A 57,671-nucleotide genomic window follows, 5' to 3' on the forward strand; every position below is an offset into this window, starting at 1 on the left:
CCGGCCAGCGCCCGGCGCAGATCCGTGATGCCGTCGTCGATGTCATGGCCGGGCCGCTCGACCAGCCCGTCCGTGTAGAGGGCGAGGATCGCGCCCGGCTCCAGCCGCAGCTCCGTCACCGGGTAGTGGGCGCGCGGGTCCACCCCGAGCACCACGCCGCCGGGCAGTTCCACGACCTCGGTTCGGCCGTCGGGGTGGCGCAGCAGCGGCGGCAGGTGCCCGGCGCGGACCGCCCGGGCCAGACCGGTGGCCGGGTCGAGCCGGACGTAGCAGCAGCTGGCGAACTGGCCGGGGTCCAGGTCGATGAGGAGGTGGTTCGTGCCGCCCATGACCTCCTCGGGCGGCCGGTCGCCCAGTGCGAACGCCCGCACCGCGCTGCGCAGCTGTCCCATGGTGGCCGCCGCCTGCACGCCGTGCCCCTGCACGTCCCCGATGACCAGGGCCAGCCCGTCCCCGGCCTCCACCACGTCGTACCAGTCGCCGCCCACGTCCATGCCCTCGGTGCCGGGCAGATAGCGTCCCGCGGTCTCCACGCGCGCGTGCTGCGACAGCCGCCGGGGGAGGAGGGCCTGCTGGAGCCCTCGGGCGAGGGCGGCCTCGGTGTCGTAGCGCTGCGCCTTCTCCATCGCGTGGGCGATCAGCCCGGCGAGCGCGGTCAGCACCGTGCGCTCCTCGGAGCTGAAGCTGCGTGAGCGGTCGAAGCCGAGGATGCACGAGCCGACCGGGCGGCCCGAGGCGATCAGCGGGAGGAAGGCGCGCGCGCCCTCCGACGCGTCGAGGTCGATGCCCGGATAGGCGTCCGCCAGCTGCTGCATCGAGTCGAAGAAGAGCGGCCGGCCCGTCGTGAGGGTCTCCACACCGGGCAGTCGGGCGTCGAGGCCCACCCCTTCGAAGGGAGCCAGGAAGCCTTCGGGGAACCCGGACTCCCACGCCAGGTACAGATGCCGCTCCTGGAGCAGGTAGATGGCCAGCCGACGGCCGCCGAACGCGGGCAGCAGCTCCTGCATCACCACCGCCGACACCTGGCGGGCGGTCACGGCCTCCGTCAGCGCGATGGCCAGGACGATGGGCCGGTAGATCGGGGCGGTCGAGGCGGCGGTACCGGACGCCGGGGCGTCCGTCTCCGGGCGCTCGGGGGCCGCGTCGTTCGGCACGCGGTTCGCCGGGACCGCCTTGCAGGTGACGAGATCCGCGCCCGGGTACAGGGACACGCGCAGCCAGTCGCCCTCGTACGGCCGGGGGACGGAGGAGGGGTCGGTGGTGACGGGAAGCCGCACATGGAAGTGCGCGGGCTCCGGCGACAACAGGGCGCCGCGCAGATGCTCCTCGCACGTGGGCTGGTTCAGCCACGGCACGGCCTCCCACAGCGACCGGCCGACCAGCCGGCCCCGCGGCACGCCGAGGAGGTGCCCGGCCCGCGCGTTGGCGTAGACGACGAGCCCCAGCCGGTCGAGACAGAACACCCCCTCCGGGAGGAGATCGGCGGCTCCGTCGGCGAGGGCGCCCGGGCCCGGATCGAGAAGGACGCCGGCGATGGGGCGGGGCAGCGCGGAAGACGCGGCGGGGGCATCACCCGGTCGGGTCGCCACGCCCGTCGCGTCCCACAGTTCGAGGAGCCGCAGCCCGCCCTCGGTGGTGCGCACCTGGAGCGGCAGCGGTGGCGGCCGGCCCCGGGCCGTCCGGTGCAGCAGGCCCGGCAGCCGGTGGGCGTCCGTCGGGTCGACGGCCAGGGCCAGGGCGTCCAGGGTGCCCGGGAACTCGTCCGGGGGCAGACCGAGCAGGACGCGCGCCTGCTCGTCGAGGGTGACGACGTCGGTCGCCGGGTCCCACGAGAACCGCCCGACGCGGCCCGGGGCCGGTCCGGCGGCCGGCGGCCGCACGCACAGCGGCTCCTCGTCCCAGGTGACGTCCCCGCCGTCCGCCCCCAACCGCAGCAGGGCCGCTCCGAGGTCGTCCGCCACCGCCGTCAGCCGCTCCCGCTCCGCCTGCACCTCCGCCGCGCCGGCCGACGCCGGGCGCAGCACGGCCAGCACCCCGAAGGACCGGCCGTCCGCGACGATGGGCACGTAGAGCGAACCGAACTGGAAGGGCAGGCCCGCCGCGAGCTGCGCGTAGCGGCGCATCATCTCGGTGGCGTTGGCCAGCACCACCGGCACACCCGTCCGGTAGACGTCGGCCACCGGGAACGGCCGGTCCATGTGCACCCGCCACCAGGGGCGGAACAGCGGACCGGGCAGCCCCGCGAGGACCGCGAGGCGCAGCAGCGGGGACGTGGCCGAGCACAGGTACACGCCACCGGTGCGGCCGTCCGTCGCCCGCAGCGCGTCCGCCACGGCCCCGGTCAGCAGCGCGGGCGGTGGCCCGGACGGCTTCCGCTCGTTTCCGGCGCTCCCAGTCATTCGGCCCTACCTCGTCCGTGCGCCGCCGCTTGGGCGACACAGCAAGAATGCGCCACACCTGGCCGGATGTGCATCTGCGCGACCTCGGGGAGAACGGTTCCGGGCGGGGTAACCGGCACGCCATGAGCGAGATTCTGGTGGGCGCCTGCTCCTGGACGGACCGGGCACTGGTCTCCAGCGGCTGGTATCCGGCCGGGCGGCGCGACGCGGAGGGACGGTTGCGCCACTACGCCGAACGCTTCCCGGTCGTCGAGGTCGACGCGACCTACTACGCGCTGCCCGGCGAGCGCAACGGCCGGCTGTGGGCGGAGCGCACCCCCGACGGCTTCGTGTTCGACGTGAAGGCCTTCTCCCTGCTGACCGGGCATCCCACCCGGTCGGCCGTGCTGCCGCCGGGTCTGCCCGCCGACGTCCGTGGCCCGAAGGCCCTGGACGAGGTGTGGCGGAGGTTCACGGACGGGATCCGGCCGTTGCGTGACGCGGGGCGGCTGGGCGCCGTCCTCTTCCAGTTCCCTCCGTGGTTCCGTCCCGGCGCACGGGCCCAGGCGTTCCTCGCCCAGTGCGCCGAGCGCACCGCCGGGTGGCCGGTCTGCGTCGAGTTCCGGCACCCGGACTGGTGGCGGGGCGAGCGGGAGCACACGACGGCCGGTCTGCTGCGCTCGTACGGCTTCGCCACCGTCGCCGTCGACATGGAGCAGTCCCTGCCGTCCGCCGTGCCTCCCGTCACGCCCGTCACCTGCGGGCGGCTGGCGGTCGTCCGCCTGCACGGCCGCAGCCCGGCCTGGGGCAGCGGCAGCAAGGAGGACCGCTTCCGGCACGAGTACACCGACGGCGAGCTCCGCGAGTGGGTGCCGAGGGTGCACGCGCTGGCCCGGCGGGCGGAGCGGGTGCACGTGCTGTTCAACACCTGCTGCGGCGACTCCGCGGTCCGCGCCGCCGAGCGCATGCGGGCGCTGCTCGCCCCCTGACCCCCGGCTCCGGCCGACCGGCTTCCACGGCCTCTCCGCCGGCGGGCCGCTCACCGGGGCGCGCGGGCATGGCGTCCGCGCGCCCCGGCTGCGGTTCGGCCGGGCCCGGCCTGGTCGACGGGGCGTGATGGGCTCTGCCTCGGCACGCCTCTCACCGGGGCGCGCGGGCATGGCGTCCGCGCCCGCCTCGGCTGCGGTTCGGCCGGGCCCGGCCTGGTCGACGGGGCGTGATGGGCTCTGCCTCTGCCCGCCGCTCACCGGGGCGCGCGGGCATGGCGGCCGCGCCCGCCTCGGGGTGTGGTCCGGGTCGGGCGCGGGGCGGTCAGCCGGCGGTGGTGTGGAGGGTGCTCTTGGCCAGTTCGTACGCCGGGAGCATCGCTTCGTGTTCCGCGGTGTCCATGCCGCCCAGATGCAGGACGACGGGGCCCTCGGGCGTGGTCACGGCGAGCGCGTGCTCCTTCTTCGTCTCCTCGAGGAGTTCGCTCGTCGTGACGTACTCGACCTCGGTGCCGGTGATGTCGCCCGCCTTCACCGTGCTGTACCGCGCCCCGCTCGCCCCCTGCTCGGCGGCCACGAAGTCCTCCAGCACGGCACGCGCGTCGGTGTCGCCCGGCTCACCCGTCCACACCCGCAGGAAGCCGATCTTCCCCGCGGGCTTGGCGTCGACCTCGCAGGCCATGGTGACCGGGCCCTGGCGCAGGAAGGCGTCGGCGAGGTCGGCCAGGTCACCGGTGGAGCCGGTCGTCTCCTCGGCGTCGACGGCCTCGGCCTTCCAGAACTCGGCGATGTCGAAGGTGACGGGAAGTTCGCAGGCGGACCCGGAGGCCCCGATGGACCCGCCGCGCTGCGCGACCTTCGCGGTCGTCTTCGCCGACGCCCCCGACGCCCCCGACGCGCCGCCCGGTGCGGCCTCCTCGGCCGCGCATCCCGCCATCAGCCCCGTCAGCAGGGCCGCCAGCGTCAGCCCCTGCCCCACGTTCCCCATGGTCCCCGCCCCAAAGCGCACCGCTGTGTCTCCTCTCGGCGCCGGCGCGATACCGGCGGAGCACTGTAACCGAGGGGGTCATGGCCCCGGCCACCGAGATTCGCCGCGGGGCGGTTGCGACCGGGGAATGTCCCGGCCCCACCCCCTGTTGTAGCGCGTGACTGACATGCACCGATCAGCAGGTGCGAGTCAGTGTGAGAGGAGCTCCCCATGGCCCGTAGTACGGCGCGCCCCGTCATCACCCTCAGGTCCACGGCCGGTACCGGTGTCACCTACGTGACGCGCAAGAACCGTCGCAACGACGCCGACCGGCTGGTCCTGCGCAAGTACGACTCCGTCGTCGGACGGCACGTCTCCTTCCGGGAGGCGCGATGAGGTCGGCGCCGGTCCGGCAGGGCTGAACGGCGCCGACCCGAGACGGCAGAGCGGCCGGGGCCCCGGAAAGGGGCCCCGGCCGCTCTCTCGCGCGGACGTCGCGCGGACGAGTGACGTGCCGTCATATTCACGCTCTGCTGGGAATCCATAGAGGCATGAGCAAGACCGCGCTGATCGTCATCGACATGATCAACACCTACGACCACCCGGACGCCGACCTGCTCCTGCCGTCGGCCCGCAAGGTGGTCCCGGTGGCCGCCGGTCTCCTCGACCGGGCCCGCCGCGCCGGCGAACCCGTCGTCTACGTCAACGACAACTTCGGCCAGTGGCGCTCCCACCACGGTGAACTCCTCGACGAGGCGCTCTCCGGCCCGCACGCCGGACTCGTCGAGCCGCTGGTGCCCGACGCGGAGTCGCTCTTCGTCGTCAAGGCGCGGCACTCGATCTTCTTCGAGACCCCGCTGTCCTACCTGCTCCAGCAGGAGGGCATCGACCACCTCGTCCTGTGCGGACAGGTCGCCGAGCAGTGCGTCCTGTACTCGGCCCTCGACGCCCACATCCGCCACTTCGACGTGACCGTCCCCCGGGACGCCGTCGCCCACATCCACGCCGATCTCGCGGACGCGGCGCTGGTGATGATGGAGCGCAACATGGGGGCGCGCGTACGTGACAGCGGTGAGCTGTGGACCTGAACGACCCTGCGCGGCACACGGTCTGACGGGCAGTCCGTCCGGCGCGCCGCAGCCGCGATGTCCGGGGTCCGGCCCTGGCGGAGGCGGAGAGCGAGCGGGCGCCCGTCTCGCGCTGGGGGCACGGACCGCCGCCTTTCTCTGGTCCCCGCGTTCCCTGCATCCTCCGCTTCCCCGGTTTCCTCCGCTTCTGCGGCTTCTCCGCTTCCTCCGCTCAGCAAGGGGCACACCACACATGGCCGAGTTGACCCGTCGCAGACTCCTGGGCTCGACCGCGGGCGTACTGGGCGCCGCCGCTGCGCTCTCCCTCCTCCCGCCGAGCGTGCAGAAGGCCGTCGCGGCCGGACCCGCCCGCCGTGGCTCACTCGCCGACGTCGAACACGTCGTCCTGCTGATGCAGGAGAACCGCTCCTTCGACCACTACTTCGGCACCCTGTCCGGCGTGCGCGGCTTCGCCGACCCCGATGCGCTCACCCTCGACACCGGACGCTCCGTCTTCTACCAGCCCGACGCCGAGAACCCCGCGGGCTACCTGCTGCCCTTCCACCTCGACACCCGCATCTCCAGCGCCCAGGCCATCCCGTCCACCAGCCACGCCTGGTCGGTGCAGCACGAGGCGTGGAACGGCGGCCGGATGGACCGCTGGATGTCGGCCCACCGCACGGCCGACGGCGCCAACGCCCCGTACGTCATGGGCTACCACACCCGCGAGGACATCCCGTTCCAGTTCGCCCTCGCCGAGACCTTCACCGTCTGCGACCACTACTTCTGCTCGGTCCTCGGCCCGACCTGGCCGAACCGCCTGATGTGGATGACCGGCACCATCGACCCCGACGGCGCCAGGGGCGGGCCGGTCGTCCGCAACTCCGCCCCGACGCCGTTCACCTGGACGACCTACGCGGAACGGCTCCAGGCGGCCGGGGTCGACTGGAAGGTGTACCAGCAGGAGGACGACTACGGCTGCAACCTGCTGGAGCAGTTCGACACGTTCAGGAACGCGCGACCGGGCTCCGAGCTGTACGAGCGGGGCGTCCGACCGCAGCCGGAGGGCACCTTCGAGGACGACGCCCGGGCCGACCGGCTGCCGACCGTGTCCTGGCTGGTGCCGCCCGGGTACCAGTCGGAGCACCCCGACCACCTGCCCGCGGCCGGCGCCGCCTTCGTCGCCTCGAAGCTCGAGGCCATCGCGGACAACCCCGAGGTCTGGCGCAAGACCGCGTTCATCCTCAACTACGACGAGAACGACGGCCTGTTCGACCATGTGCCCCCGCCGACCCCGCCCGTGGGCACGTCCGGCGAGTTCGTCGGCGGGCTGCCGATCGGGGGTGGATTCCGGGTCCCCGCCATCGTCGTCTCGCCCTGGACCGTGGGCGGCTGGGTGGCCTCGGAGCCCTTCGACCACACCTCGACCCTGCGGTTCCTGGAGAGACTCACGGGGGTCATGGAGCCCAACATCAGCGATTGGCGGCGCAGCGCCTTCGGGGACCTCACCTCCGCCTTCCGCTTCGCGTCCACGAGCCCGCTCGCGCCGGCGCTGCCCGACGACACGGCGGAGCAACTGCTGAAGGCGAAGGAGGAGGTCGCCACCCTGCCCAGGCCCACCCTGCCGGGCGCCGAGCAGTCGTTCCCGGTCCAGGAGACGGGCCCCCGGCCGCAGCTCGACCCGGACGAGTCCGCCCCGCGTCAGTGGTAGACGACCCGGTCGGGCGGGTCTGCGCGCGTAGACAGCGGGCTGTCCTGCGGAAGGAAGAAGAGGGCGCAGATGCGCAGCGGTTCCGGCTCCCGGTTCTCCGCCATGTGCACGCCCTGCGGACCCACCGGTTCGACGATGCATCCGCCGGTGGGCGTCACGCACTCGGATCCGTCCGCCAGGGTCCGGGTCAGGACGCCCGCCGTCACCACGGCGACGACCCGGCCCTCGTGGTAGTGCCAGGGCAGCGAGTGGCCCGGTGGGATCTCGTAGTCGGCGACCACGACCCTGGTGTTCTCCGGTGCGGCCAGGGCGAGCCGTTCGGTGAGCAGACCGTCGGCGAGCAGGGTCGGTGCGGGTTCGGTGGTGGGTTCGGCGGTGGGGCGGGCCTCGACGGGCGACGATCGGTTCACGTGGCGGTCGTCCGGGGCGGGCGGGGGCCGGGGCCGCCGGGGCCGGTCGGGCCCGCTGTGCGACGTAACCCGGCCGGGGTCATGTTCCGCTGGTCAGTGCGTTCCACAGCAGTGACATTAACCCACTTGAGTCACGGAGAAGTGACCGGGTGTCATCGAGCGCACCGGCGCCCGCCGCCCCACGTGCCTTACTCGGACCTCCCCCGGATCTTCCCGGCCGCACCCCCGACCGAAGCCCGGTTGAAATGTGAGGTGGACGGCTTCTGCGGGAGTGATCCTCGCGGGCCTCCCTTGCGTCCTTCAGGGCGTGAATCGTATGAGACATCATGCGACGAGTGTTTGGGGGAGACCTTGAGCATCCTGCGTCCGGACGTGGAGCGGCCTCGCGAAAGCCGTGTCGGGGACGAGCCGCGCGCCGGCCGTTCCGAGGGTGGGCCGCGCGCCGGCCGTCCGGGAGGCGGGCCGCTCGGTGGTGCGCTCGCCCGTATCGCGGGCTTCGTGGGCCGGACGCTGCGGGGCGAGTGGTACGGCATCGTCGTCGACCCCCTGCGGCAGTTGCGCCGTCGCGGACCCGCCGCCCTGCTGCTGGCGTTCGTCGCCTGCGCGGGCGTGATCTTCTTCCACGCCATCGCCCAGCACCCCACGGGCGGGACGGCGGTGCGGATCCTGGGTGGGGTCCAGGGCGACCTGCCGCTGTGGCTCGCCCTGCTGCGCACGCCGGTCTCCCTGTACGTCCCGGCCCTCGATCTGCCGGTGTGGGCCGGCATCACCCAGTTGTTCCTCGCCTTCGCCCTGGCCGAACTCGCCCTCGGCCGCCGCAGGACCCTGCTGATCGCCTACGCGGCCACCCTGGCCGGCACCCTCACCGTGCGGGTCATGATGGCGATGGGGCCGGGATGGTGGGGCCTCGGACTGCCGCCCGAGGTCGGACAGGTGCTCGACACCGGCCCGTCCGCGGCGGTCGTCGGACTGTTCACCTATCTCTCGGTCGTCCGCCACGCGCCCGTCGTGTTCCTCCTCACGGGCGGCTCGATGGTGCTCGAGTCGATCGCCAAGCCCAACCTCGCCGGCCGTGAACACCTCATCGCGGTGGCCGCCGCCGTCGTCCTCGGCCTGTTGCACGAGCGGGGCCGCCACCGACGGCAGGCCGCCACGAACGCGCAGGACACGGCGTCCGCCTGAGATCTTGCTATGAATTCGTGGTGCGGTTGAACGCTCCTGTGTCCGTCTGCGTATAGGGCCGGGGGATCTCATGCCCAAGGCCGCCGACGACGACGTGTAGGAGCACTCCTTGGTACAGAACAGGCGCAGACGCCAGACGGGCGGGCGACGAGCGACTTATGCGGCGCTGGCGCTCATCATCGGCGGCGGTGGACTGATGGGGGTGAACGTCTACGCATCGGCCACCGAAGACGGTTCCGACGGCTCGGGACAGGGCGGCAACAGCGCCGTCACCATCGACTGCCCGGACGTCGGCAGCAAGCTGACCGACGTCCCGGAGCAGGCCTCGCCCGAGGTCGCCCGCGAACTCGCCCTGCTGGACGAGCAGATCGCCGAGGCCTACCGCAGGCTCCAGGAGTCGGCGGAATCGGTGCGGCAGGACGCGGAGTTCGCCGACAACGCGGTCATGAACCCGTTGAAGGAGAAGCGCGGCGCGACGATCCAGCGCATCGCGGACTCCATCGACCGGGCCGGTGACCGCCCCGAGGGCCTGGAGGACCTCGCCGCCTGCACCCTGCGCGCCAACGACGACCAGGCCGACGAAGGCGCCGACGGCAACGGCGACGAGAACCAGAACGGCGACCAGGCGGGCGACGACCAGAACGGCGACGGCGACCAGAACGGCGGCGGAGACCAGCAGGGCGACGGTCAGCAGGGCAACGGCGGTCAGGCCGGAAACGGCCCCGTCGCCGCGGACTACGCCGACATCAACGCCGTCCAGCCGACGCAGCAGACCCCGGATCCCAGCTCCGGCCCCTCCCGCGGCACCTTCGCCACCAGCTGCGGAGTGAACGCGAACGGCGTGTTCAACTCCGACAACGTGATCGTCGCCCCGGGCGTCACCAACGGCGCCCACCACTTCCACGACTACGTCGGCAATCAGTCCAACGACGCCTTCGCCTCCGACGACGACCTGGCGAACGCCGACACGAGCTGTGTCGACCAGGGCGACAAGTCCACCTACTACTGGCCCGTGCTGCGCCTTCAGAACGGCAACCAGGAGCAGGACGCGCAGAAGCCCGGCGGTGGCATCGAGGGCAACGCCGGCGAGATCGTCACGCCCAAGGAGGTCACCCTGACCTTCGTCGGCAACCCGCGTGAGAAGGTCACCGCCATGCCCCGCCTGCTCCGGGTCATCACCGGCGACGCCAAGGCCTTCGTCAACGGCACGGCCAACGCCAACGCGTCCTGGAGCTGCACCGGCTTCGAGGACCGGCAGCTGAAGGACAAGTACCCGATCTGCCCGTCCGGCAGCGACGTGGTGCGCACCTTCCGTTTCCAGAGCTGCTGGGACGGCAGCAACATCGACAGCGCCAACCACCGCACCCACGTGGCCTTCGCCGCCGCCGACGGCACCTGCCCGAACGGCTTCAAGGCCGTTCCGCAGCTGGTTCAGCGCATCGTGTACGACGTCGACGCGCCGAGCCTCCAGGACGGTGGAAAGACGACTCCGTTGTTCGCGGTGGACTCCTTCCCGGAGCAGCTGCACAAGCCGGTGACCGACCACGGTGACTTCATCAACGTCTTCGACGAGGACCTGATGGGCGAGATGGTCGACTGCATCAACGACGGCCGCACCTGCGGCGCCGGCAACGGTGGCGACAACGGCGGCGGCGACAACGGCGGCGGCAACGGTGGCGCCGACAACGGTGGCGGCAACGGCGGCGGCGACAACGGTGGCGGCGCCGACAACGGCGGTTCCGGCGACGACGGAAACGCCGGGAACGGCGGCGGAAACGCCGGGAACGGCAACGGTTCCGGCGAGGGCACGCAGGAGCCGTCGCAGGCTCCCGAGGAGCCCGCGACCACCGAACCCGCCGACACCGAGCCCGACGCGGGCGACAACGGTGCCGGTGGCGCCTCCGCGACCGCCGACCCCCGCGTCTACACGAAGCCGTCGGCCAAGGCGGACACCTCGGCGCCCGCCGCCGGCTCGGGCGGCGAGATCGGCTCCCCGGCGACCGCCGCCCCCGCGGCCACGCCCGAGCAGTCGCAGACCCCGGCCGGCACGGGCGCCGACACCACCGTCCCGGGCGGAACCGAACCCCAGGCGGTGCAGGGCGGTCTCGCCGAGACCGGCGCCAATCTCTGGCCCGCGGCCGCGGGAGGGCTGCTGGTGATCGCCGGCTTCGGCGTTCTGTTCCGGAACGCACGCCGTAAGTACTGAGACGCCGTAAGCACTGAGACCCGGCACTGAGATGCAGCACTGAGACTCAGCACTGGGATTCAGCCACTCCACCGAGGGCCCGTCGGACCGCCGACGGGCCCTCGGTGCTACCCGTCGGTCCCCGCGCCCCCGTACGGGTGCTCCCGCACACGAGCCATCGCCGCCGCGCCGGACCGCACGGTATACGTCGTTCGAAGCGCGCGACGACGGGAGACGCATGGAGCACACGACGTCCGGGGACTACTACGACCTCGGCACCCACGGCCGGTCCGTGACGACCTCGTCCGCCGAGGCCCAACTGTGGTTCGACCGTGGACTGGTCTGGTCGTACGCCTTTCACCACGAGGAAGCCGTCGCCTGTTTTGAGGCCGCGGTCCGTGCCGACCCCGACTGCGCCATGGCCCACTGGGGCATCGCCTACGCGCTCGGCCCCAACTACAACAAGCCGTGGGAGTTCTTCGACGACCAGGACCTCGCCCAGACCGTCGCCCGTACACACGAAGCCGTCGAACTCGCCCACCGGAAGGCCGAGGCCGCCACACCCGTCGAGCGGGCCCTGATCGGCGCGCTGCGCGCCCGCTACCCGCAGACCCGCCCCGCCGAGGACTGCTCGGTGTGGAACGAGCCCTACGCCGACGCCATGCGAGCCGTCCACGAACTGGCCCCCGACGACCTCGACGTCGCCGCCCTCTACGCCGACGCCCTGATGAACCTCACCCCCTGGCAGCTGTGGGACCTGCGCACGGGCCGGCCCGCCGAGGGCGCGCGCACACCGGAGGCGAAGGCGGTGCTCGACCGCGCGCTGGCCGACGGGGCCGCGGCCGAACATCCGGGAGTCCTGCACCTCTACATCCACCTCATGGAGATGTCACCCACTCCCGAGGCCGCCCTCCAGGTCGCCGACCGGCTGCGCGGTCTGGTCCCCGACGCCGGTCACCTCCAGCACATGCCCTCGCACCTCGACGTGCTGTGCGGCGACTACCGGCGTGTCGTCACGGACAACACCGCCGCGATCACCGCCGACGAGAAGTACCGCACGCGCTCCGGCGCGATGAACTTCTACACGCTGTACCGCTCGCACAACTACCACTTCAAGATCTACGGCGCGATGTTCCTCGGCCGGTACCGGACCGCGCTGGAGACCGCGGAACGTCTGGAGGCCTCCATCCCGGAGGAACTGCTGCGCGTGCAGAGCCCGCCCATGGCCGACTGGCTCGAGGCGTTCCGCGGCATGCGGTTCCATGTGCTGATCCGGTTCGGCCGCTGGCAGGACGTCCTCGACGTGCCGCCCCCGGCCGACCCGGTCCTGCACAGCGTGACCACCGCGATGCGCCACTACGCCCGCGGTGTCGCGTTCTCCGCCACCGGCCGGGTCCCCGAGGCCGAGGCCGAGCGCCTCCTGTTCCGCTCGGCGGCCGACCGGGTGCCCGAGACCCGGATGCTGTTCAACAACACCTGCCGGGACATCCTCGCGATCGCGTCCGCCATGCTCGACGGCGAACTGGAGTACCGCAAGGGCAACCACGACCTCGCCTTCGCCGCCCTGGAGCGGTCCGTCGAACTGGACGACCGCCTCCCCTACGACGAGCCCTGGGGCTGGATGCAGCCCACCCGGCACGCGTACGGTGCCCTGCTGCTCGAGCAGGGGCGGATCGAGGAGGCCGAGGCGGTCTACCGCGCCGACCTCGGACTGGACGACACACTGCCCCGCCCGTCCCAGCACCCCGGCAACGTGTGGTCCCTGCACGGCTACCACGAGTGCCTGGTCCGGCTGGGCAAGGAGGCCGAGGCGCGGATCGTGGCCCAGCAGCTGAAGTTCGCCACCGCCCTGGCCGACGTACCCGTCCGGGCGTCCTGCTTCTGCCGTCTCGTCACCGACGCGGGCACGGGCACGGCCACGGGCACAGACACCGGCACCGGGACCTCGGTCACATCCGGGTGCTGCGCCATGGACAATTGATCGAGATCGTCGGCGCGGTCGACGAACAAGAGGGGGCCTCGGAGCATGGCGGGCGCACGATGAACGAGACACGTGGGAAGAAATGGTCGCTGCCGCACATCGGCCCGGCGCAGCGGGACGCGGTCGCCCGCGCGCGGGGCTGGGCGCGGCTCGCCCTGGTGCTGGTCGCCGCCTGTGTCGCGGTGGTGATGGCAGGCGCGGGATCCGGCGGCTGGCTGGTCCTGTTCATCGGGTTCGTCCTCCTCGCGCTGGCGGGGGCGGGCGTGTGGTGGATGCTGGCGCACCGGGGCGGCGCCCGGCTGCTCGGCGGGCTGGTGGCCGTCACCGCGCCGGTGGGCGTCGTGGTGCTGTACGCCCTGTCCGGTCTGTGGCCGGTGGCGGTGGGCGCGCTCGCGCTGTGGGCGGGGGCCCTGGGCTCGGCGCGGGCCTCGCTGCGCAGTGTGCGCCGTCCCAAGGGCATGCACGGCCGGAGGACCCCGCCGCCGCGCCGGCCGGTCCTGATCATGAACGTGCGCTCGGGCGGCGGCAAGGTCGTCAAGCACAGCCTCGTCGAGCGTGCCGAGGCGCTCGGTGCCCGGGTGGTCGTGCTCGGCGCCGACGACACCTACACCGATCCGGAGGCGGAGGCCCGGCAGGCCGTCGCCGAGGGCGCGGACCTGCTCGGTGTCGCGGGCGGTGACGGCACCCAGGCACTGGTCGCGGCCGTCGCCGCCGAACACGACGTGCCCTTCCTGGTGATCGCCGCCGGCACCCGCAACCACTTCGCCATGGACCTCGGCCTCGACCGCACCGACCCCACACGCAGCCTCGACGCCCTCACCAACGGCGTCGAACTCCGCGTGGACCTCGGCGACGTCGGTGGGCGGCCCTTCGTCAACACCGTCTCCTTCGGGGCGTACGCGGAGATAGTGCAGAGCCCCGACTACCGCGACGCCAAGGCCGCCACCGCACTCGACCATCTGCCCGACCTGCTCCAGGGCGAGGCCGGTCCGACCCTGGACGTCCAGACGGACGACACCCATGTGCACGCGCCGCAGGCCCTGCTGGTCAGCAACAACGCCTACGCCCGCGCCGACCCGCTCGGCGGCGGACGCCGGCCCCGGCTGGACGCCGGACTGCTCGGGGTGATCGGCGTCCGGGTGGAGGGCGCGGCCCAGGCCGCCGAACTCGCGCTGCTCGGCGAGCGCGCGGGCAGCATCACCTCGGTGACGTCCCGGCGCGTCGTCGTCGAGGCGGACCGCGAGCGCATCGCGGTGGCCGTCGACGGCGAGGCGCTCGAACTGGCCACCCCCGTCGTGTGCACGGTACGGCCCTCCGTGCTGCGGGTCCGGGTGCCCCGGCACCGCCCCGGCGCGGCCTACGCGCCCCCCACGGTCGACTGGCGGCGCATCGTCCGCCTAGCGCTCGGCCATACCGACTCCCGTACGATCAAGGAGGCCTACGATGTCTGACCGCCTGCCGAAGCTCCCGAGCTCGCATCTGGTCCGTGACCTCGCGACCATGGACCAGGCCCTGTACGAGACGGTCACCGTGACCAGAACACCCACCCTGGACAGCGCGCTGCGCCGGCTGTCCGCGGCCGCCGACCACTCCAAGCTGTCCTTCGGGGTCGCCGCCGGGCTCGCCCTGTGCGGCCGCCGCCCGCGCCGTGCCGCCGTGCTCGGGGTCGCGGCGATCGGGGTCGCCTCGGCCACCGCCAACCTGCTCGGCAAGAAGCTCGTACGCAGGCCGCGACCGCACCGCGCCGAGGACTCGCCGTTCCCGGGGCGGCACGTGCCGATGCCGCAGTCGGCGTCCTTCCCGTCGGGGCACACCGCCTCGGCCGTCGCCTTCGCGGCCGCGGTCGGCCCGACCCTGCCGGTCTCCGCGGTGCCGTTGGGCCTGCTCGCCTGCGCGGTGGGCTACTCGCGGGTCCACACCGGGGTGCACTACCCGGGCGACGTCGTGGCCGGAGCGCTGCTGGGCACCGGCTCGGCGGCGCTGGTCCTGGCGCTCACCGCCCGTAAGGACGCCTGAGACAGCCGGGAGGCCCGAGCGGGCCTACTCCCTGCCGCAGTGGAGGAAGAGGTGGGGTTCCGGCACGGCCTCGGGATGGTCGGGGGTGAACAGCACGTTCTCCTCGGCCAGCACGGTCAGGCCGGCCCCGGTGACCACGTCGACGAGAGCCTCGCCGGCGAAGCTGGTCACCCGCACGGGCTGCCCCATGAACACGGCGTCGACACCCGCCACGTCCAGCGGCACGGTGGCGAGCGCGAGACTGCCTCCCGGCCGGAGCGCCCGGGCCAGCCGCCCGATCAGCTCGGACTGCTGCGCCCGGTCCAGCTGAAGCAGCGAGAAGTACACGCAGACCGCGTCCAACGAGCTTTCTTCCAGAGGCAGTTCACGTGCGTCGAGGCAGCGGAACTCCGCCTCGGGCACCTGTCGGGCGGCCAGCTCCACCATGACGGGGGAGACGTCGACGCCGAGCACGTGGTGGCCCGCCCGGGCGAGGGTCTCGGCCGTCGGCCGCCCCGTCCCGCTGCCGACGTCCAGCACCCGACCGCCCGGGGCGAGCCGCCCCAGCAGCCACTCCAGGGATCTGCGGTGCGCCTCCGAGTGCGCGAACGCCTTCTCGTACACGGGCCCCAGCGCGTCGAACACCCGCGCCGCACGCTGCCCGCCGTCCTCGCCGACCAAGCCGGTTCCCTTCGTGGTGGTGTGTGAGTCCCGCGCCGCCATGGTGCACCGGTCAGGAGCTCGCGTTCCGGGAAACGGCCGGAATCGTATTTTCCACTACCGTAAGTAACATGATCCAATCCTCTTGACGCGGGCCCTACTGGTGAGTAGCCAAGCCCCCGGGTAACCGTCGCTTCGTTCGGAGGACCCCCATGCCCTCGCTTGAGGACGCTCTGCAAGAGTCCCGTACCGCCTATGAGGAGCACGTACGCACCTGCCGTCAGTGCCATTTCGACATGTCGCCCTGCGCCGTCTCGAAACACCTCCTGCGCGCCTACAACAACGCCAGGCGGGCTCAGGCGCGCCCGAACTCAGCGATGCGCTGAGGGCGGAGCGGCTCACTTCGCCGACCTCGGCACGGTCACCGTGAGTTCCCGGATCTCATAGCCGCCGATCTGGTCCTTGAACGACACCCGCGGCCGGCCGGTCATCCGCAGACCGTCCAGCGCGAAGAGCCGGCTGAGCAGGACGTCCGCCTCCAGGACGGCGACTGCGGCGCCCGGACAGCGGTGGGCGCCGTCGCCGAAGGCGAGCCCCGCGGGCCCCGGCCCCAGGTCCCGCAGTCGGCCGGGCCGCAGCAGGTCCGGGTCGCGGCCCACGACGTCCGGGTCCGCGTTGGCCTCGTCGACGAAGACGGTGAGCAGCTCACCGGCGCCGATCGACGCCTCACCGACCCGCATCGGCGCGGTGGCCCGGCGGGCCAGGCGCCCCACGGCCGGCTCGAGCCGAAGGATCTCCCGGAGCAGATCCAGCCGCCCCGGCTCCTCGGCCGCGCGGTACCGGCCGAGCAGCTCCGGGTCGTCGAACAGGTGCCAGGCGGCGACGCAGATGAACTCACGGGTGGTGACCATGCCCGCCGCCGCGTACGTCAGGCACTCACCGAGGATCTCCGCGCCCGAGCAGCCCTCGGCCAGCAGATGGGAGATCAGGTCGTCCCGCTCCTGCTTGCGGTGCGCGCGGATCGCCGGGCGGACGTCGGCGAGATGGATGCGCAGCCAGTTCGTGTTCTGGCGCACCAGCCAGTGGAGACCCCGGAGGCTGGTCAGCCCCGGCTGCCCGAACTCCTCGGGGAAGAAGCGCTCCAGCCTGGACTTCAGTCCCGGTCGGCTGTGGGTGAGCCCGATGATGTCGCTCACCACCTCGATCGCCATGGTGAAGCTCAGGTCGGACAGCTGCGCCGTACCGGCGGCCCGGAGCGCCGCCGTCTGCTCCTCGGCGACCCGCGTCATCAGCTCGCGGTAGTGCTCGTCCACGCGCCGTGGGGTGAAGAACCGGGCGGTCTGCCGGCGCTGTTCGCGGTGTCCGGGACCGTCCTGGTACAGCACGGGACGGCGGACGCGCGCCGGCAGCTTCTCCACGGTCTCGACACCGAGTCCGGCCTGCACCGTGTCCGTGGCGCGCAGCACCTCACGGGCGGCCGCGTATCCACGGACCTCCCATGTGCCGTCCGCGCCGCGGCGCACCGGACAGCCCGGCCGGCCGGGCTCGTGCTCGCGCTCGACCTTGCGCACACTCTCCCGCGCGTCCCCCATCGGGCCCCCCATTCGCCGCACCGGACGCCAGTGTCGCCGCGACGGCCTTCCCCGCGATGCCCTATTACCGGCCACGCACGCACCGGCGGACAGCGCCGACGGACAGCCGACAGGCAGACGCGCACCGACAGGCAGGCGCCGGCGGGCGCACACCCCTCTCGCCCGGCAGGGCCGGCCGGACCTCAGGCGGGTCGGACGGCGCCGCGCAGGGCACCCTCCCCGAACGGCAGGATCGCCTCCTCGCGGATGAACCTGCCCGGACCCGGCGCGTGGATCATCATGCCGTTGCCCGTGCACAGGCCGGTGTGGCTGAGGTCGTCGAAGAAGAAGACGAGGTCGCCGGGGCGGAGTTCGGCCAGGCTGATCCGGGTGAAGGCCTTCGCCTGGTCGATGGCGGAGCGCGGCAGCGTCACCCCGGCGGCCCGCCACGCGGCCTGCGTGAGGCTGGAGCAGTCGTAGGACTCCGGTCCCGTCGCCCCCCACAGGCACGGTCGGCCGATCTGTCCGCGGGCGAAGGCGAGAGCCTTGTCCGCCTTCCCCAGGTATGCCGTCCCGGTGGTGCTGACCGTGACATCGCTGGGGGCGACGGCCGGGGGGATGGCCTCGGGGAGCGGGGCGGCGGGGGCCGCGAGACCGGCCGAGGCCGGATAACCGGCACCGGCGGTCAGTACGTCCGCCGCGGGGGTCTGGTAGCTCGGCATGGGTGCGGAGGGTGCGAGATCGGCCGCCGGGTAGCCGGACGCCGGTACGGCGAGCGGAAGTTCCGACGTCGCGTAGCCCGACGGCGGTGTGGTGAAGCCGAGTTCGGACGTCGGGTAGCCGGGCGCGGGTGCGACCGGGGCGGCAACACCGGAACTCGCGAAGCCGGACTCCGGTGCGGGCAGGTCGAGTTCGGACACCGGATAGCCGAACGGCGGTGTCGTGAAGCCGATGTCCGAGGCCAGGTAGTCCGGCGTGGGTGCGGGCACGGGGAAGGCTGCTTCGGGTGTCATGAAGCCCGACGCCGGTGCGGCGAAGCCGAGTTCACCGGTCGGGAGAAGCCCGTCCGCGCCGGTCGGTGACGCCGTGCCGGGAGCGGCGCCGGGCGGCCGCCCCGCCCACGCGGCGGTGATCTCCGCGCGGAACGCCTGCTGTTCCGCGGTGTCCCAGGGCTGCTGCACCGGCTGCGCCTCGGACGGCTGCGTCCCGATCGTGGGCAGGACGGACGTCGCCGGGGAAGACGTGGCCGGCGCGGGCGCGGGCAGGGCCGGCACGGGCTGGGCGAGAGCTCGCGCCAGCACCTCCCGGGCGGTGGCGAGCTTCCGCCCGATCTGCTCCTTGGTGTTCTTGAGCGAGGCCTGCCGGTCCGTGGGAGCGGAGGCGGGGGAGCCGGCCTGGGCGGGGACGGCGGGCAGCAGGGCCCTGGGCTCCTGGCGCGGCTCGGGTGCCGCGGGGAGGGCGGCGACGGCGCGCGCGGTCAGTTCCGGGACGCGCCGGGGTGCCGCTTCCAACTCCCTCACGACGGAGCTGTCGGCGGGCCGCTCCGGGGCGCTCGCAGGGCGCGCGGCCCGGGCCGGAGGGGCGGGACGGCGGTCGGCCGGCAGTACGGCGGGCGTCACCGGGCCGACCCTGCCGCGGGCCACGTCGAACCACTGCTTGGCCACCGCTTCGAGCGACGGATCTGTGGACCCGCGCCCGCTGTTGGCGACGGACGTGACCCTCCCGCGGGTCCTGCTCGACTGGGCGCGCGTGATGTTGTAGCTGCCCGTGTCGCTCTCGGCCCGGTCGTAGAGCGAGCTGACCCGCTCCTGGATCTCCGCCCGACTCGGCTCGTCGATGTTGCTGCCTGGGGAGCGCGGGCTGCGATCCGTCGCCATGGAAGACGTACTCCTTCCGTCCTCCGCCTGCCGTTCGGCGGCGGAATCCGGGCGACCCTTGTTGCCAGGTGCCCCCAAGCCCCCTGCCCTGACGGGCAGTCGTACGGCCTGGGCGTCAACTTAACCAACTTGTGTGGCTGGCGTGAAGATTGAAGCGCCAAATGTCCGATACGTATTCGTGACCTTCGTCTCTCGTGGCCGCCAGGAGGTTTGCTCGCTGTACGGACCGTCGCGGTCCGGTCACGAACGGGGGTCGGCCGCCTCGGCCTCCGGGAGCCGGACGCGGCCCGCGTCGTCCTGGGCCAGCAGGGAGAGCAGGGCCGCAACGCTCAGCCCCGCCTCGGCGGGGTGGCGCAGCACCTTGCCGGGCTCGACCCGGTAGGTGTTGCCCCGCCCTTCCCTCGTGTGGGACAGATAGCCGTCCTGCTCCAGGTCCGCGATGATTTTCTGGACCGCCCGTTCGGTGAGCCGGCAGTGCGCGGCGAGATCCCGGATGCGGGCGCTGTGGTTGTCGGCGATGGCCGCCAACACGCGGGCGTGGTTGGTGAGGAACGTCCATCCGTTGTGTGACTCGGGCACTCCGTCCATGGAGCGATTGTACGGCTGAGCATTCACGTATTCAAAGGCCGGAACTTTATTTCGTGTATCTGTTGACGTGTGACGGGCGGCGGGTGAATCTGGAGGTGACCAGTGGACTGACCGGGGAGGCGGTCATGTCGGAACCAGCTCGTGGTGCGAACACCGGAGGCGAAGACGCCTGCGTCGGCGCGGAGGCGAACGGTGCGCGTCCCGTTCGCCGGGGCCCCGCGCTCCGTATCGGTGTCCGTCCCGACGGCGACCGTGTCGTCGTGGCGGTACGGGGCGAACTCGACCTCGACTCGGCCGAGCAGCTGGCACACACCCTGCGTGCGGCGCTCGGCGCCGCGGTGGGCGGGGTGGATCTGGAACTCGGCGGCGTCGAGTTCTGTGACTGCTCCGCACTCAACGTGCTGATCGGCCTGCACGAGCAGGGCCTGAAGCAGGGGAAGACGGTCGCCCTGCGAACGGTCGGCCCCGCGGTCGAACGACTGCTGACCCTCACGGGCACCCGGATGCTGTTCGACGCCCCCGGGCCTCATGCCTCCGGCCCCCATGTCCCCGGTTCCGCCGACGGGGCCCGCGAGGGGGCGGCGGACCGTGGTGACGCGCAGGCCGCGGCCCCGGACGACAGCGCTTTGGACGGCACCCTGGAGGACCTGCGCATCGAGGTCGTCCAGCTGCGGCGCGCCATGCAGACACGTCCGGTGATCGACCTGGCCCGCGGCATCCTCATGGCGTCCTTCGGACTGGGCGTCGAGGAGGCCTGGCGGGTTCTGGTCCTGGCCTCCCAGAACACCAACACCAAGCTGTACCACCTCGCCCGCGACCTGGTCGCCGCCGTACTGGGTGAACCGCCCGCGGACGCCGTGCAGGAGCAGGTGGCCGCGGCGGTGGCCAGGGTCAGGTCGGAAGCCGCCTCGGCCTGACCTTCTTCACGTCCCCGGTCTCGTCGACCACCAGCACCGCATCCTCGTCGTGCAGATGCTCCAGCACGTACTCACGCACGTCATCACGCACGCGGCCGGCATCCCACCGGGCTCGGCCGAGCAGGTGCACCAAGTCCCTCACCCGGCGCCGGGGCTCAACCCGCGCGAACCGGCCCGCTATCCGGCCCATCAGAGCCTCAAACCCCTCCTGCCGGCGGGCAGGGTCTACGCTGCGACCTGCGGCCACCGCATGATCTTCAGTCTTCACGCACCGATGATCAGCGGCGGCCGCGGCCTTCCCGCAGTCGGCCCACCAGCAAGCTCAGTCGGTCCACCAGCAAGCTCGATGTCTACGGCTGGAGTACCAAGAACGCGTCCGGCACAGTTCCTGACCCACGAGTGTGGTCATGGCCTGCTGGGTGTCCTGGCCGCCGTCACGGGTGACGTACACCACGGCGGTCCGGGTCCCGTCTCGGGTGGCGCCGCCCCAGGTGACATAGCCGAGGAGCTCGTCCCGGTGGCCGAAGCAGCTGCCGCCACAGGGCAACGGGATCTCGGCCAGACCGAGTCCATATCTCACGCCCAGCTCGGGCGCGGGCGTGGTGGTCGTCATTTCGTCGAGCTGCGCCGGAGCCAGCAGACGGCCGCCGAGCAGCGCGGCGTAGAACCGGTTCAGGTCGTGCGCGGTGCTGATGATCGAGCCGGAGCCGACGGCCATACTCGAGTTGAGCTCCGTGACGTCGATGCCGGTGTCGGTGCCGAACGCGGCGTAGCCCTGGGCGTGCGGGCCCAGGATGGACGGGAAGACGCTGAGGCTCCCCCCGGCCGGCCCCGACCAGCAAGATCACGATCTACGGCTGGAGTATTGGTTCTCCTGGCCGGCGTGAGCGATGCCACGAAATCTTGACTCTCGTCTCCGGTCGGCGCCCCTGCGCCCCGTCAGGCCGCTCAGGCGCAGGATGCGGCGCGCTCGCTGAGCGCGGTCCCGCGGCCTCCCGGTGGTCCGCTTCGGCAGACCAGGGCGTACTCGCCGACAAGCCGGGTGCGCCCGCGGTGACGACGCGGGCGCCGAGTCGTCACGCGGGCTGGACGGTGATCGTGCAGAGGCGCTTGGTGGCCCGGGTCAGGGCTACGTACAAGTCCCTCTCCCCACCGGGGCGGGCCGTGATGATTTCCTCGGGGTTCATGACGACGACCCCGTCGAACTCCAGGCCGCGTGCTTCGGACGCCGGCACGATGCGTGCGTGGTGAGCGATGCCCTGGGCCGTCAGCTCGCTCACCCTGGTGTCCGCGCAGATCACTCCCAGAAGCTCGCCCGGGTGCGCGGTGCTCTGGGCGCGGAGTTCCTGAACGACGGTGGTGACCAACCCGTCCGGAGGTGGGGTCACGGTGCGAGGGCTCTCACCGCTCCGCAGTGACCGTGTGGGCTTCTGGTCCGGAGCGATCCGCGTGAGCAGGTCCCGGACGCTCTCCAGGATCTCCTGCGTGGTGCGGTAGCTGACGGTCAGGTTGTGCAGTTCGAACCGCGGTCCGACGTGGGGGCTCAGCGCCTCCTTCCAGTCGCGTGCTGTCGCGACCGGGCCCGCCTGGGCGAAGTCACCCACCAGCGTCATCGCCCTTGCCGGGCAGCGGCGGACGATCATCCGCCACTGCATGGCGGTCAGTTCCTGCGCCTCGTCGACGACGACGTGCCCGTACGTCTGCTCGAGGGGGCCGTCGACCAGGCTCGCCGCCTCGTCCAGCAACGGCACATCGGCATCGGTCCACGGGGCGTCCGGGCCGCGCAGCAGAAGGGACCGCTCCTGTGCGGTCAGGCGGGGCAGGTACTCGGCGAGAGCGCCGGCGTTGGTCAGGAGCGCCTTCACGAGGTCACCGGGTGCCAGCCGCGGCCACAACACCTCGACCGCTCGGTCGACGCCGGCGTCGTCGAGGAGATCGGCCCGGAGGGCGTCCAGGTCCAGCTCGTGGACCGGACCCGAGTCGGCCGCACCTTCGGCACGGCGCTGGGCGGCTCCCGTGAACCGGTCGAGGTTGATGCCCGTCATCTTTTCGGCATCGGCGTCGATCTGCTCCAGGAGGTCGCCCATGTCCCGTTGCATCGCGTCGGTGACGGCGTCGACCAAGAGCTCTTTGAACACCTGGCGCGCGGGGTTGTGCCCCGGCGCGGCTGCCACGGCGGTGTCGCGTGCCGTGGCGACTTCCTCGCCGGACAGGTGAACCAGTTCCTGTCCGACCCGCACGGTGAAGTCACCGGCGGGGGCTTGGTGGACGCGCAGCAGGCCGGCCAAGGCGTCGGCGAGGTCGGAGCTGCCCTTGAGGCGCGCCGTATCGAACGGGTCCACCGCGTCCGTGGACACTCCGGCCAGTTCCCGGCAGGTCGCCAGAACGACGTCGTTCTCTCCGAGCGAGGGAAGGACCTGGGAGATGTAGTCGAGGAACCGGGCGTTCGGGCCCACCACCAGGACACCCTCCTCCGCGGCGCGCGGGAACGCGTACAGGACGTAGGCCGCCCGGTGCAGGGCGACCACCGTCTTGCCGGTACCGGGCCCGCCCTGCACCACGGTCACCCCGCGGTGGGCGGAGCGGACGATCTCGTCCTGCTCGGCCTGCAGCGTCGCGACGGCCGCGTGCATCCTGCCCGTACGCCGTGCCGACAGAGCCTCGGTCAACGGGCCGTCCCCCACGACGTCCTCGTCGGTCGGGGCGGTCCCGTCCAGCAGTTCGTCGCTCACCGAGATGACCGTGCGCTCCTCGAGGCGCAGGTGCCGGCGCCGCCGCAGGTCCATCGGGTGGACCGGTGTCGCCTCGTAGAAGGGCCGCGCCGCGTTCGCGCGCCAGTCCACGAGCAGAGGCAGGTCATCCTCCTCCGTATGCAGTCCGATCCGCCCGATGCGCAGGGCCGTGCCATCCGTCCAGTCGATGCGCCCGAAAACCAGCCCCTTTTCGGCGCCCTCCAGTCGGCCGATTTCCTTGGCCAGACGCTCGGCGGCGATTTCTCTCTCGTATGCCTCACCGGCGCTTTCCGCCGGGGCCTTCAGCACACTCGCTCGGTGTACTCGCGCCTCGGAAAGCCGCTCGGTGAGCAACTCATATAAGGAGGACACATAATCCCGCTCCGATTCAACCGCACGCGCAGCAGGATCATTCATTTTCGACAACAGGGGGCTCCTTCGATTCGAGCCACACCCTACGGTCGAATTTCCCTGAAGGTAAGTCTTGACTTACTTGATGAGCCATGGCCCTACGGCTGAATTCATGACGGCTGGCCTTCTGGCGTATCGTGCATTCCGCCGTTCCGTATATCGCTAATTGCGCTCCCGATGCCCGTCTGCCTCAGGGCGAGCCCGTCCTTGCATGCCGGCGATGTTTTGCCGCGCTCGGGAAAGGGGGAAGATCCGGCGAGGCGACCGGGCCATCGCGCTCACTGCCAGGGGGCATCTCGTCGCTTCGTCTGGCGACCCGACCGAGGAGACGAGCACGGAATGGGTCGAGCCTCGACCGGTTCACCACTGCGCGACCCGTGCCGACACCTGGTCCGGCACTCGAACGTCCCGAGAACCACCGGCCTCTCAGAACGCCCTCGATGACGGATCAGGGGCCCCAATGAGGTGGGGCCCCTACCGCCGTTCAGGTCAGGTCCACGTCCGGCTCCGTCCGTCCGTGCCGGCGAGCGGTCAGGGCAGCACGATGATCTTGCGGCCCTGACCGGCGGCGAACTGGTCCAGTGCCTGCGGGTACTCGGTCAGCGGCATCCGGTGGCTGATGAAGACCTGGGGATCGAGCACTCCGGTGGCGAACAGTTCCGCCGCACGCTCGTAGCTGTGCAGCACAGCCATGGAGCCCGTGATGGTGATCTCCTGGTTGTAGATGCGGTACGGGGAGATGGTGGCCGTCGTGGCGTAGTCGGAGACCCCGAACTGCAGGAACGTGCCGGCTTTGGCGACTCGATCGAGGCCGTCCTGGATGGCGGCGGCGTTGCCGGTCGCGTCGATCACCACGTCCCAGCCGGCCGGCCGACCCAACTCGTCGGCCGAGAGCGCCGACCGGGAACACCCCAGCTTCTCAGCCGTCGCCAGTCGCTCCGGGTTGATGTCGACGACGTCGACCGAGGAGGCGCCGGTGCGCTTGGCCAGCTCCAGCATCATCAGCCCCATCGTCCCGCTGCCGTAGATGAGCACGCGGGAGGCGAGGCGACTGCGCAGGACGTCGTAGCCGCGTACGGCGCACGACAACGGCTCGATCAGCGCCGCGTCCTGGACATCGACGTGGTCCGGCAGTCGTACGCAGTTGGCGACGGGTGCCACGGCGTACTCGGCGGCGCCACCGGCCACGGTCACGCCGATCGCCTGCCACCGGTCACAGAGGTTGTTGCGTCCGGCCCGGCAGTAGCGGCACTCGTTGCAGTACAGCGAGGGGTCCACGGCGACCCGGTCACCGATCGCGAGTTCGGTGACCTCGCTGCCGAGGCCCACGATCTCACCGGCGAACTCGTGGCCCGGCACGACCGGCAGGGTCGGTGCGAACTCCCCTTGGAGGATGTGCAGGTCGGTGCCGCACAGTCCGCAGGCCGCCACATCGACCACGACTTCGCGCGGCCCGGGTGTGGGGTCGGGCACCGTGGTGACGGTGACCTTGCCGGGAGCTTCGATGAGGGCGGCTTTCATTTGACTGCTCCTAGGGAGAGGCCGCGGACCAGTTTGTCCTGGGCGGCGAATCCGGCGATGAGGACGGGCAGGGAGACCAGCGTGGCCGCCGCGCACAGGCGGGCGAGGAAGAGGCCTTCGTTGGTGATGAAGCCGACGAGGAAGACGGGCGCGGTGGATGCCTGGGTGGCGGTGAGGTTGACGGCGAACATGAACTCGTTCCAGCTGAAGATGAAGCAGATCAGCGAGGTGGCGGCGAGTCCGGGCAGGGCGACGGGTGCGACGACCCGCCACAGCACGGTGAGCAGGCCCGCGCCGTCGACCTCGGCCGCCTCCAGGATCTCCTTGGGGACCTCGGCGAGGAACGAGCGCATCATCCAGACCGCGATCGGGAGGTTCATGGCGGTGTAGAGGACGACCAGTGTCCACACGTTGTCGAGCATTCCGGCGTCCTTGACGATCAGGTACACCGGCAGCAGGGCCGCGATGGCGGGGAGGAACTTCGTGGACAGGAAGAAGAACATGACGTCGGTCCATTTCTCGACCGGCTTGATGGACAGCGCGTAGGCCGCCGGCACCGCCAGGGCGAGGACGAGCAGGGTCGAAAGGACGCTGGCCATGGCCGAGTTGAGGAGGAAGGGGGTGATGTCGCGGCTGAACAGCAGCTTGTACTGGTCGAAGGTGACCGGGGCGAAGGGGGTGGGCGGGTTGGTCGCCGCGTCCGCCTCCTGATGGAAGGAGGTCAGCACCATCCAGGCCACCGGCGCGAAGAACGCGAGCGTGGCGAGCCAGGCGACGAACGTCCACAGCGGCGACAGCTTCGGCGCACCGCCGTGGTCGTCGTTGCGGCGGCGCAGGAGCTTGGTGAACCTGCCGGTTGCGGCGAGGGCTGCGTGAGCGGTCATCGGGATGTCTCCTCGCGGAAGAGCGACGCGATGGTGCGCAGCGCGAAGGTCGCGATCACGATCGAGCCGAGGACGACGACGACACCGGCGGCGGCTGCCTCGCCGTACTCGTACTTGCGGAACATGGTCAGGTAGATCTCGTAGGGCAGGTTGGTCGTCTGCGAGCCGGGGCCGCCCTGGGTGATGGTGTAGACCGCGTCGAAGGTCTGCACGACGTAGATCGTGCCGAGCAGGACGCCGAGTTCGATGTACTGGCGCAGGTGCGGCAGCGTGATGAAGCGGAAGGTCGCCGACGCCGACGCCCCGTCCATGCGGGCCGCTTCCAGGACGTCACCGGGCTGCGCCTGGAGGCCGGCCAGGAGGATCAGCATCATGAACGGGGTCCACTGCCACACCAGCGACACCACGACGGCGGGCATCGGATACGACGAGATCCAGTCGACCGTGGGGCCGTTGTCCGCGCCGAAGAACCGGTAGACGGCGTTCAGGGTGCCGTTGAGCAGGCCGTAGTCGGGGTTGTAGATGGCGTGTTTCCACAGCAGTGCCGCCGCGACCGGCATCACGAGGAACGGGGCGATGAGCAGCGTGCGGGCCAGACCGCGGCCGGCGAACCGGCGGTCGAGCAGCATGGCCAGGCCGAGTCCGAGGATCACGCTGATGACCACCACCGAGGCGGTGAGGACGACGGTGTTGAGCACGGCCGTGCGCAGCCGTTCGTCGGTGAAGACGAACGAGAAGTTGGACAGTCCGACGAAGTGCCGCTCGCCCGGCTTGAGGATGTTCCACCGGAAAGTGGAGATGACGATCGTGGCCACGAACGGCAGCTGCGTGACGACGATCGTGAACACCAGCGCGGGCAGCAGCGGGAGACGTCGTCGCCACTTGCCGACTCCGGTGGACTTCCGGGTGCGGGCGGGTGGTGGTGCGGTCCTGGGGGGTGCGGTGAGCGTGGTCATGAGACTTTCCTCTGCCGGTGAGGGCCGGGGTTCGGGGAAGCGGCGCCCGGCCGACGCGGGGCCGGCCGGGCGGCGAGGGTCACTTCCGGTAGGTCTTGGCGACGTCCTCGGCGAGCTTCTGGCCGTCGTCGAGTGCCTTGTCCACGCTGGTCTTGCCGGCGATGGCGGCGGAGATCTCCTGGGTGACCTTGGTACCCAGGTCCTGGAACTCGGGGATGGCCACGTACTGGATGCCCACGGTCGGGCGGGGCTGGACGCCCGGGTTGGCCGGGTCGGCTCCCTCGATGGACTTCAAGGTGATGTCACCGAACGAGGCGGCGGCCTTCTGGTACTGCGGGATGTCGTACGTGCTGGCCCGCTTGCCGGCCGGGACACGCGACCAGCCGAGCTTGGCTCCGACGAGGTTCTCGTACTTCTTGCTGGAGGCCCACAGCATGAACTGCGAGGCCGCGTCGGCGTTCTTCGTGGTCTTGGGCATGGCCCAGGCCCAGGCCCACAGCCAGCCGCTGCTCCTGGTCTCGACGGTCGGCGCGTAGGCGTAACCGACATGGCCGGCGATCTTGCTGGAGGCGGGGTCCTCCAGTGACCCGGCGGCGCTGGTCGCGTCGTACCACATCGCGACCTTCTTCTGGCTGAGCGCGTTCAGGCACTCGGTGAATCCGGCCTGCGGGGCGCCCGCCTCACCGTGCTTCCTGACCAGGTCGACGTAGAAGTCGGTGGCCTTCTTGAACGCGGGGCTGTTGACCTGCGCCTCCCAGTCCTCGGTGAACCACGTGCCGCCGAAGGTGTTGACCACACTCGTCAGCGGCGCGCCGAGTTCGCCCCAGCCGGCCAGCCCGCGCAGGCAGATGCCCTTCATACCGGGCTCGGCGCCGTCGACCTTGGCCGCGATGTCGGCGATCTGCTGCCAGGTCGGGTGCTCGGGCACCGTGATGCCCTTCGCGCTCATGACGTCCTTGTTGTACATGAGCATCGACGACTCGCCGTAGAACGGCAGGGCGTAGAGCTTGCCGTCGGAGCCGGACAGCGACTGCACCATCGGCTTGAGCAGGTCGGCCTTGTCGAAGCTGGTGTCCTTGTCGGCGTAGGAGCCGAGCTCGTGCAGCCAGCCGTTCTTGGTCCAGATGGGCACCTCGTAGGCGCCGATGGTGGCGACGTCGTACTGGCCGGCCTGGGTGGCGATGTCCTGGGTGACCTTGTCGCGCAGCTCGTTCTCGGGAAGTACCGTGAAGTTGACCTTGATCCCGGTGTCCTTCGTGAACGTGCTCTTGGTCAGCTTCGCGATGTCCTCCATCTGCGGGTTGCCGACCATCAGCACGTTGATGCTCTTACCGCCGTCCGAGGATCCCCCGGCACCGGCACCGGCCCCGGAACAGGCGGTGGCGAGCAGGGCGGTGGCAGCGGCGCCGGCTATGAGAACGTGTCTTGTCGATCGCATGACTGACTCCAGGGAGTGTTCGAGGGCATGGGGAACCAGGACCCCGGCCTTACGAGGTGGGAAGGGGCGATGAACTGCGGCTCAGGCCTGGATGACCTGGGGACCCAGCAGTGCGTAACGGTGGGCCTCGGAAGCGGGTAGTCCCGTGTCGGTGACGATGGCCTCGAAATCCATGACCCTCGCGAATCGGCAGAAGCTCACGGCACCGAATTTCGTGTGGACGCCGGAGAACACCCGGCGTTTGGCGACCCGCATGACCTCGGCCTTCACCTCGCTGACCGCGGGGTCGGGGGTGGTGAGGCCGTACTCACGGGATATGCCGTTCGCGCCGACGTACGCCAGGTCGATGACGAAGCCGGACAGCATGCGGGTCGCCCAGTGGTCGACCGTGGCCAGAGTCCCACCGCGCACCCGGCCGCCGAGCAGCAGCACGGCGATGTTCTCGTCGGAAGCCAGGGCACCCGCTGTGGACAGCGAGGAGGTGACCACGGTCAGTGGCCTGTCCCGGGGGAGGGCGGCGGCGATGAGCTGCGGGGTGTAGCCCTCGTCGATGTAGACGGTCTCGGCGTCTCCGAGCAGTCCGGCCGCGGCGGCCGCGATCCGGGACTTCTCGGGAACGTGCATGGTGGTACGGAAGGCGAGTGTGGTTTCGAAGCCCGCACTCTCCACGGGATGTGCGCCGCCATGGGTACGCCGGACCAGCCCGTGCTCTTCGAGCAGCTTCAGATCGCGCCTCACGGTCTCCTTGGAGACCCCCAGATCAGCGGCGAGCTTTCCGACATCCACGGATCCGGTACGGCGTGCCGTTTCCAGGATTCCACGTCTGCGCTCATCGGCGTCCACGACGACACCTCCGTTTCACGGCTCCGCATGCTCTGCCAGCCGGCGTCGGCTGTTTCCGGAGCCCTGCCCGTTCGGGCTCCTGAGGCAATTTCTACAAGGCGGCCGCTCGGCTGAACAGGTTCCTCGCACAGCACTTCATGACCGAATGTGCCCGTTTCTCGAAGGCCGGAGACCCTGGACGATGCGGCTGAAGGGGTGCGGGCGAAGGGGGCCGCTGCCCGTTCGTCTGCCGGGCGTGCCCGTGTGCTGCCCGTTTCCCAGCCGGATCCGGACACCGGACCGGGATCCGGTACGGCAATCTCTGGGTGGCCGTGCGCAGGCCGCCCCCACCCAGACCTCGGGGCCCGCACAAGACGGCGCCGACGGGGAGCGCCGCATGGGCGACGGGTGGCCCGGGTGGTGCACGGGCGGCAGGTGATGCGGCCGGGCGGCGGACCTTGACGAACTCCGGCCACCGCAATCGCTCGCGTGTGTCGTCAGTGTCCTCCTGCCGGCGGTCCGCGCCGGCCTCCAGGCCGAATCGGTCGGAGAACATGCGCAGGCAGCCCGCCGGGCGCTCGGCTCGGATCCTTCCGACACCCGGGACGTTCCTCGGCTTTCGCGGCTGGGCCATGCCGCTGACCTGGTGAGATGGTCTGCGGCCCGCCGCGGGATACTGATCGGCATGCGCATCGATCTCGATCCCCGGGCCATGGACGTCAGCGAGTTCTACCGGCTTCTGACCGCAGTGGTGGTGCCCAGGCCGATCGCCTGGGTCTCCACGGTCTCGGCAGTAGCCCCATTTGGTGCGAACCTCGCTCCGCACTCCTTCTTCACCGTCGCCTGTACCGACCCGCCGATCGTCCAGTTCACCTCCGTCGGGCGCAAGGACTCGCTGCGCAACGTCGAGGCCACCGGCGAGTTCGTGGTCAACTTCGCGTCCGAGCCGCTCTTCGACCAGATCAACGCCACCGGCACCGACTTTCCCGCGCACGAGGGCGAGTTCGACGCGGTGGGCATCGAGAAGGAGCCCTCGCTGCGGGTGAAGCCGCCCCGTGTGGCAGCCTCCCCGGTGGCTCTGGAGTGCCGGCTGCACTCCACGCTCCGTATCGGCAACTCCACGCTGGTCCTCGGCGAGGTCGTGCACGCCGCCGTGCGCGAGGACGTCGTCGTCGACGGACACCCCGACATCCGGCTCCTGCGGCCGCTGGCCCGGCTGGGCCGCAACGAGTGGGGCACCGTCGGAGAGATCCACGACCGGGCCCGTATCGCCTACCGCGACTGGCCACCCTCCTGACCGGTCCGCTCCTATAGTCGAAGCATGACCAGATCCAGTACGAGATCCGGGACGAAGGCCGCGACGCGGGACGTGACGCGAGCCGTGGACGGCGCCGAAGGTTCCTGGCGTTCGCTGTGGTCGAAGAACTCGGCGTTGTCGATCGGCTCCGTCGACTCGTTCCTCTCCGTCGGCTCCGTGGGCAGCTCCCTGTCCGTCGCCTCGGTCGGCAGTTTCCTGTCCGTGGGGTCGGTGGGCTCCGCCGTGTCCTTCGTCTCCGCGGGCTCCTGGCTGAGCGCGGGTTCGGTGCTGTCCGCCCACTCGACCGGCTCGGTACTGTCCTGGCGCTCCCGCGGAGGCCTGTGCGCCATCGGCACGGCGGCGGCCACGGTCGCCGGGACGGCGCTGCTGTACACGTGGACGACCGGCCGAAGCCGTGTCCCGAGGTGATGTGAGCCGTTCCTGGTCGCGCGCGAGGACGGCCGGTCAGCCGGTCGGGAGCAGCTCGTCCCGCGCCCCGCGCCACTCACGGGGGGAACGCCCGTAGGCGGCGCGGAACACTCGGCTGAAGTGGGCCGGGTTGGCGAAACCCCAGCGCTGGGCGACCGCCGACACCGTGGGAGCCGTCGCTTCGGGCCGGTGCAGTTCCCGGGCGCACCGCTCCAGACGGCGCCGCTGGATCAGCCGGGCCACCGTGATGCCCTCGCCCTCGAACAGCCGGTGCAGATAGCGCACGGAGATGTGGTGCGCCGCCGCGACGGTCTGCGGGGAGAGGTCCGGATCGCCGAGGTTGCGGTCGATGTGGTCGCGGACCCGCAGGACGAGGTGGTCCCCCGGGTTCCCGTCCGGTGTCGCGTCGTCCTGGGTCCGCTCCTCGACCAGGGTGGCGAAGAGGTCCACGACACCGGTTGCCAGCCTGGTGGCGACGGCCGGGGCGCAGGGCGGGACCGAGGCGGTGAGCGAGCTCAGGAAGTTCACCAGCAGGGCGCCGAAGCCCGTCGTCCCGGCGATCGCGGTCCCGGTCACCCGGCGCAGGTCCTCCTCCGGCAGGCCGAGCGCCCGCCGCGGCAGGTGGACGACGTGGGTGGTGAAGCGCCCCGGGAAGTCCAGGGAGTACGGCCGCCCCGTGTCGTAGACCATGAGGTCGCCCTCGCCCACGAAGGCCCGTCCGCCGTCCTGGATCAGGGTCGCCGTACCCGCCGTCTGCACCCCGACCGCCACGCACGCGGCGGCCGGGTCCGCGCCGGTGAGGTGCGCCGGAGTGCGGCTCAGGCGCTGCGCGTCGGCCTCGATCGTGGCGATGCGCAGGTATCCCAGCCGCTCGGAGCAGACCCGACCCTCGAACGGACCGTCCTGTCGCGCGGTGACGGCCGTCGGCACCAGCGCTCTGCCCAGGGCGTCCCGCCAGTACGCGAGCCGCTCCCCGTCGGGAACCGCAGCGGTCGTCAGCACCAGGGCCACCTGGCTCTCCTCTCCACCTTTGCGAATCGGGCGGGGAGTGGGCGACGGCGGCCCGATTCTCCCTGCCTTCATCAGCCAACCAGCGGTTCTCGGCGGGCTCCAGGCAGGAAGCAGGCAGAATCACGGACCGCACCGGTACGGTCGTCCGCCGTGCGCTGAGAGAACAGCGCGGTGCGCTCCGGGACAAGACGCTGGGGAGCCCGCGGGAGCAGGATGGGCGGCACGGCGAGGGGCCTCGCCCGTCGACGGCGTGTGCCGTCCCCGCCCCCGTCCTCGTGTCGCGGCGGACCGGGGACGGGAGCGGGGCGCTGGTTCAGGGCGTGTCGAGACGGGCGAGGAGCTCGCGGGCCTCGGCGACCGGTCGCGGATCGGCATGGACACCCAGGGAGACACAGCGCGCGAAGGCCGCGCGTGCCTCCGTCGGGCGTCCGGCGGACAGCAGCGCGTTGCCCAGGTGGACGAGTTGACGGCTCTCCAGGGCGGTGTTGCCGCTGGCCCGGCAGATCGCGACGGCGGTGGTCAGCTGGTCCACCGCCTCCGGCCAGCGCTCCAGCACGCCGAAACTGCTGCCCAGGCCCGCGTGCAGCCCGATCCGGGTGATGTCGGCGATGTGCGGTTCCAGCCGGTCGCTGACCTGTTCCAGCAGGGCGAGCGTGTCCCGGTAGAACGCGTGCGCCTCCTCGGTCAGACCCTGTTTCTCCAGGACGATGGCACGCCCGTGCCGGGCCTGGAGGCCGCCGTGCAGGTCACCGACGGTTTCGAAGAGGTGGGCGGCACGCTGCATGTGGTCCGCGGCGGGACCGAGGTCGGTGATCTGCTGCAGCGCCCAGCCCTGGTACATGTGGGCCCAGGCCTGCTGGCCCGCGTCGCCCGCCCGCTCCGCTGCGGCCAGGGCCTCGGCGGAGCGCAGCAGACTGTCCTGGTGGCGGCGCTCGCACACGAGGAGCGCCCAGGCGTGGTAGTTGAGCTGGGTGGCCTCCAGCGCCGGATCGCCCAGGGCCCGCGCGCAGCGGGCGGCCGTGCCGAAGACCTCGGGCCAGTGTCCCCAGAAGATCCACTGGTCGGAGAACCAGTGCAGGGCCTCGGCCACCTCCACCACGGTCGCGTGCTCACCGGCGGCCTCGGCCGCGCGCAGAGCGGCCAGCCAGTTGTCGCCCTCCGCCTGAAGCCAGGCACGGGCCCGGCCCGCGGTGGACAGGTCGACCGTTCCCCGCCAGGTGGGCGGCGGAGCGCCGTGGCCCGGCTCGAACCAGCGGCCCGCGACGACCGCGGTCTCCAGCAGCCAGCGGAAGAGCTCCGTGCGGGCCCGGTCCACGTCCCGCGAGCTCTCCTCGGCCTCGAGGCGGGTGCGGGCGTACAGCCGCAGCAGGTCGTGCAGGCGGTAGCGGTCACCGTCCGTTCCCAGCAGCCCGGTCTCGACCAGCTCCTCCAGGGTGTCCTCGGCGTCGAACACCGGCTGGCCCGTGAGCCGGGCGGCGCCCGGTGCCGCCGTGTCCTGGCCGGGGACCATGGCGAGACGCCGGAACAGCCGGGCGGCCGAGGGAGTCAGCTGACGGTAGGACAGGTCGAAGGCGGCGGCCACCCGTACGTCCCCGGCGGCCAGCGCCTCCAGCCGCCGCTCCTCGACGGCGAGGCGGTCCGCCAGTCGGCGAACGCTCCAACCGGTGCGGGTGGCCAGCCAGTTGCCCGCCACCCGCAGAGCGAGCGGCAGGTGCCCGCAGCGCTCGGCGACCGCGCGGAGGGCGGCCGGATCGGCGTCCGCCCGATCGGCTCCGACGAGGGAGGTCAGAAGCGCGGCGGCCGCCGCGGGGTCCAGTTCACCGAGCGGCAGCCGGTGCACACTGTCCAGCCCGGTCAGCATGCGACGGCTCGTCACCACCACCATGCCCGCCCCCGCGGCCGGCAGCAGCGGACGCACCTGCCCCTCGTCGCGCGCGTTGTCCAGGACCAGCAGACAGCGCCGCTCCGCCAACAGCTGCCGGTACAGCTCCGGGTGGCCCTGCGGCCCGGCCTGGGAGAGTTCCCGGTCGGACACCTGCAGGGCCTTGAGCACCCGCAGCACCAGTTCGGCGGGACCGGGCGGATCGCCGTCGGTGCCGCGCAGGTCCAGGACCAACTCCCCGTGCGGAAACCGGTCGGCGAGACCACGGGCCGCGTGCAGCGCCAGCGTCGTCTTGCCCGTGCCCGGCGGCCCGGACACCGCCACCACCACCGGCTGGGCGACGGCTTCCTGCTCCGCGAGCGCCGCCAGCCGCGCCAGCTCCCCCTCCCGGCCGACGAAGTCGTCGACTCCGCGCGGGAACGCCCGCACCCCCACCGGGCGGTAGCCTCCGTCGCGCCCGGCCCGCGCTGCCGTGAGCAGCCGCTCCCGCGGCGCCTCGGCCAGGCCCAGACCGTCCGCGAGCGCGGCGACCGTCCGCCGCTGCGGAGCCGCCCGCCGCCCGCGTTCCAGGTCCCCGATGCCCCGCACGCTCACGCCCGACGCCTCCGCCAGGCCCTCGATGGTCTGTGACGCGGCCAGCCGAAACTCCCGCAGCAGCGCTCCGAACGCCGCCTGCTCCCCGCTCAACCCCGCCCCTTCGTACCCATCCACACCGACATGCCCCCGCCGTCGCCCCCGGGCATGATCATCCGAATTCTAGAAGAGCCGGGACGTCCGGGGCCGCGCCGACCGGCATACGGACGGGGTCCTGCCGTGGTCACGCACGGCGTGCTCCCGTCCTCCCGTCGACGCGGACGGCGTTGTCAGTGGTCGCCGGTAAGTTCGTCGTTGTCGCACCGAATCCGGCGCGACAACCCCCCTGTGCTGCGCCGATTCGGCGTGCGGAGCCCTGTGCCGCAAAGGAGCTGGTGCGTTGTCCGACTGGGAGAATTCGAGTACGGCCCGGGTGGTGCCGCCCGCACGGCCCCGCAAGCTCGCCAAGGTTCCCTTCGTCGAACTGGCCGACGGACGCCTCCAGGGCGTCGTCTCCAGCGGCTCGGACATCGAGCGGGTGTACGTCTCGTCGGTGGCCGCCGGCAATTACGCCTTCGCGTGCAGCACCAACAACAACCGTCCCTGCGGCGGCGCGCGGGGCTCGTTCTGCAACCACATCCGTGCGCTGGTCACCGAGGCCGTGCTCCAGTACGGCGCCGACCGCGTCGCCCGCTACCTGCGCGTCGAGCCCACGGGCGGTGAGCCCGACGCCGCCGCCCTCACCGCCGCGATGACCGGCACCCACCCACCCCAGGCGGACGGCAAGTCGGCCGCCGCACCCGTCTTCAGCCGGTTCCTGCGCCACCTGGCCTACCTGGAACTGCCCGCGGTCACCGCCCCGCTCCCGGAGCTCCAGTGGTTCCCGCCGACCCGGGCGACGGACGCCCCGCAGACACCCCGCGGCGAGCGCGGCACGACCGCGGCGGAACACGCCGACCTGCTCACCGCACCCGTCGAGGGACTCGGCGAGGCCCTGGCGGCGATCGACGCCTTCGACCGGACCCTGGTCGCCGGCCTGCTGCGCCCCCGGCCCGAGCAGATGGACGATCTCACCGTGCTCGCCCGCGCCGTCGCCGGCAGCCCGCCTGCCGCCCGGGTCGCCGAGGCCGCCGCGAAGGCCGCCGCCGGAGCCGCGAGCGAGCACCACTTCGTCACCCTCGCCGCCGCCCGCACCGCCCTGTTCGGCGCCGTGCACGACGCCCTCACGGTCGGCGTCGACGAGGTGACCGGCCGCACGCGCGAGGAGCGGACGGCCGAGGCCCCCGCCGCACGGCCGACGGTGAACCTGCTGGCAGCCGCCCGCACCTGGCTTTCGGACCTCGCGCGCACCGGCTGGCAGGGCATCGACCACGAGCTGGCCGGCGGAGCCGCACCCATCGTCTCCGCGATGCTGCCCGACCCCGAACTGCGCCGGCTGGCCACGCTGCTCGACGGATTCGCCGCCGAACTCGCCGCCTCCTGCCCCGGATCGGCCCTGGACAGGATCCCCGCACGCCGCTGGGGCGACCTGTGGTCCCGCGCCCTGCTGCTGACCATGCCCGGCGCCACCGACCGGCCCGCCGTCACGGCCGCCACCGGCCGTCTGCTGCCGCTCGGCCTCGACCTGCACGAACACGCCACCGCCGTGCAGGCCCAGGTCCACGCGGTGTTCGAACCCGCCGACGGCACCGCACCCCGGCTGGTCCGTGCGAGCGTCTCGGTGCCCAAGCCGGACACCGTCGTCGCGGCGGGCGTCTGGCAGCTGCTGCGGCCACACCTGTCGCTGCTCACCGCCCTCGGCGAGGGCCGGGCGATGGACCTCGACGCCATGCCCCTCACCGACGAGGGAGACCTCGTCTGGGACGACGCCCGGGCCCGCGCGGGCGAGCCCGCCGACGCCCTCGCCACCGCGCGGGTCGTCCTGCCGACCGCCACCGCCCTGCCCACCGCCCCCCTGGACCGCCACCCCGCGCGCCTCGCCGAGCCGGTGTTCCTGGAGGGCTACGACAGCGGACAGGACGGCGACACGCTCACCTTCACCTTCGCCGGACACGCGCTCCCCGTCGACACCGACCGCATCCCGACCGCGAGCCCGCTCACGCCCGAGGCCGTCGCGGCCTCCCGCGCCTGCGTGGGCCTGCTGCGCTGGGACGGCGGCGGCTTCCGTCTCCAGCCGCTCGCGGTGGAGACCACCGTGCGCAAGAAAGCCGTCGCCCTGCACGCGGGAGCGTGGGCCGGCGGCACCACCGACAAGACCGGCGTCCGGGCCGAGAAGGCCGCCACCGACGCCGTGACCGTCCTGCGCGAGCGGGCGGGAAGGCTGCTGCGGAAATGAGCGACCCCATGCCGGAAGCCGTTCCCGACGACAACCGTCGCCAGGTCCTCTACTGGCGGCTGCTGGCCCGCCTCTTCGACCCCGAGGAGCAGGCCGGCCTGGAATCGGCGAGCCTCGCCGTCGTCGAGGACATCGGCCTGCCGCCCGCCCTGCTGGACCCGCAGACCTCCGTCGACTCCATCGTCCAGCGGCACCCCGAACTGGCGGCGGAATTCGACGGGTTGATGGTTCCCGGCATCGACCCGGCCCCCGACACCGCCGACGACAGCGACAGCGAGGCTACGGCCGACGAGGACGTGCGTGACCGTGCGGCGGAGGTGCGGCGCGCGGCACTCGTGTCCAAGGTGCTGCTGAACGTCTTCTCCACCGGCTCGGGGGCCGTCAGCGCCGGACAGCTGTCCCGCTGGCAGAGCGACGCCGGCTGGCTGGAGCGCGCCCTCGGCAGCCGGCCGGGGGAGTTGCGCGGCGGTCGCGGCACGACACCCGACACCGGCGGGCTCGTCCCCGGTCTGGGCCCGGAACTCGGCGCCATCGAAGCGGACCTCGTCCGGCGCATGCATCTGCGGGAAGTGCTCGCCGACCCCGAGCTCGCCGCGCGGCTCACCCCGAGCATGTCGCTGATCGAGCAGTTGCTGCGCGACAAGGGCAACCTCTCCGGCGTCGCCCTCGCCAACGCCAAGTCGCTGATCCGCCGTTTCGTCGACGAGGTCGCCGAAGTGCTGCGCACCCAGGTGGAGAAGACCACGGTCGGCGCGCTCGACCGCTCGGTCCCGCCCAAGCGGGTGTACCGCAATCTCGACCTCGACCGCACGATCTGGAAGAACCTCACCAACTACAGCCCCGAAGAGGAACGCCTCTACGTCGACCGCCTCTACTACCGCCACACCGCCCGCAGGACGACCCCGCAGCGGCTCATCGTGGTCGTGGACCAGTCGGGCTCGATGGTCGACTCCATGGTCAACTGCACCATCCTGGCGTCGATCTTCGCCGGACTGCCCAAGGTCGACGTGCACCTCATCGCGTACGACACCCGCGCCATCGACCTCACCCCCTGGGTGAACGAGCCGTTCGAGGTGCTGCTGCGGACCAAGCTGGGCGGCGGCAACGACGGCCCCGTGGCCATGGCCATGGCCCGCCCGAAGATCGCCGAGCCCAAGAACACCGTGCTGGTGTGGATCTCCGACTTCTACGAGTTCGACCGCTCCCAGCCGCTGTTCGAGGGCATCGAGGAAGTCCACCGCTCCGGCGTGAAGTTCATCCCCGTCGGCTCGGTGACCAGCTCCGGCCGGCAGGAGGTCAACCCCTGGTTCCGGGAGCGGTTCAAGACCCTCGGCACACCGGTGATCTCCGGCCACATCGACAAGCTCGTCCACGAACTCAAGACGTTCCTCACCTGACCCGTCCGTCCCTCGACACACGTACCTCTTGGAAAGGCCCTCGATGACCGACCTGCTGCGCGCCCCCGCCGAGCTCAAGTACGCCGAGGAACTCGACTGGCTGGAGTCGATCGACGACAACCCCAAACCGTTCTCCTGGCGGCTGTCCCCGAAGATGGTCCGCCTGTTCGTCCTGGGCTCCGAGCGCGCCGACGGCCTCGACCGGGAGATCGCGCCGAAGTGGTTCGGCGACCGCAGCTTCGTCGAGCGCTCCATCGTCACCCTCGCCTCCGACCGTGGCCTGCTCCTCATCGGTGACCCGGGCACCGGAAAGAGCTGGCTGGCCGAGCTGCTGTCCGCAGCGATCTCCCGCAACTCCACGCTGGTCGTGCAGGGCACGGCGGGCACCACCGAGGACCACATCAAGTACTCGTGGAACGTCTCGATGGTCATCGCCAAGGGCCAGTCACGCGAGTCGATGATCCCCTCGCCGATCATGACCGCGATGGAGACCGGCGCGATCGGCCGCTTCGAGGAGCTCACCCGCTCCACCAGCGACGTCCAGGACGCGCTGATCTCGATCCTCTCCGAGAAGTACATCTCGGTCCCGGAACTGGGCAGCGACCAGGACAGCGACAACATCGTGTTCGCCAAGCCCGGTTTCTCGGTCATCGCCACCGCCAACAGCCGGGACCGGGGCGTCAACGACCTCTCCTCGGCGCTCAAGCGCCGCTTCAACTTCGTGCGGATCCCCGTGGTGACGAACAAGAAGAGCGAGGCGGAGATCGTCCGCTTCCGAACCGAGGAACTGCTGCGCCGCCACCGGATCGAGCTGGACGTCCCGCCGACCCTGCTGGACGTGCTGCTGCGCAGCTTCGCCGACCTGCGGGCCTCGTCGGCCGCCGCCGGCAGTGACGACGAGAAGCTGGAGTCCGCCCTGTCCACGGCCGAGCAGATCGGTGTCCTGGAGGACGCCATCCTGCACAGCAACTTCTTCGGCGAACGCGCCCTCACCGCCCACACCCTCGCCTCCTCCCTCGTCGGTTCCCTGGCCCGGCGCGCACCGGAGGACCTCGCCATCCTCAACAAGTACCTGCACGGCGTCGTCGAACCGCGCAGCAAGGAGGAGGGGGGCTCCTGGCCGGAGTTCCTCGAGGGCGGCCGCGACGCGATCGCGACCCTGTCGTGACCGCGACCGCCGAGGGCACGTTCACCGCCCTGCGCACCCAGCTCCAGGACGCCGCCACCACGTTCGCCGACGGTCCCGCGGCGCTGGAGGGCATCCTGCGGGGCATCGTCGACGACGTCGAGCGCGCGGTGAGCGAACCCCTGGAGATCTTCCCGGTCTGCCACCACTCACCGGCCTCCGCCATCGCGATGGCGCGCCGGCTGCGCGAGAAGCAGCCGAGGACGATCTACCTCGAGCTGTGCGAGGACATGGCGCCCCTTCTCACCGAGCTGCGCAACTGCCGTCTGCCGGTGGCCGTCCAGTCCTTCGCGAGCGAGATCGAGGGCTTCCCCGCCGACTGGGCGCCCCTCTCGGTGGTCGCCCCGGTCACCGAGGCCTCCGCCGAGTACCAGGCCATCGCCTACGCGCTCGACACTCCGGGCGTCGAACTCGTCCTCGTCGACCGCTCCTCGGACCATGTCTTCCAGTGGGAGACCGGACCCGACGCCGAAGGCGAGCGCGACGGCGATCCCGACGCTCCGGAGGCAGCGGAGCAGACGGCCCTGCACGGCGACGCCGTCGGCGTGGAGATCGGCGACCTGCGCCCGCGCTTCGCCGAACTGGAGGAGCACCTGCTCCGCCACGGCCGGGTACGGCACTGGTCGGAGTGGTGGCACCAGTACGTCGAACTGCCCCTCGGCGACAGCGACCACGACACCTACCGCCAGGTGATGCTGCTCATCGGCAGCCTCTTCCGGCGCCTCGCCCCCGGCGACCCCCGCAAGGTACGGGTGGACGAGGACCGCGAGCGGTACATGTGGACGCGGATGCGCGAACACCTCGCCGCCACCGGCACCGACCCCGCCGACTGCCTCTACGTCTGCGGCGCCTTCCACGCGGCCAGCCGTGTCGCGGAGTTCGGTGTGCACGGCAGCGACACCTTCACCATCAGCCCGCCGAGCGGCACCGAGTGGCGGCACGGCCTGATCCCGTCCAGCCACGGCGCGATCGAAGCGCAGTTCGGACTGGCCGCGGGTTCGGTGTCCATCGCCGCGACGGAATGGGCGAAGAACGTCAGGCGCACCGGCGTCCGACCGTTCCGCCTGGAGGGCCAGGCGGGCACGAGGAAGAGTGCGAAGCCGAGGAAGGCCCTCGCCCCGACGTCCCCCGGGCCGGCCGGCCCGGCCGCCGACCGGCTCACGGGATTCCTCCAGCGGCCGCCCGCCCTCGACGCCCTGGACGAGGCCGAACTGCTCGGCTGGTCCGTGGAGATCGTGCGCGCCGCACGCCGTAACGGGTACCTCGCCTCCACCGCCGACGCCATCGCCGTCTTCGAGACGTCGATCCTGCTGGCCGGGATGCGCGACCGCGCCAAGCCGACGCCGTACGACTTCCAGGACGCGGCCGTCACCTGCATCGAGAAGGACGCCGTACCGGGCCGGCGGGACGTGGGCCGGTTGGTCGAGATCATGATGGGCGGCGACCGTGTCGGTCAGGTCGGCTACGACGCGCTGCCGCCGCTGGCCCGTGACGTGCACGACCGGCTCGCACCGCTGGACCTGAAGCTCCAGCAGCGCGGAGTGCAGCGCGCGCTGCTCGACATCGCCTCGCGGCCGGAACTGGCGCGCTGCTCCGACCTGTTGTGGATGCTGCGCCGGCTGCTGCCGCAGGGCGCGGCCCGGCCCATCATGGGCGAACGCCGCCTCGGCGAACAGCCCATCCAGGAGTCCTGGGACCTGGCCCTCGGCACCCATCAGCGCGCCCTCATCGAGCTGGGCTACGAGGGCGTCAGCATCGAGCAGGTTCTCGAACAGCGGCTGCGGCGCGCCGCGTACGCCCCCCGGGCGACGGCGGCGCAGGTCCTCGAGGCCGTCGAGGACGCCACGCTCTACCTGCGCAGCCGTCGCCTCGCCGACGAGCTCGGCACCCGGGCCCTGGAGGTCCTGGCGAGCGAGCGCAGCGTCGACGGCGCGCCGGAGGTGCTGCGCCGGGTGCGCCGGCTGCTGGCCCACTACCGGACCGCCGAGCCGGTGCTCCCGCCCTGGATCGAGTCCTTCGTCAAGACCGGCTATGCGCACTACTGCACCCTGCTGCCGACGGCGTTCACCGACGACGACGCGACGGTCCGTCAGGTCGCGGCGATGCTGGGCTTCCTGTTCGGCATGGAGGGCCTGGCGCTGTCCCTGGGCTGCGACCGCACCCAGCTCGAACTGGCCCTCGCCCAGTCCCACCCGACCGAGCCGTCCCGCAGCGCACTGCTGTGGGCGGCGCAGACCCACCTGGGCACCCTGCCGAGGACGGCCCTGCAGGAGCGCTGCGCGGAGCTGCTCGGCAACCCGCTGGTGGTGCCCGCCTATCCGCGCTATCTCAGCGGGTTCGTGCACGCCCTGGAACCGGTGCCGGGCCTGGCCGACTTCGTCGTCGAGGCCGTGTCGAACGCGTTCGCCCGGCTCCCGGACTCGGTGCTGCTGCCCTGGCTGCCGACCCTCATCGGCACCCTGCGGGCCGGTGGCGCCGAACATGCCCCGCTGCTGATCCGCGAGGCGGGCCGGCTCCTTCCCGCCCGGCTCACCGAGCTGGACTCCTGGGTACCGCCGTGGCGCCTCCCGCAGGGACTGCCCCGCGTGCCGGTGGAGTCGGTGGCGAGCACCGGGGGCGGCCTGCCGCTCCTCGCCGCGCACCCGGCGACCTGCGACGCGCTGGCGGCCCTGCTGGGCTGCGACGGGACGTGGGAGAGTCCCGCCGTCGGGTCGTCCGGAGCGACCCTGCTGGCCCGGTATCCGCAGACCGCGCGGGCGTTGGAGGCGCTGCAGGCTCTCAGCTGACCGGCAGAGCCCTCACCAGGGCGCGGAGGGCGCCCTCGGCCAGGGCCGGGTTGGCGGCGGCGTGGTGGGCCAGCTCCTCGTCGTCGAGGAGCTGCGCCAGCCGGGAGGGCGGCAGGTTCGGGTGGCGGGCGAAGGCCGCCCGGACGGCGGGTTCGGGGTCCCGGGTGAGTCGTGCCACGGTGGCCGGCGGGGTCCCGGGGTCGCGCGCGGCGAGGGCCCGGACTGCGGGGTCCTCGTCGTCGGCGTGGGCGGCGAGCCCGTGCGTGGGGAAGTTCGGCCGGGTGACGAGGTGGGCGCGCTCGGGCCCGGTGTACTCCAGGAAGCCGCGCAGCAGGAGGGCCGCCGGGACGTCCGGCTGGTTCTGGGCCAGCAGGACGCGGACGCCGAGGTCGTCGTCGGCGGCCAGCCGGGCCACGAGGTCGGGCGGCAGGGTGCGCTCTCGCGCCGCCTCCCGGCGCAGCATCGGGTGACCGGAGAGAGCGTCCCGGCGGACGGTCTCGGGGTCCCGCGGGAACAGCCGCTCGGGGTAGAAGCAGAACGGCTCGTCCAGGGGGACCTCGTAGTCGATCGCGGCCCGTTCCTCCTCGGTCCACGCGGGGTGGAGGGACACGGACAGCCGGACCTTCGGGTCGGGATCGGCCGCGAGGGCACGGAGTTCGTCGTGGTCGAGGTCGCGGTGGCGGGCGACCGTCCGGCGTACGTCGGGTTCGGGATCGGAGACCAGCGCGCGGCGTTCGACGGGACCGAGGTCCGTGCGGCGCGCGATGTGCCACCGGACCTCCGGGTCGGGATCGGCGGCCAGCAGGACCACGACGTCGGGCGGGAGACTCGGGTTGCCCGCGATCATCTGTCGGTCCTCGGGACCGGCCGGAGCGGTGAGGACGCGGTCCACGACGGCCCTGCTGAGAGCGTCGTGGAGCAGTGCGCCGGTGCGGGCGTGGCAGGACCGGTCGGGCAGCACGCTCTCCACCCACACCGGATCCTCGTGGCGCAGCCGGTCCTGCGCGCGCCTGCGCACCTCGTCGTCGGGGTCCGCCAGCAGCGCGGCCCGCGTCTTCGCGTCCTGCCAACCCCACATGCCGACTCCCCAGGCGCGGACCTTCGCGTCCGGATGCGTTGCCATGGAGCGGCGCAGCGCGAGGGAGAACTGCCGGTAGAAGGTGCCGCCCAGGTGCTCCGGATCGTAGGTGTTCATCATGTGGACGACGGTGTCGTCGGGCAGCGGCCGGGGCTCGGCGGGGGCGGTCACCCGTGGGGCCTCGGCGAGATGGGCGCGAACGAACCAGTGCGGATCGTCCACCAGCCGCACCCGCTGGGCCGGGGCGACGTGCGGATTGCGGGCGAAGAAGCTACGGGTGCGGTGGTCGGGATGTTCGATGACGGCGTCGACGACCGCCTCGGGCAGCACCCGGTCCCGGCACAGCACCATCCGTACGGCGAGCGGCGCCTCCGCCAGCAGGTGCAGCAGGACGTCCTGCGGAGCCGAGGGGTTGAGGGCGATTCCGGCCAGGCGCCGGGTGGCGAGATCGGCGTCCTCCCAGATCTGCTCCGGTGTCGGCATGCGTCGAATTCCCCCAGGTCGCGATCGGGCCCCCTGCCGAGGACAGGGGGCCCATGACCTTAACCGCCCGGCCGGATCGAGGGCCAGGCGTCCGTGCTACCGGCGCCCGTAGCCGACCGTGATGACGCCGATGACCTTTGCCGGGGTGCCACTGCTGTAGACCACCTCCCCGCCGGACTTCTTCCAGATCTTGATGAGGAAGGTGTCGGGGCTGTCCGTCGTCGTGACGCGGAAGCCGTAGCCGCTCTTGCCGTTGACCGTGCCCGAGCCCTGGAGGACGGCCGTGGGGCCGGAGACGACGAGCCAGTCGAGGCCGGTGGAGCGGAACTTCAGGTGGGCCGGCCTGAAGTCGAAGGTGACCCCTCCGGCCGGGGCGCCGGCCCCCGGCAGGTAGCCGCCCGTGAGCGAGAAGAACGCCCGGCCGGTCAGCTTCGGCCCGACCTTGGAGTCGACGGTGCCCGCGCCCACCACCGGTCCGGCGGCCCGGTCGTACACGATCAGCTCGGGGAGCGTCGTGGCCGCCGAGGCGCCGTCGTCGTCGGTGACGGTGATCACCGGACGGCGGATGCCCGCCGAGGTGTAGGTGTGCTCGGCACGGCAGCCGGACGAGGTGACCGTGCCGGTGGTCGGCTTGCCGCCGTCCTTCCAGTCGACGACGCAGGTGTGGGTGTCACCGGCGCCCGGGTCGCCGAACCGGACGGTGACGGCCGTACCGCGGCCCGTCGGCACCGGGCCCGACGGGCCGGTGGCCGAGGTGATGGCGGGGACCGCGTTCGTCACCGTCACCACGGCCGAGTCGGTGCTGCGGCCGCCGGTCAGGGTGACGGTGTAGGTGCCGTTGTCGGTGCAGGTGAGCGTGGTGCGGGCGGCGGCGGGGTCCTCGACCGTGCAGGGCGCGCCCTTCTCGACGGTCCATCGTGCGCCGCCCGCCCCGGAGACCGTGCCGGTCAGGGCGATCGCGGCGCCCTCGACGCCCTGGGCGTCGGGTCCGGCGTGGACGACGGTGACCGGGTCGATGCTCGTGAGGGTGGGCACGACCTTCTCGATCAGGCCGTCCGCGTCGAACTCCAGCTTGTCGACGGTGGTTTCGCGGTGGGTGCCGTCACCGCCGGGGATGGCGAAGCGGTGGTAGGCGATGTACCAGTCGTCCGTTCCCGGCACCTGGACGACCGAGTGGTGGCCGGTGCCCTTGATGCCGAGGGAGAGGTCCTTCTCCAGGATCACGCCGCGCTTGGTCCACGGGCCGGTGGGCGAGGGGCCGGTGGCGTAGGCGACGCGGTAGTTCTCGTCCCGGGTGTCGTTCTCCGACCACATGAAGTAGTAGGTGCCCTTGCGCTTGACGACGAAGCTGCCCTCGTTGTAGCCGCTCGGGGTGATGTCGGTGATCTTCGAGGCGTCGAAGGAGACCATGTCGTCGCCGAGCGGCACGACATAGGCGTGGCCGTTGCCCCAGTAGAGGTACGACCGTCCGTCGTCGTCCGTGAAGACCGCCGGGTCGATCATCTGGCCGCTGTACTGGCCGGCCTTGAGCAGCGGCTTGCCCAGGGCGTCGGTGAACGGGCCGGTGGGCGAGTCGGAGACGGCGACACCGATGTTGGCGTCGGCGCAGAAGTAGAAGTAGTACTTCCCGTTCTTCTCGGCGATCGCCGGCGCCCAGGCCCTGCTGTCCGCCCAGCTCACGTCCGGCCCCAGGTCGAGGATGACCCCGTGGTCCGTCCAGTGCACCAGGTCGGTCGACGAGTACGCCTTGAACTGCGTACCGCTCCAGCCCTCGAAGCCGTCGGTCGTCGGGTACATGTAGAAGGTGTCACCGAAGCGCACGATGTTCGGGTCGGCGTTGAGACCCGGCAGCACCGGGCTCTTCATGACCAGCGCCGACACGGTCCAGCTGCGCTTCGTGCCGTCCGAGCCGGTCACCTCGTACGTCACCGGCTTGCTGAAGTCGTGCACGCTGCCCGAGGCGGGGCTGATCGCCGCGCCGTGGGCGAGGGTGAACTCCGGTGCCAGCGCGGTGAGGTCGGTGCCTTCCTTCAGCGGCAGCGTGACCTTGCCGGTCGCGTTGTCGAGGAGGGCGTCGACCTTCAGCGCGGGGTGCGTCGCCTTGGCGATGCCCGCGGTGTTGCCGCTGAGCTCCATGACCTCCGCGGCCGGCAGGGCCCGGTCGTAGACGCGGAAGTCGTCGACCTCGCCGCCGAAGTACGGGTCGGCCGAGTACAGCGACCTGCCGATGTAGCCGCTGTGGTCCTTGGCGGAGTCGTACAGCTCGGACGGTTTCACGGTGGTCGTCGTGCGGGCCGCCTCGACGCCGTCGACGTAGAGCACCATCGTGCCGGTGGCGCCGTCGAGGGTGACCGTGACGTGCCGCCACTCGCCGGGGGTGAGCTGCGAGCCGGCCGTCAGCTTCGACTCCGCCGACCAACTGGCCTTCGTGATGGCCGAGTACAGGCTGGAGCCGCCGTTGGAGGGGGTGGCGAAGAGGTACTTGTCGCTGTCGGGGCCGAGCCCGAACAGCCACTGGAAGGACGATCCGCCCTTCCACTTGGCGTACGTGGACACGGTGACGCTGTCGGCGCCCTTCAGCACGCCGTTCGGGATCTTGACGTACGGGGAGGTGGCGGAGTCGCCGGACATCTTGAACGAGCCGCCGTCCACGCCGGTCCCGAACTCGGGCGTGCGGACGTAGGTGCCGTGGTTGCCGTGGCCGCTGGAGTCGACGGCGATGTTGCCGGACGTCTCGTCGAAGCCGTAGTGCAGCAGCAGGTCGGCGGGCACGTCGGCGCCCTCCTCGGAGACCGTCACGCGGGCCCGGACGGGAAGCGCGGCGCCGTCGGGCAGGCTTCCGGTCACCGTGAACGTGCCGGCCTGTGCGTATGCCGAGGCCGGGACGTCGTCCCAGGCCACCGCCACCGGGCGCGCGACGCCGTCGGCGTAGGTGGCGATCACGGTCGCGGGCAGCACCGGGGCCTGGCCGATCCGTGTCTTCACCGACACGTCCTCGACGCTCTCGACCAGCTGGTCCGGCTGGTAGGCGCGCAGCAGCCGGTCGTACTCGGCCTGGGTGACCGGCAGGACCGTGCCGTGGCGGGGCTTGGCCGGCAGGTCGTAGCCGGTGGACGGGGTCCAGACGCCGGAGGCGAGGTCCGTGGTCTCGAACGGGAGGTAGCCGCGGCCGCCGAACTCGTCGAGGAAGGCGTACCACTTCTCCTCGGTGTTGGACTTGAACACCAGCGGTCCCTCGGCCGCGTTCATCGCGCCCTTGCCGATGCCCTCGGCGACCGCGTCCCAGGAGAGGTTCAGCAGCGAGTCGCTCTTCTCCTCGAAGATGAACTTGCTGTTGGGGGTGGAGGAGGAGTTGTTGCGCTCGTCCTTCGACAGCCGGAAGTACGTGCCGTCGTGCTGGATCACCGTGGAGTCGATGACCGAGTAGCCGCGGTCGATCCACACCTTGGGCTCGCTGAACGTGTAGAAGTCGCGGGTCGTGGCGTACATCATCCGGTTGTACGTGTCGCCGGAGTGCGCCGCGTTGTCGTACAGCTTCGACGCCCAGAAGACCACGTACTCGCCGAGGCCGGCGTCGTAGTACGCCTCGGGCGCCCAGGTGTTGCCGGCGCTGTCGGGGGAGACCTTCACCAGGCGCTGGTCCGTCCAGTGGACGAGGTCGGTGGACTCCCAGACCATGACGGACTTGCTGCCGGTGCGCTGGGCGGCGTCCCAGTCGCCGTTGCCGTAGATCCTGAGGTCGGTGGCGATCTGGTAGAACTTGTCGCCCTCGGGGGAGCGGATGATGAACGGGTCGCGCAGGCCCTGCTCGCCGAGGGTGGAGGTCAGGACCGGCTGCTCGTTGTTCAGCTCCCGCCACTTCAGCGGGTCGTTGCCCTTGCTGAGCGCGGCGTAGAGCTGCTCGCCGTCGGACGTGCCCTCGCCGGTGAAGTAGCTGAACATGTAGCCCTTGAGGGCTTCCTTCACGGGGAGTTCGGGGACCTTCGCGGTGAACACGCGGGTCGCCTTCGCCTCGCCCTTGGTGACGGTCGCGGTCAGGTCGACGGTGGTGGCGCCGGTGCCGTGCGCGGGCCGGTGGACCACGCCGTCGGCCGAGACGACGTCCGCTCGCGCGGAGGCCCAGCTGACGTCGGTGCCGTAGGAACCGGTCGCCGGGAGGCTGAGGTTGCCGCGTACGTCGTCGAGGTTGTGGACCGTGAGGGCGTCGGCGGCCTGCCGGGCGGCGGTCGCGTCGTCGAACGCGGCGAGGACCGTGACGTCGAACGACTTGGTCGCGGTGACCGTCCCCTTCCTGAGGGTGGCGGTGAGCGTGGCGTGGCCGTCCGGCTCGCCCGCGGCGGGACGGGTCACCTTGCCGGCGTCCGACACCAGGGTGGTGTCGTCGCTGGCCCAGCTGATGGTGGCGCCGCCTGCGGTGCCGGTCTTGGGCAGGTCCAGGTCGGTGATCACCGCATCGGTGTCCCCGAGGTCCAGGGCGGCCTTGTCGTCGGCGACGCCCTGCGTGGCCACGGGGAGGGCGAGCTGCTCCACGTCGGAGGCGGGCAGCGCGTGGTCGTACACCCGGAAGTCGCGGATGTCGCCCTTGAAGAGCTTGTCGCCCGAGTACACCGACTTGCCGAGGTAGTTGGCGGTGGTGACGCCGGAGCCGATGGCGCCGGGGGTGATGGTGACCGACGTGTTGCGGGCGACCTCGACGCCGTCCTCGTACAGCACACCGGTGGTGCCGGACTGCGTGTAGGTGAGGTGCTTCCACACCGAACGGGTCAGGTTGTGGGAGTCGGCGGGCTTGGTGGTCTGCTCCGTCGACCAGTTGCCGGTGGCGATAGAGGTGCGCAGGGAGTTGCCCGTGGTGAACAGGTAGCCGTTGCCGTTGCTGCCGCTGGAGTTGCCGAAGCCGTACAGGAAGTACGGCGTGGACTGGGCGGCGTCGATCCGCACGTCCATGGCGACGCTGATCGCGTCCAGGCCCTTCAACACGTCGTTCGGCACCTTGACGTAGGTGTCGGAGCCGTTGAAGGCGAGGCCCTGGCCGGTGGACGACCAGCTGGCGGTGCCGGCCACCGTGCCGTCGCGGCCGTGGCCGGAGGCGTCGGTGACCGTGGTGCCGGACGTGGCGTCGAGCTTGTACCAGAGGGCCAGACCGTCGGTGATGTCGGCGGCCTCGTCGGCCTGTACGGGGGTCGCCGCCCCGACGAGGCCGACGAGCAATGACACGGCGGTCAGTGCGGCCAGACGCCCCGCCCCCCGTCTCGCACGGTCGCCGGGTCGATGTCTGTGCGTCATGGGGGGACCGCCGTTTCAACCGTGTGACGTGATGTTGCGAGAGTGTCAAACGGTCTTCGTAGCCGCGTCAAGAGTTCTCGAACAATGTCCGACAGGTCGAACATGACGGGACCGCCCGCAAGGCCTTCTGTTCAGCGCCGTGTTGACGACTCCAGCCATGCGGTGAGGGCCCACCACCAGTGCAGGGCGACCAGCGGGCCGTCACCGTCCGCGAGGGACGTGGAGGTGATCTGCCTCAGTCGGCCGAGCCGGTAGCGGACGGTGTTGGGGTGGGTGAACAGCGCTGCCGCGGTCTGGTCGAGTCGGCGCCCGTTGTCCAGGAACGCCAGTGCGGTGAGGGCGAGTTGATGATGGAAGGCGTCCGCCGGATCGAGGGAACCGAGCAGTCGGCGGCTCAGCAGGGCGCCCAGGGAGGACTGCTCGGCCAGCGCGATCCGGGCGGCGAAGTCCGTGACGTCGTACAGCCCGTGCAGACCGTGTTGCCGGCCGAGATCCACGGCGCGCACGCACAGCCGGTACAGCGCGGGAAGCTCCGGCAGGGGGGCGGCGGGCGCGACCACGACGAGCGCCTCGGGATCGACCTCGTCGGCCTCCGGTGGCCGCGGACACAGTCCGGCCGCACGGCCGTCGAGCGGCACGGTCACCGCGTGCGGCGAGCGCACCGCCCGCGCGGGCACGGGAGCGGCGACCAGGCAGTGGTAGTGCCCGGCGGCGTCCGCCCGGACCCCGGCGCGCGCCAACTCCTCCTGGCGCGGCGGGACTTCGCCGACCAGAGCCTGGTGCAGCAGCCGGGTGCGGACGGCGCCCAGCGCGCGTGGCGACTCGTGCTCGGCGGCGCGGTAGCCGTGGATCACCTGCCGTTCCATCGCCGCGCCGTACTCCTGGAGCCGCAGGACGACCGACAGCAGTGCCCGGTCCGAGACCCCCGCCGAACGGCACCGGTCCACGACGATCTCCGCCGCGCGGCCCAGCGCCGCCTGCACGCCCCGAAGGACGACCGTCATCGGCACGCCCTGCACGGCACGGTCGGCGCCCAGCAGGAGGGCGGCCGTGAAGTCCTGGTCGTCGACCGACCCGGTCCGCTCCGGGGCGGTGAACCAGGGGTCGGCCGCGCGCAGCATCGCCGTCACATGCGACCGGGTCGCCTCCTCGGTCAGTCGGGACAGCTCGGGCGAGCGGCTGCGGGCGGCGTGCACGAGCTCGACGCACACATCGACGTCGGCGGCCATGTCCCGCAGGACCCGGGCGACCGGCTCCGGTCCGTGGACGACGGTCATGCGTCCCCCCTCCGCCCGGACGCTGTCGCCGAGCCACAAGCGAGCGGTGCTCACGTTGACGCCCGCGCACTACCGGAGCCGTGTGACGACCTGGTTTCCTGTTGGGCTACCGACGGTAACAGTGCAGCTGTCGCAGGAACACCCCTCAGTCACGCCACCCATGGACCGACCAGGGCCTACCCGAGCACGGTCCAGGCACCGCCCCCGCGAAAGCCTCCAGGAGGGCCGCTCATGGACACCCCCGAAGCCGACGGAATCACCCGCCGCCACGCCCTGACCGTGGCGGGCGGAGTCCTCGCGGGCGCGACCCTCGCCGCGCAGGCCTTCCCGGCCTACGGCGCCACGCAGGACGCCGACGCGATCGTCGTCGGCCACGGGCTGGCCGGACTCGTCGCCACCGCCGAACTCGCCGCGGCCGGACGCAAGGTGCTCCTCCTCGACCAGGAACCCGAGGCGAGCATCGGCGGCCAGGCGTTCTGGTCCTTCGGCGGACTGTTCTTCGTCAACTCCGACGAACAGCGCCTGATGGGCGTCAAGGACACCTACGACCTGGCCTGGCAGGACTGGCAGGGCACGGCAGGCTTCGACCGGGGCGTCGACGACCCCAAGGGCCAGGACCACTGGGCGTACCAGTGGGCCAAGGCGTACGTCGAGTTCGCGTCCGGCGAGAAGCGGTCCTGGCTCTCCGGACTCGGCGTCCAGTGGTTCCCGATCGTCGGCTGGGCGGAGCGCGGCGGCGGCCTCGCCACCGGACACGGCAACTCCGTGCCCCGCTTCCACGTCACCTGGGGCACCGGACCGGCGGTCGTCGAGCCGTTCGAGAAGAAGGTGCGGGCCGCGGTCGCCGACAACAAGGTGACCTTCAGGTTCCGGCACCGCGTGGACGAGATCGTCACCACCGGGGGAGTCGTCACGGGCGTCCGCGGGGCCGTCCTGGAGCCCAGCAGCGTGGCCCGCGGCAAGCCCAGCTCCCGCACCGTCGTCGGTGACTTCGAGCTGCGCGCGCCGGTCGTGGTCGTCACCTCCGGCGGCATCGGCGCCAACCACGACCTGGTCCGGCAGAACTGGCCCGCCCGGATGGGCACCCCGCCGAAGTTCATGGTCACGGGCGTTCCCGCGCACGTCGACGGCCGCATGCTGGGCATCACCGAGAAGGCGGGCGGGCGCATCGTCAACCCCGACCGCATGTGGCACTACACCGAGGGCCTGCGCAACTACGACCCGATCTGGCCCGGCCACGGCATCCGCATCCTCCCCGGCCCGTCCTCGATGTGGTTCGACGCCACGGGCAAGCGGTTCAACACGCCCGACATCCCGGGCTACGACACCCTGCACACCCTCAAGACCATCACCGACTCGGGCTACGACTACTCCTGGTTCGTCACCACCCAGAAGATCATCGCCAAGGAGTTCGCGCTCTCCGGCTCCGAACAGAACCCCGACCTCACCAACAAGAACGTCTGGCAGCTGCTGTCCCGGATCTGGCAGACCCCGGAGCCGATCGAGAAGTTCAAGAACAAGGGCGAGGACTTCGTCGTCGCCTCGACGCTCACCGACCTCGTCGCCGGCATGAACAAGCTGACCGGCACCTCACTCATCGACCTCGCCGACCTCAAGCGTCAGATCGAGGCCCGGGACCGGGAGATCGACAACGCCTACACCAAGGACGTCCAGGTCATGGGCATCCGCAACGCCCTGAACTACACCGGGGACTCACTCAGCCGCACGGCCGCCATCCACCGGATCCTCGACTCGAGCGCGGGCCCGCTGATCGCCGTACGCCTCAACGTCCTCACCCGCAAGACCCTCGGCGGTCTCCAGACCGACCTCTCCGGCCGGGTCCTGAACGCAGCCGGGAACCCCGTGCCCGGTCTGTACGCGGCCGGAGAGGTCGCCGGCTTCGGCGGCGGCGGGATCCACGGCTACCGCTCACTCGAGGGCACGTTCCTCGGCGGCTGTCTGTTCTCCGGGCGCCAGGCGGGGCGGGCCGCCGCGGCGGCCACGGCGACCTGACCGGGCGTCGAACGCAGTCGAACGCCGTCAAATGTAGTCGGGCACGGTCCGATCGAGCGAGACATGCGCCGAGTGGCCCGACTCACATGGCCAACCAGGTCAGGCACCGACACGATGGTCCTCGTCACCGCCAGGCTGAAGGGGTCCCGGATGTTCCGCAAGGTGCTGGTCGCCAACCGTGGTGAGATCGCGATCCGTGCGTTCCGCGCCGGCTATGAGCTGGGCGCGCGCACGGTCGCGGTCTTCCCGCACGAGGACCGCAACTCACTCCACCGGCAGAAGGCCGACGAGGCCTACGAGATCGGTGAACAAGGGCACCCGGTGCGCGCCTATCTCTCCGTCGAGGAGATCGTCGGCGCCGCGCGCCGGGCGGGCGCCGACGCCGTCTACCCGGGCTACGGGTTCCTCTCCGAGAACCCCGAACTCGCGCGTGCCTGCGAGGAGGCGGGCATCACGTTCGTCGGCCCCGACGCGCGCACCCTCGAACTGACCGGGAACAAGGCGAGCGCCGTCGCGGCGGCCCGCGCGGCGGGCGTGCCCGTGCTCGGCTCGTCCGCGCCCTCCAACGACATCGACGAACTGGTCCGGGCCGCCGAGGAGATCGGCTTCCCCCTGTTCGTCAAGGCCGTCGCCGGAGGCGGCGGACGGGGCATGCGCCGCGTCGAGGACCCGGCCGTGCTGCGCGAGTCCATCGAGGCGGCCTCCCGCGAGGCCGCGTCCGCCTTCGGCGACCCGACCGTCTTCCTGGAGAAGGCCGTCGTCGACCCGCGCCACATCGAGGTGCAGATCCTCGCCGACGGCGAGGGCAACGTCATCCACCTCTTCGAGCGCGACTGCTCGGTCCAGCGCCGTCACCAGAAGGTGATCGAGCTGGCCCCCGCGCCCAACCTCGCCCCGGAGCTGCGCGACCGCATCTGCGCCGACGCGGTGCGCTTCGCCCGCCAGATCGGCTACCGCAACGCCGGTACCGTCGAGTTCCTGCTCGACCCCGCGGGCAACCACGTCTTCATCGAGATGAACCCGCGCATCCAGGTCGAGCACACGGTGACCGAGGAGGTCACCGACGTCGACCTCGTCCAGGCCCAGCTGCGCATCGCCGCCGGTGAGACCCTGGCCGACCTCGGCCTGTCCCAGGAGACCGTCACCCTGCACGGCGCCGCCCTCCAGTGCCGGATCACCACCGAGGACCCCGCCAACGGCTTCCGCCCCGACACCGGCCGCATCAGCGCCTACCGCTCGCCCGGCGGATCCGGCATCCGCCTCGACGGCGGCACCACCCACGCGGGTACGGAGATCAGCGCGCACTTCGACTCGATGCTGGTCAAACTGACCTGCCGGGGCCGGGACTTCCAGACCGCGATCGGACGGGCCAGGCGTGCCGTGGCCGAGTTCCGGATCCGGGGTGTGTCCACCAACATCCCGTTCCTCCAGGCCGTCCTGGACGACCCGGACTTCCAGGGCGGACGCGTCACGACGTCGTTCATCGAACAGCGCCCGCACCTGCTCACCGCACGCTCCTCGGCCGACCGCGGCACCAAGCTGCTGACCTACCTCGCCGACGTCACGGTGAACAAGCCGCACGGCGAGCGGCCCGAGCTGATCGACCCGGTCACCAAGCTGCCGCCGGTGCCCGACACCGAGCCGCCCGCGGGCTCCCGCCAGCGCCTGGTCCGGCTCGGCCCCGAGGGCTTCGCCCGCCAACTGCGCGAATCGCCGACCATCGGCGTCACCGACACCACCTTCCGCGACGCCCACCAGTCCCTGCTGGCCACCCGCGTCCGCACCAAGGACCTGCTCGCCTCGGCCCCGCTGGTCGCCCGGACCCTGCCCCAGCTGCTGTCGCTGGAGTGCTGGGGCGGCGCCACCTACGACGTCGCCCTGCGCTTCCTCGCCGAGGACCCGTGGGAGCGGCTGGCGGCCCTGCGCGAGGCCGTCCCCAACATCTGCCTCCAGATGCTGCTGCGCGGCCGCAACACCGTCGGCTACACGCCCTACCCGACCGAGGTGACCGACGCCTTCGTGCAGGAGGCCGCGGCCACCGGCATCGACATCTTCCGCATCTTCGACGCGCTCAACGACGTCGGCCAGATGCGGCCCGCCATCGACGCCGTACGGGAGACGGGCACGGCTGTCGCCGAGGTCGCCCTCTGCTACACCTCCGACCTGTCCGACCCGAACGAGCGGCTCTACACCCTCGACTACTACCTCCGCCTGGCCGAGCAGATCGTCGAGGCGGGCGCCCACGTGCTGGCCGTCAAGGACATGGCGGGCCTGCTGCGCGCCCCGGCCGCCGCGAAGCTCGTGTCGGCGCTGCGCCGTGAGTTCGACCTGCCGGTGCACCTGCACACCCACGACACCGCCGGCGGCCAGCTCGCCACCTACCTGGCCGCGATCCAGGCCGGCGCGGACGCCGTCGACGGCGCCGTGGCCTCCATGGCGGGCACGACCTCGCAGCCCTCGCTGTCCGCGATCGTCGCCGCGACCGACCACTCCGAGCGGCCCACCGGCCTCGATCTCCAGGCCGTCGGCGACCTGGAGCCGTACTGGGAGGGCGTCCGCAAGATCTACGCCCCGTTCGAGGCCGGCCTTGCCTCCCCGACCGGACGCGTCTACCACCACGAGATCCCCGGCGGGCAGCTCTCCAACCTGCGCACCCAGGCTGTGGCGCTCGGCCTCGGCGACCGCTTCGAGGACATCGAGGCGATGTACGCCGCCGCCGACCGCATCCTCGGCCACCTGGTGAAGGTCACCCCGTCCTCCAAGGTGGTCGGCGACCTCGCCCTGCACCTGGTCGGTGCCGGAGTGTCCCCGGAGGACTTCGAGGCGTCGCCCGACCGCTACGACATCCCCGACTCCGTCATCGGCTTCCTGCGCGGCGAACTCGGCACCCCGCCCGGCGGCTGGCCCGAGCCGTTCCGCAGCAAGGCGCTGCGGGGCCGCACCGAGGCCAAGCCCGTCCAGGAACTGACCACCGAGGACCGCGAGGGCCTGGAGAAGACCCGCCGCACCACCCTCAACCGGCTGCTCTTCCCCGGCCCGACCCGCGACTTCGAGAGCCACCGCCAGGCCTACGGCGACACCAGCGTGCTCGACAGCAAGGACTTCTTCTACGGTCTGCGTCCGAGCAAGGAGTACGCCGTCGACCTCGAGCCGGGCGTCCGGCTGCTGATCGAGCTCCAGGCCGTCGGTGAGGCCGACGAGCGCGGCCTGCGCACGGTCATGTCCTCCCTGAACGGCCAACTGCGGCCCATCCAGGTGCGGGACAAGGCCGCGGCCTCCGACGTGCCGGTGACCGAGAAGGCCGACCGCGCAAACCCCGGGCATGTCGCCGCGCCGTTCGCGGGCGTGGTCACCCTCGCGGTCGCCGAGGGCGACGAGGTGGAGGCCGGCGCGACCGTCGCCACCATCGAGGCGATGAAGATGGAGGCCACGATCACGGCGCCGAAGGCCGGCACGGTGTCGCGGCTGGCCATCAACCGGATCCAGCAGGTGGAAGGCGGCGACCTGCTGGTCGAGGTGGGATGAGGTCGCGGGCCGCGGACGGTCACTCGCCCGCGGCCACGTACCGGTCGTCCGGGTCGTCCGCGTCCTCCCGGCCCGACAGGTCCACCTTCACGCCGTAGGGCTCCAGAGCCTGCCGTATCCGCTCGGCCATCGCGGCGGACAGGTAGTGGTGGTGCAGGTCCAGCTCCTGGAGATGCACCAGCGGCTGACCGCTCAGCAGAGCCGCGGCGCCCGTGTCGGACAGGGTGCCGCGGCCCAGGTGCAGGGCCGTCAGCCGGGCCACCACGGGCGCCCCGGCGACGGCGGCGGCCACCTCGTCCTGGTTGTCGCCGTTCTGGAGACCCAGCCGACGCAGGGCGGGCAGCCGGGAGCCGTCCAGGATCGGCTCCAGGTCGGCCACGGTGGTGCTACGGCCGTACGACTCCGCGCCCAGCCACAGGTCCAGGTGCTCCAGCGCGGGCAGGTCCGAGGCGGCGATCCCGTGCACCACCTCGGCCGGCAGCCCGCCGTTCTCGAAACGCAGGACGCGCAGACTCTCGTGGCGCAACGGCGTGAACTCCAGGCCCCGGCCGCCGCCGAAGCCACCGCCCGAACCGCGGACGGCGAGCTCCTCCAGCCCCGGGTAGGCGGCGAGGAACGGGCTGACGTCGCCCTGGACGATCCAGGAGAGCTCGCACTCCTCGAATTCGAGGTCCGCGAGATAGAGGGCCCGAAGGCCGGTCAGCCGGTCCGCCGCCCCGGCGAGGCGCTCCACCACCTCGTCGCAGCAGTCGCCGGCGTCCAGCTCGCTGCCGTAGGCACCCGCCCCGAGGACCAGGGCGCGCACCCGCGACGGGTCCACGGTCTCCAGGAACCGGTTCCAGCAGTCGTCGAAGTCCTCCGGGTCGTTCTCCTGCCGGACGAGCTTCCAGGCCACGGACTCCGCTTCGGGGAGGTCCCGGGAGGTCTCCCCGGGCAGCGGGAAGACGTACACCGGCAGGCCGTGCAGTTCCGAGATGTGCGCCAGCGTCATGGGCGGGTACCTCCGTGAGCGGACGGTGGCCGGAACTGCGCGCCCCGGCCCGTGCGGCGTACTTTCTACCAACTCCCACCGACAGCCCTCCGGGGTGCGCTGCCCACAGGGGCAGCGGGTCTGCCCTCGCGTCCGGTGACCCGCGCCGGGTCGTCCGCTAACGTCCGTCCGTGAACAACTGCACTGGGCCGCAGCGGCCGTTGACCCGTCGTCCGGAGTCCGCCGCGTGAGCGACGAACCCGCCGTCGAGACCCCTGCGTACGAGACCGTCGCAGCCCCGGAGGCCCCCGCCGAGGAGACCCCCGCCCCGGTGACGCCGGCCCCGGAAACAACCGCCCCACGACCCCGTCGGCGCGGCCCGGGCCCCTTCACCCTCCTGGTCCTGCCGGGCCTGGTCACCCTCACCACGGTCGCCGGGTTCCTCGCCCTGACCGGTGGGTTTCCCGACGACTGGAGCCCCGGGGACAGCACCGCGCAGGACGCCGCCCCCGGCGGTGTCGACGCGAGCTACGGGCCCTGGCTGCGCAAGTCCGCCGACGCCTGCACGGTCGTCACCCCGTCCGCCCTCGCCGCGCAGATCGACCAGCTCACCGGCTGGAGCAACGCCGGCGCGACCGCCTCCGGCCCGCAGGGCATCGCCGCCTTCACCGCCGCCGACTGGAAGACCTGGGGCAAGGACGACGACGGCAACGGCCGCTCCTCCCCGAGCGATCCGGCCGACGCCATCATGGCGCTCGGCCGCCAGGACTGCTCCCTGGCCCGGCAGGTCACCGGCCTCAGAACCGACGGGACCGTCAACGGGGACCTCGTCGACCTCACCCTCGCCGCCTACGCGGTCGGCACGGACGCCGTGACGAAGGCGGGCGGCGTCCCCGCCTCGGCGCAG

The 57,671-nt window shown here is 71.8% G+C and carries 39 protein-coding genes and 1 pseudogene (2 of these 40 cut by a window edge); 19 read left to right on the top strand and 21 right to left on the bottom strand.

Annotation, left to right across the window (positions count from 1 at the left end):
• Positions 1 to 2,399, bottom strand: partial view of a SpoIIE family protein phosphatase gene (locus OG736_RS39775; RefSeq protein WP_327186762.1) — the 5' portion only. 208 nt of this gene lie to the left of the window's left edge; only the first 2,399 of its 2,607 coding nucleotides appear in the window; it begins with the start codon at positions 2,397 to 2,399; its stop codon lies off the left edge, out of view.
• Between the two features lie 122 nt (positions 2,400 to 2,521).
• Here OG736_RS39775 and OG736_RS39780 point away from each other — a divergent pair, with 122 nt between their 5' ends.
• Positions 2,522 to 3,367, top strand: a complete 846-nt coding sequence (locus tag OG736_RS39780; protein WP_327186763.1) for a DUF72 domain-containing protein — start codon at positions 2,522 to 2,524, stop codon at positions 3,365 to 3,367.
• Between the two features lie 322 nt (positions 3,368 to 3,689).
• Here OG736_RS39780 and OG736_RS39785 read toward each other — a convergent pair whose 3' ends face one another.
• Positions 3,690 to 4,352: a lipoprotein gene (locus OG736_RS39785; RefSeq protein WP_327186764.1), complete on the bottom strand. Its 663-nt coding sequence runs from the start codon at positions 4,350 to 4,352 to the stop codon at positions 3,690 to 3,692.
• Positions 4,353 to 4,562: 210 nt separating this feature from the next.
• Between OG736_RS39785 and rpmG the strand changes: the two genes are divergently transcribed.
• From rpmG to OG736_RS39800, 3 genes are all read left to right on the top strand, one after another.
• The gene (gene rpmG, locus OG736_RS39790) at positions 4,563 to 4,727 is read left to right on the top strand and encodes a 50S ribosomal protein L33 (RefSeq protein ID WP_327186765.1); all 165 of its coding nucleotides are present in this window, start codon (positions 4,563 to 4,565) and stop codon (positions 4,725 to 4,727) included.
• A gap of 155 nt (positions 4,728 to 4,882) precedes the next feature.
• Complete coding sequence (locus tag OG736_RS39795) at positions 4,883 to 5,419, top strand: cysteine hydrolase family protein (RefSeq protein ID WP_327186766.1); 537 nt, start codon at positions 4,883 to 4,885, stop codon at positions 5,417 to 5,419.
• A gap of 232 nt (positions 5,420 to 5,651) precedes the next feature.
• Complete coding sequence (locus tag OG736_RS39800) at positions 5,652 to 7,109, top strand: alkaline phosphatase family protein (protein WP_327186767.1); 1,458 nt, start codon at positions 5,652 to 5,654, stop codon at positions 7,107 to 7,109.
• Here the strand turns inward: OG736_RS39800 and OG736_RS39805 are convergent.
• Positions 7,100 to 7,519, bottom strand: a complete 420-nt coding sequence (locus tag OG736_RS39805; protein ID WP_327186768.1) for a cupin domain-containing protein — start codon at positions 7,517 to 7,519, stop codon at positions 7,100 to 7,102. The genes OG736_RS39800 and OG736_RS39805 overlap by 10 nt on opposite strands.
• Positions 7,520 to 7,870: 351 nt before the next feature.
• Here OG736_RS39805 and OG736_RS39810 point away from each other — a divergent pair, with 351 nt between their 5' ends.
• The 5 genes from OG736_RS39810 to OG736_RS39830 all read left to right on the top strand — a co-directional run bounded on the left by OG736_RS39810 (position 7,871) and on the right by OG736_RS39830 (position 14,883).
• Positions 7,871 to 8,701: a hypothetical protein gene (locus OG736_RS39810; protein WP_442817127.1), complete on the top strand. Its 831-nt coding sequence runs from the start codon at positions 7,871 to 7,873 to the stop codon at positions 8,699 to 8,701.
• Positions 8,702 to 8,897: 196 nt separating this feature from the next.
• Complete coding sequence (locus OG736_RS39815; protein WP_327187838.1) at positions 8,898 to 10,907, top strand: DUF1996 domain-containing protein; 2,010 nt, start codon at positions 8,898 to 8,900, stop codon at positions 10,905 to 10,907.
• A gap of 217 nt (positions 10,908 to 11,124) precedes the next feature.
• Positions 11,125 to 12,867 carry a tetratricopeptide repeat protein gene (locus OG736_RS39820; RefSeq protein WP_327186769.1) on the top strand — a complete coding sequence of 581 codons (1,743 nt, stop codon included), beginning with the start codon at positions 11,125 to 11,127 and terminating at the stop codon, positions 12,865 to 12,867.
• A 59-nt stretch (positions 12,868 to 12,926) separates the two neighbouring features.
• Positions 12,927 to 14,318 (top strand): diacylglycerol/lipid kinase family protein, encoded by a 1,392-nt coding sequence (locus tag OG736_RS39825; protein ID WP_327186770.1) that lies wholly within the window; start codon positions 12,927 to 12,929, stop codon positions 14,316 to 14,318.
• Positions 14,311 to 14,883: a phosphatase PAP2 family protein gene (locus tag OG736_RS39830; protein ID WP_327186771.1), complete on the top strand. Its 573-nt coding sequence runs from the start codon at positions 14,311 to 14,313 to the stop codon at positions 14,881 to 14,883. The genes OG736_RS39825 and OG736_RS39830 overlap by 8 nt, the downstream gene beginning before the upstream one ends.
• Positions 14,884 to 14,907: 24 nt before the next feature.
• Here the strand turns inward: OG736_RS39830 and OG736_RS39835 are convergent, their stop codons facing one another.
• The 4 genes from OG736_RS39835 to OG736_RS39850 all read right to left on the bottom strand — a co-directional run bounded on the left by OG736_RS39835 (position 14,908) and on the right by OG736_RS39850 (position 19,558).
• Positions 14,908 to 15,585, bottom strand: coding sequence for a class I SAM-dependent methyltransferase (locus tag OG736_RS39835; RefSeq protein WP_442817128.1), 678 nt, complete (start codon positions 15,583 to 15,585; stop codon positions 14,908 to 14,910).
• Positions 15,586 to 15,920: 335 nt separating this feature from the next.
• Complete coding sequence (locus OG736_RS39840; protein WP_327186773.1) at positions 15,921 to 17,114, bottom strand: cytochrome P450; 1,194 nt, start codon at positions 17,112 to 17,114, stop codon at positions 15,921 to 15,923.
• A 182-nt stretch (positions 17,115 to 17,296) separates the two neighbouring features.
• Positions 17,297 to 18,970: a C40 family peptidase gene (locus tag OG736_RS47360; protein ID WP_442817129.1), complete on the bottom strand. Its 1,674-nt coding sequence runs from the start codon at positions 18,968 to 18,970 to the stop codon at positions 17,297 to 17,299.
• 240 nt (positions 18,971 to 19,210) lie between these two features.
• Positions 19,211 to 19,558: a helix-turn-helix transcriptional regulator gene (locus OG736_RS39850; RefSeq protein ID WP_327186774.1), complete on the bottom strand. Its 348-nt coding sequence runs from the start codon at positions 19,556 to 19,558 to the stop codon at positions 19,211 to 19,213.
• Positions 19,559 to 19,683: 125 nt separating this feature from the next.
• Between OG736_RS39850 and OG736_RS39855 the strand changes: the two genes are divergently transcribed.
• Entirely contained in the window at positions 19,684 to 20,475 is a 792-nt protein-coding gene (locus OG736_RS39855; protein WP_327186775.1) for an anti-sigma factor antagonist, read from the top strand.
• Between the two features lies 1 nt (position 20,476).
• Here OG736_RS39855 and OG736_RS39860 read toward each other — a convergent pair.
• From OG736_RS39860 to OG736_RS39895, 8 genes and pseudogenes are all read right to left on the bottom strand, one after another.
• Positions 20,477 to 20,665, bottom strand: a pseudogene (locus OG736_RS39860) (transposase); the annotation flags it as partial.
• Positions 20,666 to 20,797: 132 nt separating this feature from the next.
• A complete protein-coding gene (locus tag OG736_RS39865; protein WP_442817209.1) occupies positions 20,798 to 21,271 on the bottom strand; it encodes a serine hydrolase in 474 nt (157 codons plus the stop codon).
• A gap of 280 nt (positions 21,272 to 21,551) precedes the next feature.
• Positions 21,552 to 23,579, bottom strand: a complete 2,028-nt coding sequence (locus OG736_RS39870) for a HelD family protein (RefSeq protein ID WP_327186776.1) — start codon at positions 23,577 to 23,579, stop codon at positions 21,552 to 21,554.
• A 570-nt stretch (positions 23,580 to 24,149) separates the two neighbouring features.
• On the bottom strand, positions 24,150 to 25,139 hold the full coding sequence (locus OG736_RS39875; protein WP_327186777.1) for a zinc-dependent alcohol dehydrogenase family protein: 990 nt from the start codon (positions 25,137 to 25,139) through the stop codon (positions 24,150 to 24,152).
• Positions 25,136 to 26,023: a carbohydrate ABC transporter permease gene (locus OG736_RS39880; RefSeq protein WP_327186778.1), complete on the bottom strand. Its 888-nt coding sequence runs from the start codon at positions 26,021 to 26,023 to the stop codon at positions 25,136 to 25,138. Before OG736_RS39880 ends, OG736_RS39875 begins: the two co-directional genes overlap by 4 nt.
• Positions 26,020 to 26,979 (bottom strand): carbohydrate ABC transporter permease, encoded by a 960-nt coding sequence (locus OG736_RS39885; protein ID WP_327186779.1) that lies wholly within the window; start codon positions 26,977 to 26,979, stop codon positions 26,020 to 26,022. The genes OG736_RS39880 and OG736_RS39885 overlap by 4 nt, the downstream gene beginning before the upstream one ends.
• A gap of 79 nt (positions 26,980 to 27,058) precedes the next feature.
• Entirely contained in the window at positions 27,059 to 28,429 is a 1,371-nt protein-coding gene (locus tag OG736_RS39890; RefSeq protein WP_442817210.1) for an ABC transporter substrate-binding protein, read from the bottom strand.
• A 69-nt stretch (positions 28,430 to 28,498) separates the two neighbouring features.
• Positions 28,499 to 29,260 (bottom strand): DeoR/GlpR family DNA-binding transcription regulator, encoded by a 762-nt coding sequence (locus OG736_RS39895; protein WP_327186781.1) that lies wholly within the window; start codon positions 29,258 to 29,260, stop codon positions 28,499 to 28,501.
• Positions 29,261 to 29,924: 664 nt separating this feature from the next.
• On the opposite strand from OG736_RS39895, the gene OG736_RS39900 reads away from it, so the two are divergent.
• Together OG736_RS39900 and OG736_RS39905 are read left to right on the top strand one after the other, a co-directional pair.
• Positions 29,925 to 30,536 (top strand): flavin reductase family protein, encoded by a 612-nt coding sequence (locus OG736_RS39900; RefSeq protein ID WP_327186782.1) that lies wholly within the window; start codon positions 29,925 to 29,927, stop codon positions 30,534 to 30,536.
• 24 nt (positions 30,537 to 30,560) lie between these two features.
• On the top strand, positions 30,561 to 30,965 hold the full coding sequence (locus tag OG736_RS39905; RefSeq protein WP_327186783.1) for a hypothetical protein: 405 nt from the start codon (positions 30,561 to 30,563) through the stop codon (positions 30,963 to 30,965).
• Positions 30,966 to 31,001: 36 nt separating this feature from the next.
• Here OG736_RS39905 and OG736_RS39910 read toward each other — a convergent pair whose 3' ends face one another.
• Positions 31,002 to 31,976, bottom strand: a complete 975-nt coding sequence (locus OG736_RS39910; RefSeq protein ID WP_327186784.1) for an AraC-like ligand-binding domain-containing protein — start codon at positions 31,974 to 31,976, stop codon at positions 31,002 to 31,004.
• A gap of 313 nt (positions 31,977 to 32,289) precedes the next feature.
• The gene (locus OG736_RS39915; protein WP_327186785.1) at positions 32,290 to 34,545 is read right to left on the bottom strand and encodes an ATP-binding protein; all 2,256 of its coding nucleotides are present in this window, start codon (positions 34,543 to 34,545) and stop codon (positions 32,290 to 32,292) included.
• Positions 34,546 to 35,389: 844 nt separating this feature from the next.
• Between OG736_RS39915 and OG736_RS39925 the strand changes: the two genes are divergently transcribed.
• Genes OG736_RS39925 through OG736_RS39940 form a run of 4 tightly spaced genes read left to right on the top strand, consistent with a single transcriptional unit; the run spans position 35,390 to position 42,135 of the window.
• A complete protein-coding gene (locus OG736_RS39925) occupies positions 35,390 to 36,766 on the top strand; it encodes a hypothetical protein (protein ID WP_327187839.1) in 1,377 nt (458 codons plus the stop codon).
• Positions 36,763 to 38,163: a VWA domain-containing protein gene (locus OG736_RS39930; RefSeq protein ID WP_442817130.1), complete on the top strand. Its 1,401-nt coding sequence runs from the start codon at positions 36,763 to 36,765 to the stop codon at positions 38,161 to 38,163. Before OG736_RS39925 ends, OG736_RS39930 begins: the two co-directional genes overlap by 4 nt.
• 43 nt (positions 38,164 to 38,206) lie before the next feature.
• Positions 38,207 to 39,331 carry an ATP-binding protein gene (locus OG736_RS39935; protein WP_267021801.1) on the top strand — a complete coding sequence of 375 codons (1,125 nt, stop codon included), beginning with the start codon at positions 38,207 to 38,209 and terminating at the stop codon, positions 39,329 to 39,331.
• On the top strand, positions 39,328 to 42,135 hold the full coding sequence (locus tag OG736_RS39940; protein WP_327186787.1) for a DUF5682 family protein: 2,808 nt from the start codon (positions 39,328 to 39,330) through the stop codon (positions 42,133 to 42,135). Before OG736_RS39935 ends, OG736_RS39940 begins: the two co-directional genes overlap by 4 nt.
• Here OG736_RS39940 and OG736_RS39945 read toward each other — a convergent pair.
• From OG736_RS39945 to OG736_RS39955, 3 genes are all read right to left on the bottom strand, one after another.
• Positions 42,128 to 43,696 (bottom strand): hypothetical protein, encoded by a 1,569-nt coding sequence (locus OG736_RS39945; RefSeq protein ID WP_327186788.1) that lies wholly within the window; start codon positions 43,694 to 43,696, stop codon positions 42,128 to 42,130. The genes OG736_RS39940 and OG736_RS39945 overlap by 8 nt on opposite strands.
• Positions 43,697 to 43,792: 96 nt before the next feature.
• Positions 43,793 to 48,979, bottom strand: a complete 5,187-nt coding sequence (locus OG736_RS39950) for a family 43 glycosylhydrolase (RefSeq protein WP_327186789.1) — start codon at positions 48,977 to 48,979, stop codon at positions 43,793 to 43,795.
• 131 nt (positions 48,980 to 49,110) lie between these two features.
• A complete protein-coding gene (locus tag OG736_RS39955) occupies positions 49,111 to 50,256 on the bottom strand; it encodes a helix-turn-helix domain-containing protein (protein WP_327186790.1) in 1,146 nt (381 codons plus the stop codon).
• A 231-nt stretch (positions 50,257 to 50,487) separates the two neighbouring features.
• Between OG736_RS39955 and OG736_RS39960 the strand changes: the two genes are divergently transcribed.
• Positions 50,488 to 52,269: an FAD-binding dehydrogenase gene (locus OG736_RS39960; RefSeq protein ID WP_327186791.1), complete on the top strand. Its 1,782-nt coding sequence runs from the start codon at positions 50,488 to 50,490 to the stop codon at positions 52,267 to 52,269.
• Between the two features lie 150 nt (positions 52,270 to 52,419).
• Complete coding sequence (locus OG736_RS39965) at positions 52,420 to 55,794, top strand: pyruvate carboxylase (RefSeq protein WP_327186792.1); 3,375 nt, start codon at positions 52,420 to 52,422, stop codon at positions 55,792 to 55,794.
• 19 nt (positions 55,795 to 55,813) lie between these two features.
• Here the strand turns inward: OG736_RS39965 and OG736_RS39970 are convergent, their stop codons facing one another.
• Positions 55,814 to 56,785: an STM4015 family protein gene (locus OG736_RS39970; protein ID WP_327186793.1), complete on the bottom strand. Its 972-nt coding sequence runs from the start codon at positions 56,783 to 56,785 to the stop codon at positions 55,814 to 55,816.
• A gap of 226 nt (positions 56,786 to 57,011) precedes the next feature.
• On the opposite strand from OG736_RS39970, the gene OG736_RS39975 reads away from it, so the two are divergent.
• Positions 57,012 to 57,671: the 5' portion of a M23 family metallopeptidase gene (locus OG736_RS39975; RefSeq protein WP_327186794.1), read on the top strand. The gene runs 495 nt beyond the window's last position; only the first 660 of its 1,155 coding nucleotides appear in the window; its start codon is at positions 57,012 to 57,014; the stop codon falls past the right edge of the window.

The organism is Streptomyces sp. NBC_01334, from assembly GCF_035983595.1.
In the GTDB taxonomy this organism is placed as follows: Bacteria; Actinomycetota; Actinomycetes; order Streptomycetales; family Streptomycetaceae; genus Streptomyces; species Streptomyces coriariae.

Excerpts from the sequence above, each read along its gene's own strand:
- OG736_RS39880 (WP_327186778.1), bottom strand. The coding sequence starts at position 26,023 with ATGACCGCTCACGCAGCCCTCGCCGCAACCGGCAGGTTCACCAAGCTC.
- OG736_RS39960 (WP_327186791.1), top strand. The coding sequence starts at position 50,488 with ATGGACACCCCCGAAGCCGACGGAATCACCCGCCGCCACGCCCTGACC.
- OG736_RS39830 (WP_327186771.1), top strand. The coding sequence starts at position 14,311 with ATGTCTGACCGCCTGCCGAAGCTCCCGAGCTCGCATCTGGTCCGTGAC.
- OG736_RS39780 (WP_327186763.1), top strand. The coding sequence starts at position 2,522 with ATGAGCGAGATTCTGGTGGGCGCCTGCTCCTGGACGGACCGGGCACTG.
- OG736_RS39965 (WP_327186792.1), top strand. The coding sequence starts at position 52,420 with ATGTTCCGCAAGGTGCTGGTCGCCAACCGTGGTGAGATCGCGATCCGT.
- OG736_RS39840 (WP_327186773.1), bottom strand. The coding sequence starts at position 17,114 with ATGGGGGACGCGCGGGAGAGTGTGCGCAAGGTCGAGCGCGAGCACGAG.
- OG736_RS47360 (WP_442817129.1), bottom strand. The coding sequence starts at position 18,970 with ATGGCGACGGATCGCAGCCCGCGCTCCCCAGGCAGCAACATCGACGAG.
- OG736_RS39825 (WP_327186770.1), top strand. The coding sequence starts at position 12,927 with ATGAACGAGACACGTGGGAAGAAATGGTCGCTGCCGCACATCGGCCCG.
- OG736_RS39875 (WP_327186777.1), bottom strand. The coding sequence starts at position 25,139 with ATGAAAGCCGCCCTCATCGAAGCTCCCGGCAAGGTCACCGTCACCACG.
- OG736_RS39855 (WP_327186775.1), top strand. The coding sequence starts at position 19,684 with ATGTCGGAACCAGCTCGTGGTGCGAACACCGGAGGCGAAGACGCCTGC.
- OG736_RS39930 (WP_442817130.1), top strand. The coding sequence starts at position 36,763 with ATGAGCGACCCCATGCCGGAAGCCGTTCCCGACGACAACCGTCGCCAG.
- OG736_RS39905 (WP_327186783.1), top strand. The coding sequence starts at position 30,561 with ATGACCAGATCCAGTACGAGATCCGGGACGAAGGCCGCGACGCGGGAC.
- OG736_RS39815 (WP_327187838.1), top strand. The coding sequence starts at position 8,898 with ATGGGGGTGAACGTCTACGCATCGGCCACCGAAGACGGTTCCGACGGC.
- rpmG (WP_327186765.1), top strand. The coding sequence starts at position 4,563 with ATGGCCCGTAGTACGGCGCGCCCCGTCATCACCCTCAGGTCCACGGCC.
- OG736_RS39970 (WP_327186793.1), bottom strand. The coding sequence starts at position 56,785 with ATGACGCTGGCGCACATCTCGGAACTGCACGGCCTGCCGGTGTACGTC.
- OG736_RS39900 (WP_327186782.1), top strand. The coding sequence starts at position 29,925 with ATGCGCATCGATCTCGATCCCCGGGCCATGGACGTCAGCGAGTTCTAC.
- OG736_RS39935 (WP_267021801.1), top strand. The coding sequence starts at position 38,207 with ATGACCGACCTGCTGCGCGCCCCCGCCGAGCTCAAGTACGCCGAGGAA.
- OG736_RS39850 (WP_327186774.1), bottom strand. The coding sequence starts at position 19,558 with ATGGACGGAGTGCCCGAGTCACACAACGGATGGACGTTCCTCACCAAC.
- OG736_RS39795 (WP_327186766.1), top strand. The coding sequence starts at position 4,883 with ATGAGCAAGACCGCGCTGATCGTCATCGACATGATCAACACCTACGAC.
- OG736_RS39800 (WP_327186767.1), top strand. The coding sequence starts at position 5,652 with ATGGCCGAGTTGACCCGTCGCAGACTCCTGGGCTCGACCGCGGGCGTA.
- OG736_RS39945 (WP_327186788.1), bottom strand. The coding sequence starts at position 43,696 with ATGCCGACACCGGAGCAGATCTGGGAGGACGCCGATCTCGCCACCCGG.
- OG736_RS39885 (WP_327186779.1), bottom strand. The coding sequence starts at position 26,979 with ATGACCACGCTCACCGCACCCCCCAGGACCGCACCACCACCCGCCCGC.
- OG736_RS39835 (WP_442817128.1), bottom strand. The coding sequence starts at position 15,585 with ATGGCGGCGCGGGACTCACACACCACCACGAAGGGAACCGGCTTGGTC.
- OG736_RS39950 (WP_327186789.1), bottom strand. The coding sequence starts at position 48,979 with ATGACGCACAGACATCGACCCGGCGACCGTGCGAGACGGGGGGCGGGG.
- OG736_RS39955 (WP_327186790.1), bottom strand. The coding sequence starts at position 50,256 with ATGACCGTCGTCCACGGACCGGAGCCGGTCGCCCGGGTCCTGCGGGAC.
- OG736_RS39785 (WP_327186764.1), bottom strand. The coding sequence starts at position 4,352 with ATGGGGAACGTGGGGCAGGGGCTGACGCTGGCGGCCCTGCTGACGGGG.
- OG736_RS39820 (WP_327186769.1), top strand. The coding sequence starts at position 11,125 with ATGGAGCACACGACGTCCGGGGACTACTACGACCTCGGCACCCACGGC.